The organism is Synechococcus sp. 63AY4M2 (genome assembly GCF_002760475.1).
GTDB lineage: Bacteria > Cyanobacteriota > Cyanobacteriia > Thermostichales > Thermostichaceae > Thermostichus.
The window spans coordinates 1,576,301-1,632,110 of sequence record NZ_AXUX01000001.1 but is presented as its reverse complement, the minus strand read 5'-3'; the positions used below and the strand labels follow the sequence as shown (position 1 = coordinate 1,632,110).

Annotated in this window: 49 protein-coding genes, 3 tRNA genes and 1 riboswitch (1 of these 53 only partly in view); of the genes, 19 read left to right on the top strand and 33 right to left on the bottom strand. The window is 61.0% G+C overall.

Annotated features, from left to right (window positions below):
- The 4 genes from SYN63AY4M2_RS07260 to SYN63AY4M2_RS07245 all read left to right on the top strand — a co-directional run.
- Positions 1-2,187, top strand: partial view of a TM2 domain-containing protein gene (locus tag SYN63AY4M2_RS07260; protein WP_099887298.1) — the end only. 2,481 nt of this gene lie to the left of the window's left edge; only the last 2,187 of its 4,668 coding nucleotides appear in the window; the start codon falls outside the window, past its left edge; its stop codon occupies positions 2,185-2,187.
- A gap of 114 nt (positions 2,188-2,301) precedes the next feature.
- Positions 2,302-3,588 carry a rod shape-determining protein RodA gene (rodA, locus tag SYN63AY4M2_RS07255; protein WP_346426050.1) on the top strand — a complete coding sequence of 429 codons (1,287 nt, stop codon included), beginning with the start codon at positions 2,302-2,304 and terminating at the stop codon, positions 3,586-3,588.
- 349 nt (positions 3,589-3,937) lie between these two features.
- Positions 3,938-5,164 (top strand): cysteine desulfurase family protein, encoded by a 1,227-nt coding sequence (locus tag SYN63AY4M2_RS07250; protein ID WP_011431661.1) that lies wholly within the window; start codon positions 3,938-3,940, stop codon positions 5,162-5,164.
- Between the two features lie 33 nt (positions 5,165-5,197).
- A complete protein-coding gene (locus SYN63AY4M2_RS07245; RefSeq protein ID WP_099813293.1) occupies positions 5,198-5,797 on the top strand; it encodes a CPP1-like family protein in 600 nt (199 codons plus the stop codon).
- Between the two features lie 159 nt (positions 5,798-5,956).
- On the opposite strand, the gene SYN63AY4M2_RS07240 is transcribed toward SYN63AY4M2_RS07245, so the two are convergent.
- The 3 genes from SYN63AY4M2_RS07240 to lysA form a co-directional block, all read right to left on the bottom strand.
- On the bottom strand, positions 5,957-6,703 hold the full coding sequence (locus SYN63AY4M2_RS07240; RefSeq protein WP_011431663.1) for an isoprenyl transferase: 747 nt from the start codon (positions 6,701-6,703) through the stop codon (positions 5,957-5,959).
- Positions 6,704-6,708: 5 nt separating this feature from the next.
- Entirely contained in the window at positions 6,709-7,632 is a 924-nt protein-coding gene (cdaA, locus tag SYN63AY4M2_RS07235) for a diadenylate cyclase CdaA (protein WP_011431664.1), read from the bottom strand.
- 235 nt (positions 7,633-7,867) lie between these two features.
- Positions 7,868-9,244: a diaminopimelate decarboxylase gene (gene lysA / locus SYN63AY4M2_RS07230; protein ID WP_011431665.1), complete on the bottom strand. Its 1,377-nt coding sequence runs from the start codon at positions 9,242-9,244 to the stop codon at positions 7,868-7,870.
- A 218-nt stretch (positions 9,245-9,462) separates the two neighbouring features.
- On the opposite strand from lysA, the gene SYN63AY4M2_RS07225 reads away from it, so the two are divergent.
- Both SYN63AY4M2_RS07225 and SYN63AY4M2_RS07220 read left to right on the top strand, forming a co-directional pair.
- Positions 9,463-9,548 (top strand) — tRNA-Tyr (locus SYN63AY4M2_RS07225).
- Between the two features lie 4 nt (positions 9,549-9,552).
- Positions 9,553-9,624: transfer RNA gene (locus SYN63AY4M2_RS07220), tRNA-Thr, on the top strand.
- On the opposite strand, the gene miaB is transcribed toward SYN63AY4M2_RS07220, so the two are convergent.
- The 8 genes from miaB to rpmH form a co-directional block, all read right to left on the bottom strand.
- Complete coding sequence (miaB, locus tag SYN63AY4M2_RS07215) at positions 9,624-10,985, bottom strand: tRNA (N6-isopentenyl adenosine(37)-C2)-methylthiotransferase MiaB (RefSeq protein ID WP_011431666.1); 1,362 nt, start codon at positions 10,983-10,985, stop codon at positions 9,624-9,626. The two genes, SYN63AY4M2_RS07220 and miaB, sit on opposite strands and share 1 nt — an antisense overlap.
- 182 nt (positions 10,986-11,167) lie before the next feature.
- A complete protein-coding gene (locus SYN63AY4M2_RS07210) occupies positions 11,168-12,517 on the bottom strand; it encodes an adenylosuccinate synthase (protein ID WP_011431667.1) in 1,350 nt (449 codons plus the stop codon).
- A gap of 157 nt (positions 12,518-12,674) precedes the next feature.
- A complete protein-coding gene (locus SYN63AY4M2_RS07205) occupies positions 12,675-14,195 on the bottom strand; it encodes a S41 family peptidase (protein WP_041438701.1) in 1,521 nt (506 codons plus the stop codon).
- A gap of 179 nt (positions 14,196-14,374) precedes the next feature.
- The gene (locus tag SYN63AY4M2_RS07200) at positions 14,375-14,962 is read right to left on the bottom strand and encodes a Uma2 family endonuclease (RefSeq protein ID WP_099887296.1); all 588 of its coding nucleotides are present in this window, start codon (positions 14,960-14,962) and stop codon (positions 14,375-14,377) included.
- A gap of 103 nt (positions 14,963-15,065) precedes the next feature.
- Positions 15,066-16,202, bottom strand: coding sequence for an SH3 domain-containing protein (locus SYN63AY4M2_RS07195; RefSeq protein WP_099812653.1), 1,137 nt, complete (start codon positions 16,200-16,202; stop codon positions 15,066-15,068).
- A gap of 100 nt (positions 16,203-16,302) precedes the next feature.
- Positions 16,303-19,845 (bottom strand): chromosome segregation protein SMC, encoded by a 3,543-nt coding sequence (gene smc, locus SYN63AY4M2_RS07190; RefSeq protein ID WP_099887295.1) that lies wholly within the window; start codon positions 19,843-19,845, stop codon positions 16,303-16,305.
- Positions 19,846-19,920: 75 nt separating this feature from the next.
- Entirely contained in the window at positions 19,921-20,301 is a 381-nt protein-coding gene (gene rnpA, locus SYN63AY4M2_RS07185) for a ribonuclease P protein component (RefSeq protein WP_011431672.1), read from the bottom strand.
- A 90-nt stretch (positions 20,302-20,391) separates the two neighbouring features.
- Complete coding sequence (rpmH, locus tag SYN63AY4M2_RS07180) at positions 20,392-20,532, bottom strand: 50S ribosomal protein L34 (protein WP_011431673.1); 141 nt, start codon at positions 20,530-20,532, stop codon at positions 20,392-20,394.
- Between the two features lie 241 nt (positions 20,533-20,773).
- Between rpmH and dnaA the strand changes: the two genes are divergently transcribed.
- Positions 20,774-22,177, top strand: coding sequence for a chromosomal replication initiator protein DnaA (gene dnaA / locus SYN63AY4M2_RS07175; RefSeq protein ID WP_011428926.1), 1,404 nt, complete (start codon positions 20,774-20,776; stop codon positions 22,175-22,177).
- A gap of 194 nt (positions 22,178-22,371) precedes the next feature.
- A complete protein-coding gene (locus SYN63AY4M2_RS07170; RefSeq protein ID WP_206336916.1) occupies positions 22,372-23,037 on the top strand; it encodes a hypothetical protein in 666 nt (221 codons plus the stop codon).
- Here SYN63AY4M2_RS07170 and SYN63AY4M2_RS07165 read toward each other — a convergent pair.
- The 3 genes from SYN63AY4M2_RS07165 to SYN63AY4M2_RS07155 form a co-directional block, all read right to left on the bottom strand.
- Positions 23,034-23,855, bottom strand: coding sequence for a class I SAM-dependent methyltransferase (locus SYN63AY4M2_RS07165; protein ID WP_099812651.1), 822 nt, complete (start codon positions 23,853-23,855; stop codon positions 23,034-23,036). The genes SYN63AY4M2_RS07170 and SYN63AY4M2_RS07165 overlap by 4 nt on opposite strands.
- A gap of 103 nt (positions 23,856-23,958) precedes the next feature.
- The gene (ftsH, locus tag SYN63AY4M2_RS07160) at positions 23,959-25,845 is read right to left on the bottom strand and encodes an ATP-dependent zinc metalloprotease FtsH (RefSeq protein WP_011428929.1); all 1,887 of its coding nucleotides are present in this window, start codon (positions 25,843-25,845) and stop codon (positions 23,959-23,961) included.
- A gap of 125 nt (positions 25,846-25,970) precedes the next feature.
- Entirely contained in the window at positions 25,971-26,846 is an 876-nt protein-coding gene (locus SYN63AY4M2_RS07155) for an SDR family NAD(P)-dependent oxidoreductase (protein WP_011428930.1), read from the bottom strand.
- Between the two features lie 390 nt (positions 26,847-27,236).
- On the opposite strand from SYN63AY4M2_RS07155, the gene SYN63AY4M2_RS07150 reads away from it, so the two are divergent.
- The gene (locus SYN63AY4M2_RS07150) at positions 27,237-27,722 is read left to right on the top strand and encodes a hypothetical protein (protein WP_240527883.1); all 486 of its coding nucleotides are present in this window, start codon (positions 27,237-27,239) and stop codon (positions 27,720-27,722) included.
- Positions 27,723-27,759: 37 nt separating this feature from the next.
- Here the strand turns inward: SYN63AY4M2_RS07150 and SYN63AY4M2_RS07145 are convergent, their stop codons facing one another.
- Positions 27,760-30,309, bottom strand: a complete 2,550-nt coding sequence (locus SYN63AY4M2_RS07145; protein WP_011428933.1) for a DNA topoisomerase (ATP-hydrolyzing) — start codon at positions 30,307-30,309, stop codon at positions 27,760-27,762.
- Positions 30,310-30,760: 451 nt separating this feature from the next.
- Between SYN63AY4M2_RS07145 and SYN63AY4M2_RS07140 the strand changes: the two genes are divergently transcribed.
- The gene (locus SYN63AY4M2_RS07140; RefSeq protein WP_099812648.1) at positions 30,761-32,164 is read left to right on the top strand and encodes a phosphoglucomutase/phosphomannomutase family protein; all 1,404 of its coding nucleotides are present in this window, start codon (positions 30,761-30,763) and stop codon (positions 32,162-32,164) included.
- A gap of 58 nt (positions 32,165-32,222) precedes the next feature.
- Here SYN63AY4M2_RS07140 and SYN63AY4M2_RS07135 read toward each other — a convergent pair whose 3' ends face one another.
- From SYN63AY4M2_RS07135 to SYN63AY4M2_RS07105, 7 genes are all read right to left on the bottom strand, one after another.
- Positions 32,223-32,615: a VOC family protein gene (locus SYN63AY4M2_RS07135; protein ID WP_011428935.1), complete on the bottom strand. Its 393-nt coding sequence runs from the start codon at positions 32,613-32,615 to the stop codon at positions 32,223-32,225.
- Between the two features lie 149 nt (positions 32,616-32,764).
- The gene (gene thiC / locus SYN63AY4M2_RS07130) at positions 32,765-34,132 is read right to left on the bottom strand and encodes a phosphomethylpyrimidine synthase ThiC (protein ID WP_011428936.1); all 1,368 of its coding nucleotides are present in this window, start codon (positions 34,130-34,132) and stop codon (positions 32,765-32,767) included.
- Positions 34,133-34,137: 5 nt separating this feature from the next.
- A riboswitch (TPP riboswitch) is annotated at positions 34,138-34,238 on the bottom strand.
- 202 nt (positions 34,239-34,440) lie between these two features.
- Positions 34,441-35,208 carry a hypothetical protein gene (locus SYN63AY4M2_RS07125; RefSeq protein WP_041438007.1) on the bottom strand — a complete coding sequence of 256 codons (768 nt, stop codon included), beginning with the start codon at positions 35,206-35,208 and terminating at the stop codon, positions 34,441-34,443.
- Positions 35,172-35,912 carry a DUF1995 family protein gene (locus SYN63AY4M2_RS07120; protein WP_011428938.1) on the bottom strand — a complete coding sequence of 247 codons (741 nt, stop codon included), beginning with the start codon at positions 35,910-35,912 and terminating at the stop codon, positions 35,172-35,174. Before SYN63AY4M2_RS07120 ends, SYN63AY4M2_RS07125 begins: the two co-directional genes overlap by 37 nt.
- A 40-nt stretch (positions 35,913-35,952) precedes the next feature.
- Positions 35,953-36,417: a GUN4 domain-containing protein gene (locus SYN63AY4M2_RS07115; RefSeq protein ID WP_011428939.1), complete on the bottom strand. Its 465-nt coding sequence runs from the start codon at positions 36,415-36,417 to the stop codon at positions 35,953-35,955.
- Between the two features lie 50 nt (positions 36,418-36,467).
- Positions 36,468-36,995 (bottom strand): hypothetical protein, encoded by a 528-nt coding sequence (locus SYN63AY4M2_RS07110; RefSeq protein ID WP_099812646.1) that lies wholly within the window; start codon positions 36,993-36,995, stop codon positions 36,468-36,470.
- A 160-nt stretch (positions 36,996-37,155) separates the two neighbouring features.
- Positions 37,156-37,920: a GvpL/GvpF family gas vesicle protein gene (locus SYN63AY4M2_RS07105; RefSeq protein WP_011428941.1), complete on the bottom strand. Its 765-nt coding sequence runs from the start codon at positions 37,918-37,920 to the stop codon at positions 37,156-37,158.
- A gap of 201 nt (positions 37,921-38,121) precedes the next feature.
- On the opposite strand from SYN63AY4M2_RS07105, the gene SYN63AY4M2_RS07100 reads away from it, so the two are divergent.
- Positions 38,122-38,742, top strand: a complete 621-nt coding sequence (locus tag SYN63AY4M2_RS07100) for a DUF3318 domain-containing protein (protein ID WP_011428942.1) — start codon at positions 38,122-38,124, stop codon at positions 38,740-38,742.
- On the opposite strand, the gene surE is transcribed toward SYN63AY4M2_RS07100, so the two are convergent.
- Positions 38,725-39,456: a 5'/3'-nucleotidase SurE gene (gene surE / locus SYN63AY4M2_RS07095; RefSeq protein WP_011428943.1), complete on the bottom strand. Its 732-nt coding sequence runs from the start codon at positions 39,454-39,456 to the stop codon at positions 38,725-38,727. The genes SYN63AY4M2_RS07100 and surE overlap by 18 nt on opposite strands.
- A gap of 188 nt (positions 39,457-39,644) precedes the next feature.
- Between surE and gap the strand changes: the two genes are divergently transcribed.
- On the top strand, positions 39,645-40,676 hold the full coding sequence (gap, locus tag SYN63AY4M2_RS07090) for a type I glyceraldehyde-3-phosphate dehydrogenase (protein WP_011428944.1): 1,032 nt from the start codon (positions 39,645-39,647) through the stop codon (positions 40,674-40,676).
- On the opposite strand, the gene folK is transcribed toward gap, so the two are convergent.
- From folK to SYN63AY4M2_RS07055, 7 genes are all read right to left on the bottom strand, one after another.
- Entirely contained in the window at positions 40,662-41,168 is a 507-nt protein-coding gene (gene folK, locus SYN63AY4M2_RS07085) for a 2-amino-4-hydroxy-6-hydroxymethyldihydropteridine diphosphokinase (protein WP_011428945.1), read from the bottom strand. The two genes, gap and folK, sit on opposite strands and share 15 nt — an antisense overlap.
- A 6-nt stretch (positions 41,169-41,174) precedes the next feature.
- Entirely contained in the window at positions 41,175-41,546 is a 372-nt protein-coding gene (gene folB / locus SYN63AY4M2_RS07080) for a dihydroneopterin aldolase (RefSeq protein WP_099835714.1), read from the bottom strand.
- Complete coding sequence (gene folP / locus SYN63AY4M2_RS07075; RefSeq protein WP_099887294.1) at positions 41,533-42,402, bottom strand: dihydropteroate synthase; 870 nt, start codon at positions 42,400-42,402, stop codon at positions 41,533-41,535. The genes folB and folP overlap by 14 nt, the downstream gene beginning before the upstream one ends.
- Before the next feature lie 637 nt (positions 42,403-43,039).
- On the bottom strand, positions 43,040-44,131 hold the full coding sequence (gene ychF, locus SYN63AY4M2_RS07070) for a redox-regulated ATPase YchF (protein ID WP_099884408.1): 1,092 nt from the start codon (positions 44,129-44,131) through the stop codon (positions 43,040-43,042).
- 115 nt (positions 44,132-44,246) lie between these two features.
- The gene (gene rlmD, locus SYN63AY4M2_RS07065; protein WP_099887293.1) at positions 44,247-45,641 is read right to left on the bottom strand and encodes a 23S rRNA (uracil(1939)-C(5))-methyltransferase RlmD; all 1,395 of its coding nucleotides are present in this window, start codon (positions 45,639-45,641) and stop codon (positions 44,247-44,249) included.
- A gap of 187 nt (positions 45,642-45,828) precedes the next feature.
- Positions 45,829-47,127 (bottom strand): O-antigen ligase family protein, encoded by a 1,299-nt coding sequence (locus tag SYN63AY4M2_RS07060; RefSeq protein WP_071813484.1) that lies wholly within the window; start codon positions 47,125-47,127, stop codon positions 45,829-45,831.
- Complete coding sequence (locus tag SYN63AY4M2_RS07055) at positions 47,120-47,485, bottom strand: 2Fe-2S iron-sulfur cluster-binding protein (RefSeq protein ID WP_011428952.1); 366 nt, start codon at positions 47,483-47,485, stop codon at positions 47,120-47,122. Before SYN63AY4M2_RS07055 ends, SYN63AY4M2_RS07060 begins: the two co-directional genes overlap by 8 nt.
- Positions 47,486-47,610: 125 nt before the next feature.
- On the opposite strand from SYN63AY4M2_RS07055, the gene SYN63AY4M2_RS07050 reads away from it, so the two are divergent.
- On the top strand, positions 47,611-48,063 hold the full coding sequence (locus SYN63AY4M2_RS07050) for a phosphomannose isomerase type II C-terminal cupin domain (RefSeq protein WP_011428953.1): 453 nt from the start codon (positions 47,611-47,613) through the stop codon (positions 48,061-48,063).
- Positions 48,064-48,070: 7 nt separating this feature from the next.
- Here the strand turns inward: SYN63AY4M2_RS07050 and SYN63AY4M2_RS07045 are convergent, their stop codons facing one another.
- Complete coding sequence (locus SYN63AY4M2_RS07045) at positions 48,071-50,452, bottom strand: M48 family metalloprotease (RefSeq protein ID WP_011428954.1); 2,382 nt, start codon at positions 50,450-50,452, stop codon at positions 48,071-48,073.
- A 180-nt stretch (positions 50,453-50,632) separates the two neighbouring features.
- Positions 50,633-51,079, bottom strand: a complete 447-nt coding sequence (locus tag SYN63AY4M2_RS07040; RefSeq protein WP_011428955.1) for a transcriptional repressor — start codon at positions 51,077-51,079, stop codon at positions 50,633-50,635.
- 326 nt (positions 51,080-51,405) lie between these two features.
- Between SYN63AY4M2_RS07040 and SYN63AY4M2_RS07035 the strand changes: the two genes are divergently transcribed.
- Both SYN63AY4M2_RS07035 and SYN63AY4M2_RS07030 read left to right on the top strand, forming a co-directional pair.
- Positions 51,406-51,786: a hypothetical protein gene (locus tag SYN63AY4M2_RS07035; protein ID WP_011428956.1), complete on the top strand. Its 381-nt coding sequence runs from the start codon at positions 51,406-51,408 to the stop codon at positions 51,784-51,786.
- Between the two features lie 46 nt (positions 51,787-51,832).
- Positions 51,833-53,107 (top strand): D-alanyl-D-alanine carboxypeptidase, encoded by a 1,275-nt coding sequence (locus SYN63AY4M2_RS07030; protein ID WP_011428957.1) that lies wholly within the window; start codon positions 51,833-51,835, stop codon positions 53,105-53,107.
- A 196-nt stretch (positions 53,108-53,303) separates the two neighbouring features.
- On the opposite strand, the gene SYN63AY4M2_RS07025 is transcribed toward SYN63AY4M2_RS07030, so the two are convergent.
- Positions 53,304-53,376: transfer RNA gene (locus tag SYN63AY4M2_RS07025), tRNA-Ile, on the bottom strand.
- A 183-nt stretch (positions 53,377-53,559) separates the two neighbouring features.
- Between SYN63AY4M2_RS07025 and SYN63AY4M2_RS14455 the strand changes: the two genes are divergently transcribed.
- The 4 genes from SYN63AY4M2_RS14455 to SYN63AY4M2_RS07005 form a co-directional block, all read left to right on the top strand.
- A complete protein-coding gene (locus SYN63AY4M2_RS14455; RefSeq protein ID WP_346426049.1) occupies positions 53,560-54,138 on the top strand; it encodes a TMEM165/GDT1 family protein in 579 nt (192 codons plus the stop codon).
- A 369-nt stretch (positions 54,139-54,507) separates the two neighbouring features.
- Positions 54,508-54,978, top strand: a complete 471-nt coding sequence (locus tag SYN63AY4M2_RS07015; RefSeq protein ID WP_099812636.1) for a photosystem I reaction center protein subunit XI — start codon at positions 54,508-54,510, stop codon at positions 54,976-54,978.
- 49 nt (positions 54,979-55,027) lie between these two features.
- Positions 55,028-55,141, top strand: a complete 114-nt coding sequence (locus SYN63AY4M2_RS07010; RefSeq protein WP_011428960.1) for a photosystem I reaction center subunit VIII — start codon at positions 55,028-55,030, stop codon at positions 55,139-55,141.
- A 333-nt stretch (positions 55,142-55,474) separates the two neighbouring features.
- Positions 55,475-55,810, top strand: a 336-nt coding sequence (locus tag SYN63AY4M2_RS07005; protein WP_143597431.1) for a helix-turn-helix domain-containing protein, incomplete at its 3' end; no start/stop codon positions are given.

Below are 55,810 nucleotides of genomic sequence, written 5' to 3'. Positions count from 1 at the left end.
TCTTTCCCCTCCGCCGACCATGAGCTCCACACCGCCAACGCAGTTGTTCCAGCAGAGGTGCTGTTGACAGTGACGTTTGGCTGGGGGTTCGGTCTGGTGGGAATCCATCGGCTGTTCCCCGCTTTAACGGAGTCAGAATGGCTGACGGCCTTGGGGGTGCTGCTGTTGTTCGCGACAGCGGTGCGGAGCACTAGCGGCTGTCGCTACAGCCTAGGGACTCCGTTCCACTACCTCTCTCCCCGCCTTCGGGCAGCTTACCGACCGGTGCTGGATGGCTTTGGCTTTCTGCTGGGGATCGTACTTTTACTTTCCCTAACGTTGCAGACATTGCAGCCAGAAGCAGGTCGCATCGGTGGTGGAAAGTACCTGGATTCCCCAGTGGCTCTGACCCTGGCCTCTGGGACTGTCCTGGTGGCCATTGTTTTGCGGCTTTGGGTGGAAGTGGCTCCCGCTTTTTATCGCGACGGCGGTGTCCATCCTGCTGGCTTGGAGAGCGAAAGCCCGTCTCCTTCCAGGGCGGAGGATGTCTCAACTGGCGGCAGCGGTCAGGAGGCTTCGTCGGCCATCTCATGGTCTGTAATGGAGGGGCTGTCCTATGGGCTGATCTGGGCTTTGGAGCTGTTGGTGGCAAGCGGCGTGTTGTGGGCTGTGCAGGGATCCCGTCCTGTTGCCCCTCTGCTTGCCGTCATCAATCTAAGCCTGGGGATCCTCTTTTGGATTGGGCCGGAGAAACTCCTCTTTGAGCGGCCCGATCGCGCTGGTGGGACGGAGTCCTCAGGGGGACAACTCCTGCAGCGGGTCAAGGCTCTGAGTTGCTGGGGGACAGCGCCGCTGATCTATGCCGGCTTGGGCTGGCTGGGATCCCATCTCGAACTCGAATGGAGCGAGCTGACAGGTCTGGGCAGCTTAGGTCTCTCCATCGTGCTGCTAGGCGTGGGGCGCCGACAGTCACCGGAGCAGCACCCCTGTCGCGAACAGGAAGGCCCTCCTCCTACCAACCGGAAGGGGATCCTGGGAGCTTTCGGAATATCGCTGGCGGCCTACGAGAGCTGGGTCTACTTTCTCGGCCAGCAAACTGGGGAATTCTGGGAGGACGAAGCGGCGGTGCTGACAGCTTTGCTAGGGCTGCTCTTGGCAGTGGGCTACTGCCTCTGTCCATCTTGGCTGGTGGCGACCCTGCGGCTGAAAGCGGCCTGGCTGCAGCGGATAGGTGCCGGCAACTGGGGCTTGGCCAGCCTCGCCCTTTGGAGTTTCGCTCTCAGCCCTTGGGGGAAGGGGCTCTGGGTGCTGACGGGATCCGGCCTGGTGGCCTATGCCGCCGGACAGGCGAGAACCTCAACTCTAGAATCTCCAACAGAGCAAAATTGGGTGCCAACGGTCTGGGGTTACCTCAGCGCATGGCAGGGGGCTGGGGTTCTGCTGGGCGGTGTGTTCCTGGGGCTGCCGCAGCTATCCATAGCGCGATGGGCCGGATCCCTGCTCTGTGGGCTGGGGCTGGTTTACCACGGCTTGCCCTGGCGACGGTGGGGCTGGCCGGCGGCTCCTTGGCAGAATACAGCCTTGGTGCTGCCCCTGGCCGCTTTTCTGGTAACCGCGGGAGGAAATAACACCCTTAATCTGCTGCTGGGGGCAACCTACTATGCCCTGCTGGCTATCTGGAGATCCCAAGTGCGCCTGGGCTATGTCAGCCTGTTCTTGAGCAACTGGATCCTGTGGAATTACGGCTGGCATCAGGATTGGGCTTCCCTGACGTTCTATGCCCTGCCCCTGGTGGGATCCCTGCTCTATGTGGCCCAGGTGGATCCGGGATTACAGGAAGCCAGCGGGCGACAGGGGCGGCATTGGCTGCGGCTGGTTTCCTTGGGCACATGGCTGCTGGTGGTGCTGGTGGAAACCCACGGGCAACGGTGGACGGGCTTTTGGCCGGTAGGGTTGGGTTTGGCCTTGGGTCTGCTGGGCTTGGCCTTGCGGGTAAGAGCCTATCTCTTCGTGGGCACGCTGGCCTTTGGGCTGGGGATCCTGCGGCAGGGATGGCTGTTGGTAACAACTGATGCGCTGCTGCTCTGGGCCACTGGGATCCTGCTGGGCCTGCTTCTGATTTGGACGGCAGCCAATCTTGAAAGGCGTCGAGAAGAGGTGGGATCCCGCCTCTCCGCTTGGCTAGGGCAACTGCAGAGCTGGGAATAGCTCCCCCCGTGGGAGAGGGGTCGAGAGTGAGCCAGTGGGGCAAGGGGCATGTCAAACTGGTGCTGGCCTTGCTTTGGAGGATGGGGTCTATTGCTGGGCAACGTTGACCCAAAGGTGTCTTCTCAGCCTAGGTGGAAAAAGCTTCTGCGGCAGATCTTGGCTCCTTGGCGCGAGTTCGATGGCATGTTGCTGGCCACGGTGCTGGCCTTGACAGGCATCGGCATTCTTGCCATCCGCAGCGCAGTCTGGGAGCGTCCCATCAGCTACTATTGGCTGCAGCAGTTGATCATGGCCGGGATCAGCCTGGTGTTTTTGGCGATGGTGGCGCGGATCCCCTATGAGCGGCTGCTGCGCTGGCACTGGTTTACCTATGGCCTGACCTTGGCGGGCTTGGTTGCAGTGCTCTTTTTCGGCACGGCAGGAGGGGGGGCGGAGCGGTGGATCTCCATTGCCGGCGTCCAGGTGCAGCCTTCCGAGTTTGCCAAGTTGGGGGTCATTATTACCCTGGCGACCATTTTGCACCACTGGCCGATCAAATACTTCAGCCAAATTTGGGTGGCCGTTGCCGTCATCGCCCCTCCTTGGGTTTTGATCTTCCTACAGCCCAACTTGGGCACGGCCCTGGTGTTTGTGGCCATCTTGCTGGCCATGCTCTACTGGGCCGGGGCCAAGGGCAGTTGGATCCTTTTGCTGCTGTCGCCGGGGGTGGGGGCCATCCTCTACGGCCTGCACACCCGCCCCGAGCTGAGCTGGATGCTCTGGGTCTGGCTGATCTGGTGCTTGGGCATGGCGAGCCTGGCGGCTTGGCGGCTGCCTTGGCGGTGGACAGGAGCGATGACCTTTGGAGTGCTCAACCTGCTCTCCGGGCATCTGGGCCAGGCGGCCTGGCACATCCTCAAGCCCTACCAGCGGCGGCGGCTGGAGATCTTCATCGATCCCATGCAAGAGCCCTGGGGATCTGGCTACCACCTGATTCAGTCCCGCATCGCCATCGGGGCCGGCGGGCTCTGGGGCCGTGGCATCCAGCAGGGCACCCAAACCCAACTGGACTTCATCCCCGAGCAGCACACCGACTTCATTTTCTCGGCCATTGGGGAAGAGATGGGCTTTGTCGGCACCCTGACGGTGCTGATTCTGTTTTGGATTCTCTGTGCACGGCTCATCTGGATTGCCCAGGGGGCCAAGGACAATTTTGGCTCCCTAATTGCCATCGGGGTGCTGGCCATGATCCTCTTTCAGGCAGTTGTCAATATCGGCATGACCATCGGCCTGGCCCCCATCACCGGCCTGCCCCTGCCTTTTTTGAGCTATGGCCGCTCGGCTCTGCTGACCAACTTTCTGGCCATTGGCCTGGTGGAATCGGTGGTCATGCACCGCCAACGCACCACCTTATTCAGGTAATTTCAAGAGTTTTCTTCCCCCTCCTTTTCTGGCGACGCTGGCTCAGGTCGGTAGCCATGCCGCTCCGCAGCGCTCTCCTATCCGCGCGCAACGCTGCTGACGAGCCAGGGATCGACCCCTGCTTCTACTCCCTCCTAGTCTTTTCGTCCTCTCTCCTGGAGGGCCCTGGCGCGGTTGAGATCTCGATGCACCTACCCCACTTGCCTATGCGGTGGGGTAGTCAGACGCTGCCCAAAACCCCCTCCCGCCTAAAGAGCTGGCACGACTGCAACGCCTGCGGCAAGGGGTGTAAATTGCCAACGCGCCAGCACTAAGATGGGGACATCGAGTCCTGGGTTGTCAAGCTCCCATGTCGCCTCTCGATCCCGCGCTTTACTTTGACCACAGCGCCACCACTCCGCCTCGGCCGGAGGTGATCGAGGCCATGCGGCTGGCGATGCAGGAAAGTTGGGGCAACCCCTCCAGCTTGCACGCTTGGGGCGAACGGGCGGCCATGGCCATGGAACGGGCGCGGCAGCAGGTGGCCGAGCTGCTCAACTGTGAGCCGGAGACGCTGCTGTTTACCTCCGGCGGGACGGAGTCCAACAACCTGGCCCTGTTTGGGGTGGCGCAGCGCTACTCCACTCCCCAGCACCTGATCATCTCCAGCGTCGAGCACGCCTCGGTGGAGAATGCCGCCCGCCGCTTGCAGGCCCAAGGCTGGAAGGTAACCCGCCTGCCGGTGAACGCCGCCGGCCAGGTGGATCCCCAAACCCTGCTCCGGGCGCTGCAGCCCACCACCGTGCTGGTCTCCATCGTCCACGGCCAGAATGAGGTGGGATCCCTGCAGCCCATTGCCGAGCTGGGCCGCCTCTGTCGCCAGGCGGGAGTTCTCTTCCACACCGACGCGGTGCAGACGGTGGGGCGGATCCCCTTGGATCTGGCGCAACTGCCGGTGGACCTGCTCTCCCTGTCTGGGCATAAGCTTTACGGGCCGCAGGGGGTGGGGGCGCTCTACGTACGCCCGGGGGTGGAGCTGCAACCGCTGCTGCGGGGGGGCGGGCAAGAACGGCGGCTGCGAGCTGGCACCCAGGGGATCCCTGCCATTGTCGGTCTAGGGGTGGCAGCGGCCTTGGCAGCCCAAGAGCTGCAGCAGGAGACGGCCCGCCTGCGGCAGTTGCAACGGCAGCTGGCCCAGTTGCTGGCCTCTGTGCCAGGTTTGCGGCTAACTGGCCCCTCGGATCTGGAGCAACGCCTGCCCCACCACCTCAGCTACTGCACTGCCGCCATGCCGGGGAATGTGCTGGTGAGGGAGATGAGCCGCCAGGGGATCGCCATCAGCGCCGGCTCTGCCTGTAGCAGCGGCCAACGGATCCCCAGCCGCATCCTTTTGGCCATGGGCTATTCCGAGGCCGAGGCCCTGGGATCCATCCGCCTCAGCCTGGGCAAGGCCACCACCCAAGCCGCAGTTGAACAGGTGGCGCAGTCGCTGCGGGCTCTTCTCCTCTCGGCTGCGGGCGCTGGATCCCTTGAGGAGAAGGCAACCCAACCCCTGCCAGCGGCTCCTGCCGCTGAATTGGCGGCTGGGCTAAGGTGATAGAGAGTTACAGGGCTGGTCGTTATGGCTGAGATGAGTCCCTATCAAGTGTTGGGAGTCAGCGAAGAAGCCTCCTTTGAGGAGATCCAATCGGCGCGGGCACGGCTCCTGGCCAGCTTGGGTGCGGATGAACAGCAGCAGGAGCGGGTGGAACAAGCCTACGACGCCATCCTGATGCAGCGCCTGCGCCTGCGCAAGGAGGGCAAGATCGCCGTCCCCGACCGCATTCGCTACGCTGAACAGCGGGCTGCCCGTCCAGAGACAGAACCGAGTTTGCCCCGTCCCGCTGCCCAAAATCCCCCCTGGATCAGCCGCTGGCTGGATAGCCCCTCTGCCCCGGATATGCTCTGGCCCGCCGTGTTGCTGGGAGGACTGGTGGGTTGGGTTGTCTTGGCTCCCGATGAGTATCCCTCCCTGCAACTGGCGCTGGGGCTGATGGCCTGTATCTATTTCCTGTACCGCAAAGAGCGCCGCTTCCTTCGCGCTTTTCTCTTGGCGCTGGCAGGACTGAGCCTGGGACTGATGTTGGCCTACGCCATTGCCCTTCCCCTCACCGGCGGCGATGCCCCCGGCGCCCTGTTGGTGGGGATCACGTTTGCGGTGATGTGGCTGGTCACCAGCTTTCTGCGCTAGCTGGGGGGCTTCAGGTACACATTCCTACATATGTGCTGCCTGTCCATCTAAGTCGTTCCCTAACTCCCCTCTCCCTGAGGGAGAGGGGTTGGGGGTGAGGGCAGGAGCGCTTGGGTCGGCCCCTAGTTGGATTTGACCAGGCGGGGATCCGTCAAGGTCTTATCTGCCGAAGCGCCGCTGCCGCGACTGATAGCTGAGCAGGGCTTGGTGAAAGGCGGCGCGGTCGAAATCCGGCCAGAGGATGGGGGTGAAGTACTGCTCGGTGTAGGCCATCTGCCAGAGCAGGAAGTTGCTGATGCGCATCTCGCCGCTGGTGCGGATCAACAGGTCGGGATCCGACAAGCCAGTGGTGTAGAGAAATTGGGAAAAGAGGGCCTCGTCGATCTGATCCGGTTGCAAAAGCCCCTGCTGCACCAGGGTGGCAATCGAGCGGCAAGCCTGCACGATCTCCTGTCTGCCGCCGTAGTTCAGGGCCACCGTCAGGCAAATGCCCTCGTTGTGCTGGGTGCGTTCCACCGCATGCAGGATCGTGTCCTGCAAAGATCGGGGCAGGGCCGACAACTGGCCGGCAAACTGGATGCGCACCCCCTGCTGCACCATTTCCGCCAGTTCCTGCCACAGCACCTGCTCGAACAAGGTCATGAGGAAATCCACCTCCTCGCGGGCGCGGCCCCAGTTCTCCGTGGAGAAGGCGTAGGCGGTGAGGAGGGGGATCCCCCAATCGTGACAGCAGCGGAGCAACTCCTTCAAAGCCGCTACCCCGCGCTGATGCCCGACACTGCGGGGCAAGCCTCGTTTTTGCGCCCACCGCCCGTTACCATCCATGACCACTGCCACATGGCGGGGCAATAACTGCGGATCTAGGTCGGCAGGCAACTGCAGAAGATGGACAGGAGAAAGGGTCATGCGGATCAGTCTTTAGGAAGGGTTTTCTCAGGTTTGCGAAGGAGTTTGGCTAGATCTGGCAGGGATCCCCACCAGCGCAACAGCCCATTGTGAATCCACGGGTGGGCCCACAATCCCTGCAGAGGAGCATCCCGTTTTTTGGCTTCGCGCGGATGGCGCAACCGCTGCACCAGCAGTTCGTGGAGCTTGGCACTGGTCAGAGGTCGCTCGAGGCGTCCGCCTTCTGCCAGTGAGATGGATCCCGTCTCCTCTGAGACCACAATACACAAGCAATTGGCCTGTTCTGTGATCCCCATCGCCGCCCGGTGCCTCGTGCCCAGTTGGCGAGAGGCAGTTCGCTCCGAAACCGGCAGGATCACCCCTGCCGCGCGAATCCGATCCCGATGGATAATTACAGCCCCATCGTGCAGGAGCGTCGAGGTCTGGAAGATCGTCTGTAAGAGCTCCCGGGACACCCGCGCCTGGAGAGGAACCCCTTTATCGGTGAACACCCGCGAGTCAATGGGCTGATCTGGCTCGATGACAATCAGCGCCCCTGTCCGATTTTGGGAGAGTTCTCGCACCGCCTGCACCACCTCCTCCACCAAATCCTCCTTAGGGTCATCCTCGTCATCGTCTGTGCTGTTCGGCCACTCAACGCAGATGGCCCTCGCCAGTTGCTCCAGGAGCCGCCGAAACTCCGGCTGAAAGAGTACCCCCATCGCCACAGCCGCGGCCAGGAGCAAGCGATCCAAAATCAGGTGCACCAGCGGCAGCGAGGCGGTGGCCAGATACAGGACCAGCAGCACCATAAACCCCCGCACCAGCACCCCGGCCCGGCTCTCGCGGGTGTAATAGAGGGCCAAAGCCAATAGCAAGACGGCCAGAGCCCAGTCCAACAGGCTGAGAACATTAAATTGCTGTAGCCAAGCCCATAAGGCCGCCAGCATGCCGAAAAACCCCGTTCACGCTCCCCTCGTTGCGGACCCTTTGCCTACGCCATCCTGCGCCCCAGAACCTTTTGGCTCCGGAACCCCTGTTGGACTGCGGCCCCCTGACCAGCCTACCACTCACCTCCTACCTGTCTTCCAGTCTTTCCTGCCCCAGAGCCAGCGGGGTCGCCGCTGCAGAGAAAGCCGGGCCCCGCCCTCAACGGCAACGGTTACAGGCAGCCGTCTCTGCCCTTCACCGCTGCAACCGCTCCGGTAAGATGTCCTGACGGATCAGATCTGCATAAGTTTCCCGCCGCAGGATCAACTGGGCCTTCCCTTGGTTGACCAGCACTGCCGCGGGCCGAGGGAAGCGGTTGTAATTGGAGGCCATGCTGTAGTTGTAGGCCCCGCTGGTCAACACAACTAGGACTTCGCCGGGCGCTGGGTTGGGCAAAAGCACATCTTTCAAGAGCACATCCCCCGACTCGCAGTGTTTGCCGGCCACTGTCACCCGCTGGGTGGCCTCGGCCTCAGGGCGGTTGGCCAGAAGGGCGGTGTAGCGGGCTCCGTAGGTGATAGGGCGGGGGTTATCGGACATGCCGCCGTCAATGGTGACGTAGAGACGCCCTTCGGGAAGGTCTTCGCTGGGCGGGATCCACTTCTTGCCCCCCAAAGTGTAGGCGGTTACAGCCGCTGGCCCAACCACAGACCGTCCAGGCTCGCAGAGCACCTTGGGCAGCGGGATCCCGGCGGCGGTGAAGCTCTGCTGCACTGCAGTGGCCACGGCTTCCACCCACTCCGGAATGGAGGGGGGATCGTCGGATTCGACATAGCGGATCCCTAGTCCGCCGCCCACATTCAGCTCCTGCAAGGGCAGCCCCTTCTCCAGCCCTTGGCGCCAGACCTGGGCCAGTACCCCTGCCAGATCCCGGTGGCCTTGTAGGTCGAAGATCTGGGATCCGATGTGGGCGTGGAGCCCGACGCATTGCAATTGGGGATGGGCTGCCAAAAAATCAAATACCTCCGGCAGTTGCCACTGGCCGATGCCAAATTTGCTGTCGGTTTGGCCAGTGCGGATGTACTCGTGGGTGTGGACGTCAATGCCGGGGTTGACCCGCACCAACAAGCGGGCCGGTCGTGCAGGGGTAGCCAGAGCGGCCAGTTGCTGTAGCTCGTAGAGGCTATCGGCCACCAGGGTGCAGCCCACCTCCAGGGCCATGGCCAGCTCCTCCGCCGACTTGGCGTTGCCGTGCAGGTAGAGCTCCTCACCCCTGGCTCCTGCTTGAATAGCGGTATAGAGCTCCCCGCCGGAGGCCACGTCCAGCCCCAGCCCTTCTTGTAAGGCCAAAGCGCAGATGGCCAAGCAGTTCCAGGCTTTCGTAGCATACAAGACCTGGGATCCCCCAGGGTAGCAGCGGGCCCAGGTGTCGCGGTAGAGCCGGCAGGCGTGTCGCAACGTCCACTCGTCCAGGATGTAGAGGGGAGAGCCAAACTGGCGCACCAGCTCTACCACGTCGCAGCCGCCGATTTCCAGGTGGCCCTGGCTGTTGGTGCGGCTGGTCAGGGGCAATAGCGACTGGTTGGGAGAAACTTGTTCGACGGAGGTGGAAGTGCCGAGGGTTGAAACCATAGGGACAAGTGAAGGGACTGTCCTCCACCCTATCAAGTTTGCTCTCCAGTTTGGCCAAATGCCCTCAAGCCCCTTGTTGCCAGCAGCCCCCGCAAGGTAGGGCATGATGTCTTGCCGGGAACTCCCTCCCTGTTTAGCTCCCGTCCCCAAGACAGCTCTTCTCGCCTGGATTCGATCTTGGGCAGCACTTTCTGCTAATATAGGAAGCCAGTGTCCAAGGGTCGATGCCCGAGTGGTTAAAGGGGGCGGACTGTAAATCCGCTGGCTTATGCCTACGTTGGTTCGAATCCAACTCGGCCCACCATGCCGCCCACGTAGCTCAGTGGCAGAGCACCCCCTTGGTAAGGGGGAGGTCACGAGTTCAATCCTCGTCGTGGGCTTACGTGCAGGCTCCAAGTTCCGCCGCTTGAGGTTTCTCTTCCCCTGGCTTGACGATCTCGCCGCTGAGGGAAAAGGCCCGTGTGGCAGTGATGCGCACTGGCACCAGGGATCCCTGCAATTGCTCGGGATCGCCGTCGAAGAAGACGATGCGATTGCCGCGGGTGCGCCCCATGGCCTGGCGGGGGTTTTTGGGATTGGGGCCTTCCACCAGCACCTCCTGCACCTGGCCCAGCAGCCGGGCGCTGCGGGCGGCAGCCACCTCCGCGACCAAGCGGTTGAGCCGTTGCAGGCGGTCGCTTTTTTCCTCTTCCGGCACCTGGTCAGGCCACTCGGCTGCCGGCGTGCCAGGGCGGGGAGAGTAGGCGGCAGTATTGAGGAAATCAAAGCCGATATCCTGAACCAGTTGCAGGGTTTCCTGAAACTGGGCTTCCGTTTCGCCGGGGAAGCCGACGATGGCATCGGCGCTGATGGTGGCCTCGGGCATGTACTGGCGGATGAGCTGGATGAGCTGGCGGTAGCGCTCCTGGGTGTAGCCCCGCCGCATCCGCTTGAGGACGGCGTCGCTGCCCGCCTGGAAGGGGATGTGGAAGTGCTCGCACACCTTGGGCAGCTCGGCACAGGTGGCGATCAGCTCTTCAGTAAAGTAGCGCGGGTGGCTGGTGGCAAAGCGAATCCGCTCGATCCCTTCCACCGAGTGGACAAAGCGCAGCAGGCTGGCCAGGTTGGTCTTGGGATCCAGATCCCGCCCGTAGGCGTCGATGTTTTGCCCTAGCAAGGTGACCTCGCGGTAGCCGGCCCGGGCCACGTCCTCAATCTCGGCGCGGATGGCCTGCGGCTGGCGCGACTGCTCCCGTCCCCGCACCAACGGCACAATGCAGTAGGTGCAGCGCTCGTTGCAGCCGTAGATGACGTTGATCCAGGCTGTCACCCGGCTATCCCGGCGGGGCTTGGTGATGTCTTCCGGGATCTCGACAGGCTCGGTGGCCACCACCTGGTTGCCCGCCTCCACCTGGGCCAGCAGATCCCCAAGGCGGTTGACGTACTGGGGGCCCATGACCAGATCCAACTCGGGGACGCGGCGCAGCAACCTTTCCCCCTCCTGCTGGGCCACGCAGCCGGCCACGATGAGCTTGATGGCTGGGTTTTTCCGCTTGCGCTGCGCCTGGATGCCCAGGTAGGAATACACCTTTTGCTCAGCGTTATCGCGGATGGTGCAGGTATTGAAGAGAACTAAGTCTGCCTGCAGCTCGTCTTCGGCGGGCACATACCCCAGCGACTCGAGGATCCCGGCCATGCGCTCGCTATCGGCCCGGTTCATTTGACAGCCGAAGGTGATGGTGTAATAGGTGGGAGCAGCCATGGCAAGACCAGAAGACAGGGTCAGCAATCTCTACCTTTTTTGAGCTTAGCGGATCCTTATGGGGCGGTAGCGGCAACGTAAGGGTTGGGGGGCAGATCCCTCTCCCTTGGCTCCCTCTGCGCGGCCCAGGCTGGTTTGCTAAGCAGTGTCCCTCAGCAGAGTAGCCACTGAGCTAGGGCGCGTCAGTCGGGCATGAGGGCGTGAACTTGCTTGCGGCCGTTGGGGTAGAGCAAGGCGCGCTTGGGGCCGTGGATGGGATCCTCCACGATAATGGTTTGGTCGCGGCTGGCTCCCAGGGAGACGATGGCAATCGGCACCTGCATCAACTGGGCCAAAAACTTCAGGTAGTCGTAGGCTTCGGGAGGCAAGTCCTCAAGGGAGCGGCAGTCTTTGGTGGAGCACTTCCAGCCGGGCAGGGTTTCATAAATGGGCTTGCACTGGGCAAAGACGCGGGCATCGCTGGGAAAGTGACGGATCTCGCGCCCCTGGTACTCATAGGCCACGCACACCTTGATCTCGTCTAGGCCGTCCAGCACATCCAACTTGGTGATGGCCAAGCAATCCAGGCCGTTGATCCGCACGGCGTAGCGCCCGATTACGCCGTCGAACCAGCCGCAGCGCCGCTGCCGCCCGGTGGTGGTGCCAAATTCGGCTCCCGCCGCCCCCAGGTAAGCGCCAATCTCGTCCTTGAGCTCGGTGGGGAAGGGGCCTTCGCCGACGCGGGTGGTGTAGGCCTTGGCTACCCCAATCACCCGGTCAATGCTGGTGGGGCCGATCCCGGCCCCCACGCAGGCGCCGCCGGCGATGGGATGGGAGGAAGTGACGTAAGGGTAGGTGCCGTAGTCGAGATCCAACAGCGTGCCCTGGGCCCCCTCAAAGAGGATGTTCTGCCGCTCCTCGATGGCCTGGGTGAGGAGTAGGGCAGCGTCGGTGACGTAGGGGCGCAGCCGCTCCGCGTAGGCCAGGTATTGCTCGATGATCGGCTCGGGATCCAGAGGGGGTAGGTTGTAGATTTTTTCCAGCAAAACGTTCTTGTAGGGAATGGCCCAACTGAGGCGCTCCCGCAGTTGGTCGGGGTACATCAAGTCCACGACGCGGATGCCCATGCGCTCGGCCTTGTCGGCGTAGGTAGGGCCAATGCCTCGCCCGGTGGTGCCCAGCCGGTAGATGCCGCGTCGCTCTTCCTCGGCCACGTCGATGACGCGGTGGTAGGGCAAGGTTACGTGGGCTGTCTCGGCGATGTAGAGGTTGTGGGTGGAGATCCCCAGTTGGTGCAGTTGGTCGATCTCGGCCAGCAACACCTCAGGGTCGATCACCGTGCCGCTGGCGATGATGCAGCGCTTGTCGGGGTAGAGGATGCCGGAGGGGATCAGGTGCAGCTTAAAGATTTGGCCCCCCACCACCACGGTATGTCCTGCGTTAACCCCGCCTTGGTAGCGGACGACCACATGCGCCTTTTCACTGAGGAGGTCGGTGATCTTACCTTTTCCTTCGTCGCCCCACTGGGCACCGACAACCACAACGTTTGCCAAGGGCTTCTCCTACAGTCTCTGAACGGCACAAAAAATCCCCTTTGCGGGGTCGCTGCACTAATTTACCGCATTGCTCCAGGCAGTGTTGAGGGCTTCGGACAAAAACGTTAACAATCGATTAATTTCGACCCCTCGCTAGGGCAGCAGCCCGCTCCCTTTAGCTCCCCGGCTTGAACAGGCCAATGGCGGTGACCTGGTTGGATCCCGCCGCAAAGGCAAAGGACAGGCCAAGGGCGTCGTAGTTGACATAGTAGCGATCGTCGCGCAGATATTCTCGGCTCCCCTTGGGGTAGGGCACCACCTCGTTGTAGCCGTTCTCGCCAGGCCCGCCGTAAATGGCGATCACTTCCGAGTAGGTGGAGCCGATACGGATCCCTTCGCCAGTCATGGCTTCGGGTTGGGTGGTGTAGATGCGGTCGGCAAAAAAGCTATTGAGAACGCCCGGACGGCGGTAGGCAAAGAGGATGTAGTCCTGCAAGTAGAAGATCTTCAGGTCGCTGTTGGGCTGAAATACATTTGCCCGCGATTCGGCCGGGATCAAATCCACGTTGCCCAAGAGGTGGGTATCGACGTTGCGGGTATCCATGCCCAGGACAAAGCGACCAACACGGCCCTCTTGCACCAGGACGGTGGGGCGGGGGGGAGGGCTGGGGCGGCGGGGCAGGGCCAGCGCTTCTAGGGCGGCCTTTAGCCAGGCGTTCTCATCCCCCTCCACCTTTTGCAGGGGCACCAAACCCTGGGCTAGGGAGCGTCCATCGCCTGTCTTCCAGGTGGCCACGGCCAGTTCCACCGCCGCGCCAGAAGGAAGGGCAAAGAAGCGGGTCTGGCGTTCGCTGCCTTGAGTGGGTTGCCCTACTATAACGGTGCTGCCGCTGGCTCCCAACTGGGCCGCCAGGAGGGTGGCCCCCTGGCGGGTGTTGCCGTCGACCAGGACGGCCGATGGGATCCCAGCAGCCAGTGGCAGGTTTTCGCTGTTCCAGGGGGTAGGCTGGCCAAAGCGGTCTTCGGTAACCAGCAGCGGCTGCACGGAGCGGGGCAAGAATAGGCGTGCCACATCCGCTATCACTTGCGGGTCATAGCCCACCGAGCTGCGCAGGTCGAGGACAATGCCTTGGCTGTAATCCTGGGTGTAGAGGGCTTGGCGGATCTGCTGGGCTGTGGCAGGGGTGAGCTCCGGCACTGCCAGGTAAACCTGGCGCGGCCCAATCTGACGCGCCTGCAGGGGTGGACGAGGGCGGTTGAGCAAGTCCCTGAAGCTTTGGGGATCCCAGAAGCGATCGGCGGGATCCCCGTATTCGCGCAGAACCTCTCGAATCAGCTCGTACTCGACTTCGATGGGCGGACGGGGATCGCTGTAGGTGCGGGCCAACAGGCGGGTGTAGAGGTCGTTGTAGTTAACCGCAGCGGCTTGCTTGCCCGCCTGCCAAGACTCGTTGATGAACAACTCCACCAGATAGCGCAAATCCTGGCCCATTGCTGGCAAAGGAGGAGCTGCCGGGATGCCCAGATCGGGCGACGCACCCTGGAAGGGAGAAATCGGATTCGCAATCGGATCCTCAACTGAGGGCATGACCGGCACAGGGGGCAAGGCCGCTTGCCCCATCACTCTGCCAGAAAGGACTCCGCTGAGCGCCCCGACTGTGCCCCACACCTGAACTGCCCGCGCAAATCCCTTCATGGTGGCCTGCCCTTGTTTGCAGATGCTGTGAATAGGATAAACTCTGGGCAATCTCCTCTACCACTGTCGGCAGGGCCAAATACTTGTTTTTTAAATCATGAGACACTACTGGTTGTCTTGCCCTCTTGCCTCTGTCTGGGCGTTTCCCGGTTCGGATCCCGAAGCAGCGCGGGTGTGCCCTAGCTCTCGGCAGACCAGATTGTGCGGATAGGCAGGGTGAAGCCGGGCAGCACGTCTTCTCCCGACAAGGTTTCTGGGTCTTCCAACAGTTCCGGCGCCTGTCCTGCTCGGTAGATCATCACCCGCTTGGCCTTGGGATCCAAAAGCCACCCCAAGCGGCAGCCGTTGTCCAAGTACTCCTGCATCTTGGCCTGGGCTTGAACCCAAGAATCGGTGGGCGAGAGGATCTCCACCACAAAGTCAGGACACAGGGGCAAGAATCCCTGGCGGGTCTGGGGATCCAGAGCCTCCCACTTTTCCAGCGGGATCCAGGCCAGGTCAGGAGAGCGGTCGCTGCCTGAAGGCAGAGAAAACCCCGTGGAAGAATCAAAGGCTTTGCCTCGGCCCGCTTGGCGGTTCCAGACATAGACTGCCCCCGCAATTTCAAAGTTGAGGTTGCCAATTTCACCTCCGGTTGGAGACATAATCACCAGCTCTCCCTGGGCGGTGCGCTCCAGCTTCAGCTCAGGATTGGCCGCACACAGCCGGACAAAATCCTCTCGCGTCAGAGTCATCAAAGGGCTGAGATTGAGCGTCAAGGCCGTCATGGCAGGAACTGGAGCATGCAAAACCGGATTGCTAGAATGACCCCACTGCTGAAGTGCGACAGGAAGAAATTGCGATCCCTGGTCTTAGTTTAAGAGTCTCAATCTAGTTTACTTTTGATTCAATGTTTTCCAGGGCTTGAGGATGGATCCCTGCTGCGATGGCTTGCTGCAATACGTGACGACGCACCTCTTCAGTGTGCCTGTCAAGCACCATTTTCAGAGCATAAAACCGGTTGATGGCAAGCTCGTTGAAATGGGCCAGCGCCGCTGCGGCAAAGGATCCCTCTGCACCCCGATAGAGGTATCGCACCAAGGTATCGGCGGCTTCTATGGCCAGTTCCCCTTCCAGAGAATGCAGAGCTTCTAGATTCTTTTCCACTTCTGCCAGGGAGTTGCCACAGGATACCCGTGTCAGACCCATCGATACCCAGCCCACCAATGGCTGTCGAATCTTGAGCCAGCCGTTGAGTACTTCCATGACCCGCACTTCGGTTCCATTGGGCAGTTGACCGATAACATTGCCTGCGGCTACAGCGGGTGTCGATCGTACATTAGTCGGCGGATTGGGATCCTCTATCTGAGTAATGCAGGGCAGGGGGACATCTGTGTACAAGGTGTCGTCGATCTCAACCTCCTTGCCGGCACTGCGAAGTGTATCAATTAGCCGACTGACAACATCTTTGGGCACATCTAGCACTGTCGAGAGCCAACTTGGATTAATGCTTAGCCCTGGCTCCCAGCCCGCCTGAGCCACCACTACCCACTGACCACTGTGTTTTTTAAGCAAATAGCAGCCATCAATTACCGGAAGGTCGCCAACTCCGGCAGAGACTTCAACCAGAGCATAGTTTTCGGCAATGGCGATTGCTCCGGTTTCCAGAGGATGAACCGGCACACCGGGAGATCGAGCTGCTGCTTGTCGGAGATACTCGTTGATCAATGGGTCGGTGAGCACAGCTTGCCTTATGGCAGTGCGATCACCAGAGCTGCCGGGGTTCGGCAAGGTTTGCGCGACCCAAGTTCTCGCTGTGGCAGCTGGCAAAGCCGACAAAACTTGAAGGGAAGCTGTAGGAGCTTCTGCCTTGGATCCACCCTTGTCCAGGAATTGCGCTGTTGGAGAAAAGACATTGCCGCCCAAAAGTAGTAGCGTTGGTGCTATCGACAATGCTGATGGGATTTTCCTCAAGCTCAATATCGATCGGCAGCTTTGGGATAGAAGAGCTTGCATTTTCATCAACATCTGCTGAAATGGTTTGCCCTGCGGAGTTTTTGGAATCTACGCTCTTCTCTAGATAGCAAGCGAGATGGGATCCCGCCGCGATTGCCGCCTGCTGGGTGCTTTAGCCGACGTGAGCGGTGGGGTTGACTAGGCCGATCACTTGAGTGTAGGCGCCGCGAGCTTGGGTCACTCCAATGGTGCGCTCCGCTTTTTCAAGCATGGGACGGCGCAGGCTGACCACCAAGAATTGCGCCTGGCGGGATTGCTGCCAGATCATGTCGGCCAATTTTTCTACATTGGCCCCATCCAAAAACATGTCCACCTCGTCAAAGGCATAAAAGCTAGAGGGGCGATAGCGCTGCAACGCAAAAATAAAGCTGAGGGCCGTCAAGGATTTTTCTCCGCCCGACATGGCGCTGAGACGACGCACTGGCTTGCCTTTGGGGCGGGCCACCAGGGTCAAACCCCCGGCCAACGGATCCTCTGGGTTCTCCAATTCTAAATAGCCCTCTCCCTCGGAAAGCTGGGCAAAGATGGTCTGGAAATGGCCGTTGATGGCATGGAAGGCATCCAAAAACGCTTGGCGGCGCAGGGTGGAAAAGTTCTCGATGCGCAGCAACAATTCGGTGCGCTCTTGGTGCAGGGTTTCCAGTTTGGCGTTGAGATCCCCTAGGCGGGCCTGGATCTGTTCGTATTCGGCGATGGCCAACATGTTCACCGGCTCCAGGGATCGCAATTGCTCTTCGATTTTGCGTTTTTGCCGTTGCAGCTCGTCCAGGGTCAGGTGGGGGGGCAGGGGGGGAAGGGGATCCGGCAGCTCTTGGGCCGCGGCTTGCAGTTGGGCTTGCAGTTGGGCAAGGATGGCCTCTTTTTCCTGCTGTTGGGTGAGGGCGTGGTAGCGTTCCCATTCCAGGCGTTGGAGCTGCTGCTGTTGGGCGCGCAGTTGAAATTCTTGCCGCTCCCGCTCTTGGCGCAGGTGGGCGAGGCGGGCTTCGCTCTGGCCCATCTGTTGCCGTTGCTCGGCAATGTGCTGCTGGATGTGGGCGAGAGTGGCCTGGGCCTGGGCGATTTGCTCTTGAAGTTGGGCCTGACGCCGTTCGCCCTCTTGCAGGCGCTCCTGGTGGTGCTGGATCTGGGCCTGCTTCAGGTGTTGCTGGCTGAGGTTCTCCTGCTGCTGTCGCTCCAGGTGGGCCAGGTGGTGTTGCAGCTCCGCCAGGTGGCTCTCCTGCTGCTGTACCGCCTGCTGCAGTTGCTGCCAGTGCTGGTTGACCGGGGATCCCTCCAGTTGGCTGAGCTTGCGGGCGAGATCGGCCAGGCGCTGTTGCAAGGGATCCCAGCGGAGTTGAATCTGGTGCAGCCGCTCTTGGATCTGCTGGCTTTCGCTTTGCCATTGCGCCAGGGATCCCTGCAGGTGTTGCAGGCGGGCCTGCTGGTTTTGGCAGTCGGCCTGGTGCCGCTCCAGGTATTGCTGGGCTTGCAGGGCGTCCTGGCGGGCCAGGAGCAGGGCCTGGGCCAGTTGTTTTTCGCGGGCTTGGGCGGCTTGGAGGCGAGGGGCGAGGGCGGCCAGCAGCGCTTCCAGATCGGCCAGGCGGGCGCGCAGGGCTTCCCCTTCCGAGTGTTCGCCCGCAGAAAAATGGATCCCAGCTCGTTGGGGGCCGGTGCCGCCAGTGATGGCTCCCGAGGTTTCCAGCAGCTCCCCTTCCAGGGTGACCATGCGGTGCTGGCCGATGTAGGGCCGGGCCAGCTCCAGGCTCTGGAAAACCAGGGTGGAGCCGAACACAAAGCCAAAAACATCTCGGTAGCGCTCTTCAAAGTGCACCAGGCGGATGGCGTAGTCGATCAGACCGTTTAAGTTGAGGGGGGCGGGCGGGCGGGCGGGCTGCAATTTGTTGAGGGGCAAAAAGGTGGCGCGCCCCAGTTTTTCCCGCTTTAAGAGGTTGATCGCGCTGACGGCGACGCTTTCATCTTCCACCACCACAAAGTGCAGTCGGTTGCCTGCCGCAATCTCCAGCGCCAGTTGATACTGGGGATCCACCTGCCCCAACTGGGCCACCAATCCCAAAACCCCCGGCAGGCGGGCGCTCAGGATGGCCTGGGTGGCGCGGGATCCCTGGGATTCTTGCAGCAGTTGGCGGCGGGTCTCCCACTTGTCCAGTTGCCGCTGCTTGGCGTGGAACTCGGCGGCCAGCCGCTCGTGGGTGGCGCGATCCAGCTCCAGGTTGGCTTGCAGTTGCGCCAGCTCTTGCGCCAGGGCCTGCACCTGGGCTTCCGACTGTCGGCAGGCCTGTTCCAGCTCGGCGGTGAGGGCCAGGTGGGATCCCAGCCATTCTTCAATCTGGGCGATCTCAGTTTGGGTGTCTTGGACTTGTCGCGCCAGTTGCCGTTGGCGCTCTTGCAGGCGAATTTGCTCCTGTTGCAAAGGCTCTTGTTCGGCGCGGATCTCTTCCAGGTGGCGGGTGAGGTAGCGCTGCTGCTTGACCCAGGCCTCGGCAGATTGGGCCAGGGCCCGCAGTTGTTCGCGGCTTTGTTCTAGGCTGATTTGGGCTTTCTGCACCTGGGCTTGCAGGGATCCCTGGGCCTGGGCCAGTTGCTCCTGTTGGCTTTGCAGGCGTTCCAGCTCTGCCTGCAGGTGCTGCTGTTGGGTTTGGCGCTCCTGCTGCAGGCGCTGCGTTTGCTCGATTTCCTGCTGCCAGGCGGCGATCTGTTGGCTGAGCTGTTGCCGTTGCACTTCGGCGGCAGCGATCTGGGCTTGCAGGTGCAGGTATTCTTCCTCTCCGAGGGCGTGGATGCGGCTTTGCAGCTCGCTCAGGGCGGCTTCCGCCTGCTGTAACTGCTCGCTCAAGGTCTGCACCTGAGCAGTGGCTTGCTCCTGAGCCTCCAGAAGCTGCCGAATGGCTGCCTGGGTTGCTTCCACTTGGGCTTGCAAATGCCGCCAAAGCAACACCCGTTGCTGTCGCTCCAGCGTTTGCCACTGCAGCCGCAACTGCTGGTACTGCTGCGCCTTTTCGCTTTCCCTGAGCAGCCGCTCTCCTTGGGCTTGCCATTCCTGCTCGATGAGCCGGAAGCGCTCAATTTGTTCGCGCACCACCTCCAGCTTGGCGTTGGCCTGGGCGATCTTGCGGTCGAAGGTGGCCACCCCCGCCAATTCGTCGAGGATCTGCCGCCGCTCCTTGGAGTTCATGGAGATGATGCTGGTAACATCCCCCTGCAGGACCACGTTGTAGCCGTTGGGGTAGATGTGCATCGCCTCCAGTTGCTCGTGCAGCTCGCTCAAGGTGCAGGGCACATCGTTGATGTAGAAGGTGCTGGTGTAGGGCAGGGAATCGGGATCCTCTCCCTTGCCGGGGCTGACCCGCAGCCGACGGCTGACTTTCCATTCTCTCGGCTGGCCGTCTTCTCCCGGCCCCAGATCGAAGGTGACGGCGACGTGGGTCTCTACCCGCCGGTTGCTGCTGAGGCTGCCAGAATGCACCAGATCCGAAAGCCTCTCTGCCCGCATCCCCCGCGAGGACGATAGCCCCAGCGCGAACAGGATCCCATCCAGGATGTTGGACTTGCCGGAGCCGTTGGGGCCGGAGATGACCGTAAAACCCGGCAACAGGGGCAGCGAGGTCGTGCTGCCAAAGGACTTAAATCGGGTCAGCTCGATCCGCTTGATGTACATCCCGCCCCATATCTAGCGCAGCCAGCAGCAGATGATGTCACCAGGCTAGCACGGGTAGCGCAGCCTGCCCAGCTTCTAAGAAGGCTCAGGATCTGGGCTCGGGCTGACGAGCAGATCGGCCTTTTGCAAAAGACGATGCACCTCTGCCTGTAGCTCTGGCCACTTATAGGTGAGCAGGTTGGGCTTGGAGATGAGCAGTAGCCGGTATCCGGGTTTCAGGTTTGGGCACAGGGGCCGCAAGATTTCTCGCAACCGGCGTCGCAGCCGATTCCGCTTGACAGCAGATTTGCTCACCTTTTTCCCGATCACCAGCCCCACCTGGCTGGGGATCCCTTCGCACCCCGCCGGCATCGGCTGAAACAAAAGGATCAAGCCTGCACCGGAACGGCGCTGCCCCGCCTGGTAAAGCGCCTGGAAAGCTCGCCGATCTCGCAAGCGATAAGGAGCAGGCAGCATTGGGCACTGAAAGGGAATCCCAGGCAGGAGTCAACCCGTCTTGGACGCCGACACCCCAAGAGTTTGAGATGGGATCGGCTCTGCTAACCCTTAAGAAACCGCCAGGCGATAACGCCCCTTGGCCCGCCGCCGCCGCAAGACCTGCCGCCCGCTTGCCGTGCGCATCCTGGCCCGAAACCCAGAGACGCGAATGCGTCTGCGATTGGTGCCACGAAGGGTACGCTGAGTCATGGTGGAGACCAACTCATCCTGTCAACAAGGCCTGCTGCGACTGGCGAGGGAGAAGCCCAGTTCACCGGCAGACAATTAGCAAAGCTTTATCGTAGCAGACTCGACGGAAAATCGCTAGATTGGCCGCCTCACGCCGAGCAGCTAAATTGGGGATCCTACAATCCCAGTCGAGAGAGCAGAGGCACCGGGTTGGCGCCCCTGTCTTTGCTGGGCTTTGGCTGTGTCGCTTTGGGTGTGTGGTGTGGACATCTCCCTAGATCGACTCTGGGACGAAGCTTTGGGGCATCTACAGGTGCAGCTCAGCCGTCCAACTTTTGAGGCTTGGATCAAGACGGCGCGAGCTGAATCCTTGGTGGACAACCGCCTCACCATCTCCACTCCTAGCGAATGGGCGCGGGGCTGGCTGCAAAAGCACTACGCCTCCACCATCACCGAGGTGGTGCAGCGGGTGGCCGGAATCCCTTTGCAAGTGGAGTTTTCCGTCGCTCCCCAGGCTTTGGTCGAGGAAGAAGCTCCTTCAACGGCTGTGGCCTCAACCTCCCGCAAGGCCGGCAGTTTTCCTGCTTCCGCCCCCTTGGGGCTGGAGGTGAGCGGCAGCCTGCCCATGCGAGCCCCGGATCTCAACCCCAAGTATTCCTTCTCGCGGTTTGTGGTCGGCCCCAACAACCGCATGGCCCATGCAGCGGCTCTGGCCGTGGCCGACAAGCCTGGGCGGGCCTACAATCCCTTGTTTCTCTGCGGCGGGGTAGGGCTGGGCAAAACCCACCTGATGCAGGCCATCGGCCACTACCAACTGGAGGCGAATCCGCGGGCCAAGGTCTTTTACGTGTCCACCGAGCGCTTTACCAACGATTTAATCGATGCCATCCGGCGAGACAGCATGCAGTCTTTCCGGGAGCACTATCGAGATGTGGATATTTTATTGGTGGACGACATTCAATTTATCGAAGGCAAAGAGTACACCCAAGAGGAGTTTTTCCACACCTTTAATACGTTGCACGAGTCGGGCAAACAGATCGTGCTAGCTGCCGACCGCTCCCCTCACCTCATCCCTCGGCTGCAGGAGCGGCTCTGTTCTCGGTTTTCGATGGGCTTGATTGCGGAAATTCAGCCGCCGGACATCGAGACCCGCATGGCCATTCTCAAGAAAAAAGCCGAGTACGAGGGGATGATCCTACCGCCTGAGGTGATCGAATACATTGCTACCACCTACACCAGCAACATTCGCGAGCTGGAGGGCGCCCTCATCCGTGCCGTTGCCTACGTCTCCATTTCTGGCCTGCCGATGAGTGTGGAGACGATTCAGCCCATTCTCAACCCCCCCAGCGAGCCCAAGGAGATCACGCCCGACATGATTATTGACGTGGTCTGTGAAGAATTCGGCGTCGACCGAGAAAGCTTATTGGGATCCTCTCGCAAGCGGGACATCAGCCAGGCGCGGCAAATTGCCATGTTTTTGATGCGTCACCATACCAATCTTAGCTTGCCCAAAATTGGCGATTACTTTGGCGGGAAAGATCACACCACCGTTCTCTATAGCTGTGAAAAAGTTAGCCAGTTGCAGCGGGAAAATCTGCAATTTGAGCGGCAACTGCAAAACCTGGCCCAGCGGCTGCGAGTCATGGCCAACAGCCGAAACCGCTAGTCTTTGCCTTGCCATTGTTGAACCGTCCTTGGGGTGTCATCCTACGCTGCTGAGAGCCGCGGCGCCCGCGAGCTGGCGTGAAAGCTCCTATTGGAAGCAGCTACAGTTAAGGACGGGAGGGGCGGGGGTTGCAGGTGGTAGGGCAATCTGGCAAAGGACTTTGCTTGGGTATGCTGCTCCTTGGGGCTGGGCTGATGCCAGCATGGCCGGCCTGGGCCCATTCGACCCAAGCGGGCCGCAAGGAAGCAGATCCGCGGCCAACCGCGCTCTCAGGCGTTTTAGATCTGGGGCTGGATAGCCAAATTGTGGAGGATAGCCCCGTGTTGCGCCGCTGGCTGCAAAGTCCGCCCAATCTCCTGGAAGAAATCCGCAATACTCCCGTCTTGCCCACCCGTTTGCAGGCGGGTTTCGAGTCGGCTTCTGAGTGGCGAATCAGCCTGCAGGACTTGCGCCTGGGAGATCGCCTCACCCTCAGCGGCGACTATCGCCAATCTTCTGAGAACCCAGAAATCCGCCAGTACGGGTCAGAGGTGCGCTACTTTCTCGCCCCTATGGGCTCCCGCTTGAACCTGGCCCCCCAACTGGGCTATCGAGCCTTGGAAGAAAAAAACCGCCGCCTCAGCGGGGTGAGCTATGGGGCCTTTGTTGTTTTGGCCCTGGCTCCCGGAGCCGCCGACTTGACTGGCAGCTACACTTGGGTGGCCCCGCAGGAGCCGGAAGAAGGACAGGCCACCCTAGCGGAGATCACCGCCGCCTACGCCATTAGCCCTTCCCTTCGTCTTGCTGCCCGCTACAGCCTGCGCCACTCCACCTTGGCGCGGGAATCCAGCTTTGGCGTTGGCCTGGAGTGGATCCCCTAGAGGCGCACTGCCTGCACAAAAGCCACCCAGCCGAAGCTGAGATAGCGCTCCAAGCGCAACCCCACCTGGGCAAAGTGCCAGCGCAACTGGTCTGCGGAGAAAAAGCGAAGGCCGGTCGCCTCCAGCAACTGCTGCACCCTCTGCCCCCATCCCTGCACCTGCTGGCTGTGCATCGAGACAAACACCCCTCCCGGTTTCAAAACACGGGCCACTTCCCGCAGACAGGGATCCAACGGCACCTCGTTCAGGGTGGCGCCGCTGATCACCGCCCCAAAGGCTCCAGAGGCCAGGGGAAGCTGCTCCGCCCGGGCTCGCACCAGGCTGTAGCGCTGCCAGTGGGGCTGGGCCTGCTGGGCCGCCTCCGCCAGCACTCCCGTCGCGTTGTCTAGGCCGATCACCGTCCGCTGCGGATCCCTGGCCAAGAGGAGGCGGCTCCAGTACCCCCCTGCCGTGCCCAAATCCAAGACGGGATCTGCCTCCCCCACCAGTTCCGCCAGCAATTGGCCTTCCCGCTCGCTGCCGAAACGCTCCCCCGACAACAGCGACAGCGCCCAAGGCCGCCAGAGGCGATCGTAGCCCCAGGCAAACCCGGGCAGATGGGCAATGGCCTGAGCGGGAGTGAGCGGCAAGTCCCGCGCGGCGGCCAAAAAATCCACCGCTCCAAAGGCGGTGATGGGGTAGATCTGGCCGCAACGGGGACAGTAAACCCGATCCGCCGCGGCTCCCGGCTCACGTCCCGGTGGCAGGTTCAGCCCTTCCTGACCACAGCTCAGGCAGCGGTAGAGGTGAACCGGCAAGGCAGAGAGAGAAGAGAGCATGACACAACCTGACGACAGCCGCAAAACAAAAGGGCAGTTGCCGGGCGCCGGCCCCAACAACCACCCTCCCAGGTTAATCAATCCCGCAGCGAGAGGGGATCCCTCAAGCCGTCTTCGGGCTGGGCAAGCCGATCTTCTCGGGGATGGGCACGTATTCTGCCACAATGGCCCGAAACTCGTCCCCATCTAGGGTTTCCCGTTCCACCAGGGTGTCGGCCAGGCGATCCAGCAGCGCCCGGTGCTCCAGCAGGATTTGCTTCGCTCTTTGGTAGCAGCTCTCCAGGATTTGCCGCACCTGCCGGTCGATCTTGGCGGCCACATCTTCGGAGTACTCGACGCGGTTCATCCAGCCGCCGCCCAAAAAGATTTCGTTGTTGGGCGGATCCCACATCAGGGGCCCCAGCTCGGACATGCCAAAGCGGGTCACCATTTGCCGCACCAGGTTGGTGTTTTGCTGCAGGTCGTTGCTGGCCCCCGTCGTCACTTCCGAGTAGCCAAAGACGATCTCCTCCGCCGCCCGACCGCCAAAACCGACCACCACCCGATCCAACAGCCAGGCGCGGCTGTACATGCCGGAGTCGATCTGCTCCTCGTTGGGCAGTTGCTGGGCAAAGCCGCCGGCACCTCCGGAACGGGGGATGATCGTTACCTTGTTCAAGGGATCCGCATGGGGCAAGAGGGTCATCAACAGAGCATGGCCGCACTCGTGGTAGGCGATGAGGCGCTTGCTTTTGCCGTCTAATAGCGGCGGCTTGGTCAGGCCAATGGTGATGCGGTCGATGGCGTCGTCGATGTCCTGGTTGGTGATGGCTTTGTGCTGACGGCGGGCCGCCAGGATGGCCGCCTCGTTGAGCAGGTTGGCCAGATCGGCGCCGGCAAAGCCAGGGGTGCGGCGGGCAATGGCCTCCAGGCTGACCTCTTCTGCCAGCTTCTTGTTGCGGGCATGCACGCGCAAGATCTCGTAGCGCCCCTTGAAGCTGGGCCGATCCACGGTGATCTGGCGGTCGAAGCGTCCAGGCCGTAGGAGCGCCGCATCCAGCACATCCGGGCGGTTGGTTGCGGCAATAACAATTACCCCTGAGTTGCCCTCAAACCCATCCATTTCCGTAAGCAACTGGTTCAGGGTTTGCTCGCGCTCGTCGTTGCCGCCGCCAATGCCCGCTCCCCGCTGCCGGCCCACCGCGTCGATCTCGTCGATGAAGACGATGCAGGGAGCATTCTCCTTGGCCTTCTTAAAGAGATCCCGCACCCGCGAGGCCCCCACGCCGACGAACATCTCCACGAACTCGGAGCCAGAGAGGCTGAAAAAAGGCACTCCCGCCTCGCCAGCAATGGCTTTGGCCAAGAGGGTCTTACCCGTCCCCGGCGGCCCCACCAACAGCACGCCTTTGGGGATCTTGGCCCCTACGGCAGTGAAGCGCTCCGGCTTCTTCAGGAAGGTAACCACCTCTTGCAGCTCTTCTTTGGCCTCCTCGATCCCGGCTACATCGTCAAACTTGACGCCGGTTTTGGCTTCCATCTGGAAGCGGGCCCGCGACTTGCCGAAGTTCATCGCCTGTCCAGGACCGCCTGCTCCTCCGCCAGCGCGGCGCAGGAACAAGAACAACCCCCCCAGCAGCAGCACCGGGATGACCAGGTTGCCCAAGATCGCCCAGAAGGCGCTGCCATCGCGGGTGGGCACTACAGCCACCTCGATCCCCTGCTCGGTGAGGCGATCCACCAGTTGCGGCACGGTGTTGGGCAGCAGGTTGACCCGGTAGCGGGTGGAATGCTGCGTTTGTGGGTCAACAGCCGTCACTTCGGCTACCAGGTTGTTATCGAGGAGGCGCACATCGGTAACGCGACCCTCCTCGACATAGCGCAAGAAGCGGTCATAGGTGAGGGCAGAGGCCAGAGCGGCGTGGGCAGGAGCTAGGCCGGATCCCTGCCAGAGACAAAAGCCCAGCATGAGGGCAATTAGCCAGCGCTGGGGAGATAGAGGTTTGTTCATGGGGAAGGGGAACACCTGGTTATTAAAAGTCCTTCAACAAACTTAACCTGTCGCTCCCCCAAGATACAACCCTGCCGCACGAAATGCCCGGAATTGCGCTGGGAAGGGATCCCTGCAATCGGCGACTAGGCCGATTTGGGGGATCCCAGGGCATCCAGGCCGTAGACGCGCCGCCACATTTGGTCGGCCAGAGCGGCGGGCAGCAACCGCATCAGCCCCAGCGCCAGCTTGCCGCCCGTAAAAGCGGTGTAGCGGTCGGAAGGGTGGGGATCCGTCATGGCTCTCAGGATCGGCTCCACCACCTTCTCCACCGGCCAGGCCATTTTGTGGAACGAGCTGGCCAGCTCGGCAGCCTTGTCCAAGATCGCTTTGTAGGGGCCGTTGGGATTGACAACAGCAGCAAAGGTCTCTTCGGCCACGCGGCCAAACTCGGTGGCCACCGGCCCTGGCTCGATCACGATAACCTTGATGCCAAAAGGGGCCACTTCCACCCGCAGGGCGTCGCTGAGGGCCTCCACGGCGAACTTGGTGGCGCTGTAAACCCCACTGAAAGGCATCGACATCTGGCCGGCCACGGAGCTGAGGTTGAGGATGCGGCCGCTGCCCCGCTCCCGCATTTGGGGCAAGAGGGCGCGGGTGAGGGCGTGCAGACCAAACACATTCACCTCGAACTGCCGCCGCATCGCCGCCACATCCACCTCTTCCACCGGTCCCATTTGGCCGTAGCCGGCGTTGTTCACCAGGATGTCCACCCGGCCAAAGCGATCCAGGGCCTTTTGGGCCAGCGCCTCCACCTGGGCTGTATCGGCCATGTCGGTGGGCACCACCAGCGCTTCTGTCCCCTGCTTCTCCACCAAGTCCTTGACGTTTTGTAGCAGCTCCTCCCGGCGGGCCGCCAGCACCAAGCGGGCCCCGCGTTTGGCCGCTTCCAGGGCGACGGCCTTGCCAATGCCGGCAGAAGCGCCGGTAATCAGCACCACCTGATTGGCTAGTGAAAGCATGGCTTTCCTCTCTGCAAACTTTCTTCATCCTAGAGGGACTTCCGGGATCCCTGGAAAGAGGCAGCCTCGCTCCTTGGGCTGCGGTGCTGGGCCGCTGTTTCTAACTCAAGGGGTGCTCTGCCAGATGGATGGATCCCTGCGGCCCAGAAGCTGCTCAGACGGTTTTTCGCGCCCAAATTGCAGGGGGGGTTGGGAAAAGCGGTATGATCGATGGACAACTTGCTGGGACAAACTCCCTCGCTCGAGTGTACGCCTAGTCTAATGTCCTTGCCACAGGTACGAGGTGCAGTGACCGTAAGATATTTCCGCAGGCGGGCTAGCCGAGGCCGATCTTCCTTGCCGGAGGAGCGCTGGGCTCTCGCCGAGGCCTGCTTGGATCGATTGCTCAGAGTGGCGGAAGCCAACCTAAGGGCCAATTCCGAGCTGCGCCAACAGCAGCAGGAGCAGCAACGCCAACTGGAGGCCGAGCGGCGCCACAGCGAAGCCCTGCGCGATGCCACCGCCGATTTGCGCACCAGCGTCATGGAGTTGCGAGAGGGGCAAGCCCTTTGGCAAAACCAGGTGGACGAGCTGCGTACCTGTTTGCGAGAGTTGCTCAAGGAACAGAGCGAGCTGGTGCAGATCATCGCCCAGCAGCAGCACATCCTGAAGGACTGTAAGGAAGTCATCCGCGCCATTTTGGAGCAAATGCGGGATGACCACCGGGACTTCCGCTCCGCCATCGGCATTTTGCTGGAGGAACTGCACCAAACTGTGCGCTGCCTGGTTCTTAAGTCAGGTGGCACTCTCCCTAAGCCTGTCCGCCATCCCGAAGCGCCGGATCCCGGCTCCCAGCCGCCTGATTCTGCCTCGCCTGGGGATGGCTCTCTGTCCTAGCGATCCAGACTTCTGCTTTCCCCCAAAAGCTCCAGAGCTATCCAATCCCGCCCTCCGGCAGCCACTGCGGCCAAAACAGGCGCAACTCCCTAACCTGCTCCCCCTTGACCAACAGGGATCCGCCGCCGGACCGGCCTTGCAGGGGAATTTCCTCAGGAGAGAAGGAGTGTACCCGCTCGGACTCCGCGATCACATCCACTTGCAGATGGGGGTGCGCCGCCAGATCGGGGGGAAAACCCACCAAGCCCACCAAGCCATCCCCTTTGTTGGAGAAGTGAAAGGCCGACACGCCCACTTTACCCTGCTCCAGGATGGGGATCTCGCCCAGGGGTAGCCGCTTCAAATACCCCGACCGGCTGGCCAAAACTAAGATCCCTTGCGGGGGCAGCAGCGCCATACCGACGATCTGTTCTGTGCGCCCCAAACGTAGAGCTGGGGATCCCATAGCTGCCCGACCCATCAAGGGGATCTGTTCGGCGTCCAGCCGCAGCACCCGCCCGCCGGAGGTGGCCAGGACAACGCTGTAGCCTTGGTGGCCGGGATGCCAAAGGGCCGCCCAGCCCAGCTCGTCTCCTTCTTTGAGCTTCAAGACGGCGGCTCCCCGTTGGCTGAGGCCCACCAGCTCCGCCAAGGCCACCCGCTTGATCCGCCCCTGCCGGCTGAGCACCACCAAGCTGGCCTCGCCGGGAGAGTGCTCCGCACCGCTGACGCGAACGGGATCCAACGGGAAGGCGGCAACAATCGGCTCGGGGTTGGGGAGAAGGGTGACCAGAGGCACCCCCCGCGAGGAGCCGGTGCTGAGGGGGATCCCTTCGATGGGCACGGTGAAAGCCCTGCCGCTGGCGGTGAGCACCAAGATTGCCTGCTCTGGGGTCACGCATTCCAGGCTGACCAGGGTATCTTCTCCCAATTCCCGCTGCGCCGGGTTGCTGCGGGAGCGAGGCCCAGGCAGAGGCAGGCGGCGCACGTAGCCTTTGCGGGTGAGTTGCAGCAGAAAGCGGCTGTCTTCGCCGGCTTCGCCGCCGGGGATCTGGGCCGCCTCCGCTTCCAGTTCCGAGGCCGAGAGAATCTGGGTGCGCCGGGGATCCGCAAAGGTTTTTTTCAAGTGTCGCAGCTCTTTTTTCAGGTAATTCAAGAGCTTGCGGCGATCTTGCAGCAGTCCCTGCAGCTCGGCGATGCGGGCCTGCAGCTCGGCTTGCTCTTGATAGAGGCGCTCCCGCTCCAAGGTTGTCAGGCGGCGCAGGGGCATGGCCAAGATCGTCTCCGCCTGCTGGGAGGTGCAGCCCAAGCGGGTTTGCAGCTGGGCTTTGGCCGTGGCGCTATCGGGCGCTTGCCGCAGCAGGTCGATTACCCCTTCCAGATCGGCCAGGGCCAGCACCATCCCCGCCACCTCTTCGGCTTTGCGCTGTACCTGCTGCAGTTCGGCGCGAAACATCCGCTTGAGAGTGGCCTCGCGAAATTGCAAAAAGTGCTGCAAAATCTGCTTCAAGCTGAGCTGCTGGGGTTTTCCCTCCACCAAGGCCAACAGGATCACCCCAAAGGTGCTCTGCAAGGGGGTGAGCTTGTACAACTGCTGCAAAACCGCCTGCGGGTTGGCCTCCCGCTTCAGCTCCACCACCACGCGCATGCCGCTGCGATCCGACTCATCCCGCAAATCTGCGATGCCGCTGAGACGGTCTTGGGCGACCAGCTCGGCCACCTTCTCGAGCCAGGCAGCCTTGTTCACCTGATAGGGAAACTCGCTGATGATCAGGGCGGGCCGGCGGTGGCGTCCTCTGCCCGGCTGGATCTCCTCAAAGCGGGCCACTCCCCGCAGGGTGATGGAGCCGCGGCCGGTGAGGTAGGCCTCGCGGATCCCCTGGCCATCGACAATTTGGCCGCCGGTGGGAAAGTCCGGCCCCGGGATCCAGCGCAACAGCTCCTCAGGGCTGAGATCGGGCTCGTCGATCAAAGCCAGCAGGCCGTCCACCACTTCCCCCAGGTTGTGGGGCGGGATGTTGGTGGCCATGCCCACGGCAATGCCAGCAGAGCCGTTGAGCAGCAAGATGGGCAGGCGGGCCGGCAGGACGGTGGGCTCCGCCTGGGAGCCGTCGAAATTGGGCATAAAGTCCACAATTGCTTCGGAGATCCCCTGCAGAAGGGCTGTGTGGCTCAGCTCCGCCAGCCGACACTCCGTGTAGCGCATGGCCGCCGGCGGGTCGTCGTCCACCGAGCCGAAGTTGCCGTGCCCCGCCACCAGGGGGTAGCGGCTGGAAAAGTCTTGTGCCATGCGCACCAGCGCGTCATAGACCGCCTGATCCCCGTGGGGGTGATATTTCCCCAGCACGTCCCCCACGACGCGCGCGCACTTGCGGTAGGGGCGATCCGGCGTCAGGCCCAGCTCGTGCATGGCGTAGAGGATGCGGCGATGCACCGGCTTGAGGCCATCCCGCACATCCGGCAAGGCCCGCCCCACGATCACGCTCATGGCATATTCCAGGTAGGAGCGCTGCATCTCCCCCTGCAAATCGGTTACGATTACTCGCCCTAGACGGGATCCCCCACCCGATCCAGATCCCAGTCCGTCGAGAGTCAGTTGCTGAGTCATGGCTCATTAGGAGCGGAACGCTTTCCAGGTTACTGTAGCCGTTTCCGCAGCTTTTGCGACCCCACCCAGCCGCTGCCGTTTTTGAAACGGGGGAGTGGGGTGGCGGCTCCGCCGTGCTATTTGACACTCCCACCGCCTAAAGGCAGGGGATTCTTACGCAGTTCAACAACGACCTCGTAAAGGCGCTGTCAAGACGCCCCCAGACAGTTCCTCGAGGCAAAGCCCCAAGGTTCTGCTTACTCTTCTGATGGCGTCAGGGGGACGAAGTCTTTGCAGGTTGGCTGAGACGTTCGGACGCTTGCCACCGGTCGGTGCTCGCCTGGGAACGGTACGCCTTGGTGGCAACTCTTGGCGAGCCACTAAAGTTGCTTACGGGCTTTTCCGCCCTGCCCTCAAGTGCAGGGCTACCAAGCTATCCTTCTCTGTAGTCGGGGTGGATCTGGGTGCAATCATGGCCGGGAACTCCATTCGTTTTGGCACTGACGGCTGGCGAGCCGTGATCGCCGATGGCTTTACCTTCCAGAACTTGGGCATTGCCGCCCAGGCCAGCGCCCAAGTGTTGGCCCGCACCTATCCTGGGGCAGGGATCCTGATCGGCTACGACAACCGCTTTCTCTCAGAAAAATTTGCTGCCCACGCTGCCGAGGTGGTGGCGCGGCTGGGGATCCCGGTTTATCTCTCTGCCTGTGTGGCCCCGACACCGGCCTTTAGCTGGGCGGCCAAAGAGCGCGGCTGCCACGGCGCCTTGGTGATCACCGCCAGCCACAACCCGCCCCACTATTCCGGCCTCAAGGTCAAAGGCGGATTTGGCGGCTCCGTGCCGCCGGAGGTTACCGCCGCCATCGAGCAGGAGCTGCACCACCTGCAACCTCTCGCATCCAACCCAGCCCCCATCGAAACCTGGGATCCCTGGCCCGGCTACCTGGCTCAGCTCAGCCGCTTTGTGGATCTGGAGAAGCTCAAAGGATCCCCGGCCAAGATCTGGGTGGATGTCATGTTTGGCTCTGGCGCCGGGGGCCTCAGCCGCCTGTTGGGGGAGAAGGTGATCGAATTGCAGGCACGTCGGGATCCCTTGTTTGGCGGGTTCCCACCGGAGCCGCTGCCGCAAAACCTGCAGACCTCTGCCCAGATCATCGCAGCGGATCCCGCCCCGTTAAAGATGGGTCTGGTCTTCGATGGCGATGCCGACCGCATTGCTGCCCTCGATGGGCAAGGCCATTTTCTCAGCCCGCAGATCCTCATTCCCATCTTGATCGACCACTTGGCGGGGCGGCGCGGCCTGCGGGGCGAGATCGTCAAAACCATCAGCGGCTCGGAGCTATTCGTGAAGGTGGCCGAGCGCTATGGCCTGCCAGTTACGGAAACGCCGGTGGGCTTTAAGTACATCGCCGAGCGCATGCTGAGCACACCGGTGTTGCTGGGGGGAGAAGAATCGGGCGGCATCGGCTATCTGGGCCACATCCCCGAGCGGGATGCCCTCCTCTCTGCCCTGTACTTGATCGAAGCCGTCACCGAAACCGGGCAAGATCTGAGCGCCCTTTACCGAGCTTTGCAAGAACGGGAAGGGTTCACCTCAGTTTACCTACGCCGCGACCTGCACCTGGCGGATCAAGGTCAACAAACCCGGCTCTTCCAGCAGCTACAGACGGATCCCCCCCTTGAGATCCTGGGGCAAAAGGTAATCAAGCATTTCGATCGCGACGGCCACAAGTTTAGCCTTGCCGACGGCAGTTGGGTGATGATCCGGGGCAGCGGCACCGAACCTCTGCTGAGGCTCTACTCGGAAGCCAGAACCTCAGAAGAAGTGAACCGTCTTCTCGATTGGGCAGCTGGGCTGCTCAGCAAGATTGCTTAGGGCTACAGAAGGACGCCCACGGCCCCTAGCTTGCTTGTGCGCGATAGCAGTTCAGAGCTCAAGCACTTGCCTCGGCTGTCTTGGCCTTGGCTTGGTCAAAAGTGCCTGGCGGCTCGTACAGAAACTCAAACAGGTTGCCATCGGGATCCTTGCCATAGAAGGAGGCAGTGCCATCCCGATGGCTGTGAATGGCCCCTACCGGGATCCCTGCGGCTTGCAAGCGCCGATGCTGCTCCTCCAGCTCCTCCCTGCTGCTGAAGACAAAGCCAAAGTGGGGCCCTGCCGCCCGGTAGCCCGGCCCCAAGAGTGCCAGCCCATCGTCTCCGGCTTTCATATAGGCCCAGTCGGGATCCTTCCAGACGTTGACCATCCCCAACTTTTCGTAGAACTCTACTGCCTTAGAGATGTCTTCTACGCGGACGGCAACATGTCCAAGTTGCTTCAGTGCCATGCTCTTCTCTCTCCTCCACAGAGACAACCGCAAGGGTTTCTCTATAACCCAGCATAGCTTGCAGAGAGAGCCCCTCCCCACTCCCCCGAGAGCAGGGATGGAACCAAGGTCGATTCCAACTTCGTTCGAGGCCCAGGGCAAGCTAATGCCTAAGCTGTTGGCTGCTTGGCCAAGAATCGCTCCAGCTCGCTCAACGCTTCTGCGTCCATTTTGGTCTGCATGGGGCAGAACTTCGGTCCACACATCGAGCAAAACTCCGCCGTTTTGTAGATATCTGCCGGCAAGGTCTCGTCGTGATATTCTCGCGCCCGCTCTGGGTCTAAAGACAACTCAAATTGTCGGTTCCAATCAAAGTTGTAGCGGGCTCTGGACATCTCGTCATCTCGATCCCTGGCCCCAGGACGGTGGCGGGCAATATCGGCAGCGTGGGCGGCAATTTTGTAGGCAATGAGGCCGTTGCGCACATCCTCGGCATTGGGCAAGCCCAGGTGTTCTTTGGGAGTTACGTAGCAGAGCATCGCCGCCCCGTACCAGCCGGCCAAGGCCGCCCCAATGGCAGAGCTGATGTGGTCGTAGCCAGCGGCAATATCGGTTACCAGCGGCCCCAAAACGTAGAAAGGAGCCTCGTCGCATTCCTCCATTTGCTTGCGCACGTTAAACTCAATTTGATCCATCGGCACGTGCCCTGGCCCTTCCACCATCACCTGCACATCGTGCTCCCAGGCCATGCGGGTCAACTGCCCCAGGGTTTTCAACTCCGCCATCTGGGCCTCGTCAGAAGCATCGTGCAGACATCCGGGCCGCAAAGCATCGCCCAGGCTAAAAGAAACATCGTATTTCTTGAAGATCTCGATGATGTCGCGGAAGTGGGTGTAGAGCGGGTTTTGCTTGTGGTGGGCCAACATCCAACGGGCCAGGATCCCACCTCCGCGAGAGACAATTCCTGTGAGACGGTTGCGCACCAATGGCAGATATTCGATGAGGATCCCGGCATGGATGGTCATGTAGTCCACCCCTTGCTGGGCCTGCTTTTCGATGATGTGCAAGATATCTTCTGCCGAGAGTTTTTCGACATTGCCATGGACACTTTCTAGAGCTTGGTAGATGGGCACCGTGCCGATGGGCACCGGAGAAGCTTGGATAATAGCCGTGCGAATTTCGTCCAAGTCGCCGCCGCCGGTGGACAGATCCATAACGGTATCGGCGCCGTATTTAATGGCCAATTTCAGCTTTTCCAGCTCTTCGGCTAATCCAGAGGAGCTGGGGGAGGCGCCAATATTAGCATTGACTTTGCAGCGGGAGGCGATCCCGATGCACATGGGCTCTAGGTTGGTGTGATTGATATTGGCAGGGATGATCATGCGGCCCCGCGCCACTTCTGAGCGGATCAGCTCCGGCGGTAGGTTCTCTCGCCGAGCCACGTAGTCCATCTCTTCGGTAATCACGCCCTGCCGGGCAAAGTGCATTTGCGTAACATTTGCTTGCCCACGACGGCGGGCAACCCATTCGCTGCGCATGGTGTCAACTCCGGTACTCGCTTTCCTACGCTGGTATGACCCAGATCAGGTTCTGAGGATGTAATCTCAGCCTGGGGGCAGCCCCCAGACACTCCTAGCGTGTTGTGATTCTATCACCGAAATTGGAACTGGATTGGAACTTTGGGATCGATATCAGAGTAGTTTGAGACAATGCCCTGGCGCGTCGCGCCGCTGACCCTTCCAGTCTCTCCCCTCACCCCCAGTCCCTTTCCGATAGGAGCAGCGATACGAGCAGTCTGCCCTGGGGAAGGTGCTGCAGCTAGGGGGCAAAAATATCATCAGAAGCATTAGATGCTGGCGAACCCTTCAGGCAGTGGCTTTTTTCTTTCTAAAACGGGCTTATCTGCCTTCAATAACCACTGTGCCCTGGCCGAAAGCTTTTTGAAAAAGGGATCCGAGAGGATACTTTTTTCTTCTAGCTGTGGGATCCACACATGTTGCCTCTTGGGATCGCTTTGGATCTCGATTTTGCTCGAAGTGAGCAAGTGATCAGTTAATCTCGCCGAGATCTCTGACCAGTCGATTTCCTGCCCTAAGTAGAAGCTATGTTGCTCAAGAACGCAACCGATAATCTTGCTTAGGAGATCGTCCTCTACGGGTTTGAAAAAGCAGTTGTCGTGAATGTAGATTTGGTGGACAACTCTATTTCCAAGCCTCTCTTGGTCGACAACAAGAAAGTCTTTGCCTTCAAATCGGATTTCTAATTCATAGGCGACGGCATCAGTTAGCAAATATTCAGTAAAATGTTTGGAAAAATTTTCTCGGCAAAGTTTCTGAATAGGAGACTGTTCTAGGCATCTTACACGATCCGATAGTCCTTCTAAATCTGGAGAGCAGGCCAGCAATAAAACATTATCCTGATACTCTCCATAAATCTTTGAATACCAGATCGCGCCGACGTTTTTAAATGGCTCTAAAATGACTCGCAAAGACACACTTGCGCCGCTGAGAGATAGGTTGGGGTAGCTAAGCTGGGTGAGCCGTTGCCGCGACCACCAGTCTTGAAGCTGCAGGTCGATCATGGGATCCCGCCCAGCCAGCGCCGCCAGCTCCACCAGGGATCCCCTCTCTTGCTGGCCCTGAACAGCTCGGCCACTTCTTCGCCGCTGGGCCGAGCCCTAAAGGTTTTGAGGACGCTGTAGAGGCCGGGCTCTTCCTGCTGCCACACGCTCCAGGGATCCGGGTAGGCGCGAAACAGGGCTCCTTCTACCAGCGAGCGCAGGTAGTAGCTGGTCTCAAAGGTGCTCAGGAAGCGTTGCCGCAGCCGGCGCCCGGCCAACCCCACCCCCACTGCGGCGGCATCCTGAAGTTGCGGGTTGAGGAGAACGACGGGCTTGGGATCCCGGCCTTTGGCCGCCAGCCCAGAGGGATCGCCGCCGCTCACCAACTGGCAAACCCGCTCCACCTGATCCAGGCTGTAAACCGCCGGCATCACGAACAGGACACTTTGTTCTGGCGTAGGTTGGGTGCGGGCAGTCAGGCTCTGCAGTTGGATCCCGTCGGGGAGGGATCCCCATTCCCGCTGGGCCAGGGCCGCTCCGCCGGCATCGCTGAACAACACCAAAGCCGGTGGCGGCACCAACTCCAAAAATGGACGAGCCAAGACTTCCGGCTTGATGTCGGGGGCCAGGATCTCGATGAGCAAGCGGCGGTATCCCGCTTGCAGGGCCAGGCGTGTGGCCTGGATGGCCTGCTCGCAGGCTTGGGCCAGATCGCCGGGCAGGTGGGGAAATTGGGTCAGTTGCAGTTGCTCGGCCACAGTCCAATCCAACTTAGATTCAATAAGATTCAAAAGACGCTCAGCCGGATAGGTCTTCCCAAGCTCTGTGGGTAAGCAGCTCCTCCAGCACCCGCACCCCCCGCAGTTGGTTGGAAAGGGGCAGGTGGCCCTTGGGAGCGGACAGATCCCAGGTGAACTCGTCGGGATAGCGAGTCCAGTGGTAGCCTTGCTTCCAGCCAATCAGCGGCCAGAGGCGCTCCCAGTTGCGGTTGACCCCCAGCCAGAGTTGCCGCTGCACCGAGTAGCCGAAGCGATCCCCGGAGGCCGCCCGCCACAGGCCATCGATGGTGCGCAGATCCTCTGCCGGGATCCGGCTCACCTCGGAAAAGTACAGCCAGCCCCGCCGCGCCGCCCCCTCCCCCGCCGCCCGGCACAGCAGTTGCAGGCTCAGCCGATCCGCTTCCAGCCAAGCTCCCGCCGCTAACAACTCCTGCAAAGGCCGGTAGTCGATGTTCAGGGCTGAAATCAGAGGGACTGTCACCATTGCCGTTGCAAAGGGTTTCTTTCGAATTCTAGTCCCTGTCGGCCAGCCCCTCAGCTTTCGGGCGGGTACTGGGGCGGATTCCCAAAGAGGATGCGATAGCCAATATAGGCCACCCCCAACAACCCCGCCAGGATCCACAGAAAGGCCGAAAAGGGTAGGTAAGAGAAAAAGACAACATAGACCCGGCGGCTGAGCCAAGAGAGGATGAGATAGACCGCCGCCAAAATGCTGATCCCTTGCAAGGTGCGGAAAGCCGGCACCCGCGAGAGGGGCATGCGCTGCCGTGCCACCCAGATGGAGCTAAGGAAATAGTAGGGAGGCACCAGCAACAAGAACATATCCGCCTGCTTGACCACCGCCTGCCAGCCGGCCGTGTTGGTGGCATAGGCCAAGTAACCGGCCCAGAGGACAAGGCTTGCCGCTGCTAAGCCAATGTTCAAGCTGAGCAAAAAAGGCTCTTCCCACTGCCCTGGGATCCAGTAGCAGAGAACCCAAACCAACCAAGGAGCTGCAAAGAGCAGGATGGCAATCGTTAAGCCGTTGGCGTTGAGCTGGGTAAAAAATGTTTCCAGGGTCATGACGGCTGAGGGGACGGGAGGTCACTTTCAAAAATAGTAGTGTAGTCCAATCCCTCACCAGAATCCGTAAGTAATACCCTGAAAAATTACAGCCAAAACATTGCATCCTCGCTGGGTCAGGGTTTCCGGGCGCGCGAAACGGGATCCTTTTGCTAGGGCACTACTGAGTACATCTGGAGGGATCCCGCAGGGCACCCACAAAGTGATAGGGGGGCAGGGACTCGCTCCAGTCCAATTGCCAGTGGGGGTGTGCTGCTACCCAGGTTTGGGCGAGCTGGGCTGCCATTTCCCGTTCGGCAGGGGTGAGCAAGAAGTAAAGCCGCAGGACTTCTCCCGGCTGCGGATCCCCTCTTTGCACTGGCCAGGTAGAAGGCCAAAGCTGCTGCAGGGCCGCCAGCTCCTGTTCTTGCCGCTCTTGGGCCTGTCGTTGCTGGAGATAGGCTTGTTTGCGGGCCAACAGATAGGCTGTGCCGCTGGGAGCGGGTTGGGGATCCGGGGGGGGCTGGGGCGACAGTTTTCCTTTCAGGCAGTACTCGGCTCTTCCCCCGATGGCCGCGAGGGCCTGTTCGTACTCCGCCTGCTGGGCCAATAGGTGGGATCCCAGCTTTTCGGCTGAGAGAAAGCAGGTGCCAAAGCGCAGGGGCAGCAGCGGCATCTGGGCAAACAGCCGGCAGATCACCTGGTCGTGGCGCAGGGCAGAACGCAGCAGCACCTCATCCGAAGCCTGCAGCGACGCAGGATCCGGCATCGGCTCCACAGCAGCGGCAATTCGGCCTCCTGTGGGAGAAAACACCTGCAGCGGCCCGCGGATCCCTTGAGTTTGTTGAATGAAATGCCAAAGCGGCGCGTCTGGCATCGGCAAGAAGGCATAGGTGTAAAGGGGGCTGCCGGCGCTCTGTTCGCTGGGTTCCGGTAAAACTGGCATTGGCTCGGATCGAGGCGTAGACTTTTCCTCTCAGTCTAAGCAAACTTGCTGGCGCTTTTTGCCCTGGGGGGCTGCTACTGGCGACCTGAAGATGCGGTAGACTAATCCTGGCAGGGTTTTTCAGGTCTGGGGTGTTCAGGGCCGCAAGGCTGCCGGGGGGTAGGTGGGATCCTCTCTCTCCGTGCCTCTACAGGTAAAACTATGACCAGCCGCTCAGACTTCAAACCCTTGGAAACCTTTCAAAAAGAAGAGATCGAACGCTTGCGGGATCTGCTTCCCGCTTCTCTCCGGGCCTTGATCCGCGTTGTCCCCCACTCGGGAGGTGAGGCCCTGTTGTTCTCCCGCCGCAAGGCCCCTTGGCAGCCGCAGGGCATCATTGCCATCGATTTTCGCCGCTGGCAAGGGATCCCGCAGCCGCAGCGGGATCTGCTGTTTTTGCGGGAGGTGGGCTGGTTCGACAACCGCAACTGGCTACAGCCGGGGTTTTACCAGTCGCTGGCCTTGCTTGGTGGCATCACCACCGTGGCAGAGCTCTCTTTGCAGCACCCGTTTTCTGCCCTGTTGGCGGGGGGCATCACGGCGCTCTCGGTGCGGCAGATCTGGCAAAACCTGAATCGGGAGAGCGCCCATTTCGATGCCGACGAGTTTGCCTTGCGCCGCGCCCAGTTCCGCGGCTACACCCGCCAAGAGGCAGCCCAACACCTAGCAGATGCCCTGGAGCAGGTTCTCAAGCTGGATCCCACCGATATCCTGACGGCACTGCGGCTGCAGCGGCTGAGAACCATCGCCCGCAACCTCACCCCCTCACCTGGGAGCTCCTGAGCACAGGTGCACCTGGGTGATGGCGATCCGACCGGAGAAGCAGATATCGGTATCGGTCTGGGGATCGCGGGCTCGCTCTGCGTAGCGCCCCTGGTAGCGAAACCACAGCGATGCCAAGCCTTCCCCCTCTGCTTCTACGGCGTAATCGAGTGGCAGCGGCTGCGTGCAGAGGGGGCAGTAAACTCGCTCCGGCAAAGGGGATCCCGGTGGCAGGTGGGGCAAGTTGACATTCCAGAAGGAGCCGGCTGGCAGGGGTTGTTCCATCAGCTCGGCCAGGATCTCCCGCGTCCACCGCTGGGCCTGCTCCCAATCGATGGGTTGGCTCCCTGCCCGATACTGGGAAATGGCGATCCCTCCGATCCCACGCAGCGCCGCCTCCCGCACCGCCGCCACCGTGCCGGACAAGTACACATCCGATCCCAGATTCCCTCCCTCGTTGATGCCAGAAAGCACCCAATCCACGGCAGGGGCGAGCTTAAACAGGGCCACCCGCACACAGTCGGCAGGGGATCCCTCGACGGCAAAGGTGCGCTCGCCGCGGGCCCAGGCGCGAAAGGGCCGCCCCGTCGTTACCTGGTGGCTACAGCCGGAAATCGGCTGGTGGGGGGCCACAATCCAGCAGTTTTCCTCGGCAACGAGAGCGCTGAGGGCCAGTCTGAGGTGTGCCAGCCCCGCCGCCTCGATGCCATCATCGTTGGTCAGCAATACCTTCATCTGAATTCCTCTACCGGCAATTCCTGGGTTAGCCTAAATCGCAAATCTCCGTTGGGATCCAAATCTGGAGATCTGAAGTGCAAAGGCAAGGCGGATCCCGTTCTTCTTCTAACCTATCCCTAAGGGGTTGGCGTCTCCTGCGCCGCAGCCCTCGACCCATGACCATGAACTGATACCGGAGGATTGCCATGACCACACGGGTAGCCATCAACGGATTTGGCCGCATTGGCCGGTCGTTTTTGCGGGCGCTGCTCTCCCAGCCGGGGCGAGGGCTGGAGGTGGTGGCGGTTAATGATCTCACCGAGCCGGAGAACTTGGCCTACTTGCTGCAATTTGACTCCGCCTACGGGCGCCTGCCCCAGACGGTGAGCGTTGTGGATGGCCACCTGCAAGTCGGCAGCCACAAGATCCGGGTTCTGGCAGAACGGGATCCGGCGCAACTGCCCTGGAAAGACCTCGGGGTTGACCTGGTGATAGAGTCCACCGGCCTGTTTACCAAGCGGGAGGGGGCGGCCAAACACCTAGAAGCCGGCGCCAAGAAAGTGATCATCTCCGCCCCTGCCAAAGGCGCCGACCTGACGGTGGTGATGAGGGTTAACGACGACCAGTACGACCCAGAGCGGCACCATATCGTCTCCAACGCCTCCTGCACCACCAACTGTCTGGCGCCGCTGGCCAAGGTCTTGCTGGATCGCTTCGGCATCGAGACGGGCTTTCTCACCACCTGCCACGCTTACACCGCCACCCAGGCCATTGTGGATCGCCCGGATCCCAAGGACTATCGCCGGGGCCGCTCGGCGGCGGTGTCGATTGTGCCTTCCACCACTGGGGCAGCTACGGCAGTTGCCGAGGTTTTGCCTGCCCTGAAAGGGAAGATGGACGGCCTGGCGCTGCGGGTGCCCACCCTAACCGGCTCGATTGTGGACTTTGTCGTGCGCACCGAGCAGCCTATCACCAAAGAGGCGGTCAACCAAGCCTTTGTGGAGGCAGCAGAAGGGCCGATGCGCGGTATCCTGGCCATTGCCCCGCCGCACATTGTCTCGGCCGATATCATCGGCGATCCCCATTCTTCGATTGTGGATCTGGAGTCGACGATGACGCTGGGGGATCGCACCGTGAAGGTGCTCTCCTGGTACGACAACGAGTACGGCTATGCCTCGCGGCTGGTGGATCTGGCGGCGAAAATGGCGGCTGCGCTAAAGAGCTCAATCCCAGCCTAGGTCAGTGCGCTCCAGCCAGGAGCTATCCAGGGCAGCCAGCGCCTCAGCTGCGGCTATGCCGGTTTCGGGGTGGCGCCAATGGGGAGCAATCTCGCACAGCGGGGCCAGGACAAAAGGGCGCTCCATCATGCGAGGGTGGGGCAGGGTTAGCTCAGGGCTCTTCAGGATCCGGTTGCCCATTGCCAGCAGATCCAAGTCCAGGGTCCTGGCCTCCCAGCGGATGCGCCGCACTCGCCCTGCCTCCTGCTCGATGGCCAGCAGCGCCCTCAGCAACTCCAGGGGCGATTGGTAAGGGGGAAAGGGATCCAACGCCACCACAGCATTGAGGTAGTCGGGCTGGCCGGGTGGCCCCCCTTGGGCGGGGCTGCGGTAGAGGCTGGAGCGAGCCACCACCTGGCCCAACCTGAGCAACTTCTGCCCAGCCGAGCGCAATTGCTGCAGCGGATCCCCTAGGTTGCTGCCCAGGGCAATGTAGGCTAGGTCGGGCTGCATCGAGGGTTAGCTATTGGAAGAACGGTGGCGGACAATCTCCACGTAGACATCGTCGAACAAACCGGGCAGGGGGGCTTGCGGCTTGTGCACCCGCACCGTCAGGGCTTCCACCTGGGGATAGCTTTGCCACAGCCGCTCAGCAATCCGGTCTGCCAACGTCTCGATCAGCCGGTAGCGTCGCTGGGTTACCTCTTCCCGCACCGCCTCGTACACCTGGGCGTAGTCCACTGTGTGGGCCAGGTCATCCGCTTGGGGAACCCAACCAAGCTGCATCTCCACATCCACCACAAAGCGCCCTCCCAACACGGCCTCCTCAGGACGATAGCCGTGGTGGGCATGGAAGCTAAGACCCCGCAGCACCAGCCTAGTTGGGTTCATCGTGGAGACCTGCCCAGGCCGCCAGAGCCGAGACATGAGCGGGGACGTTGTGCACCCGCACCAGGGTAGCGCCCCGGCTGGCGGCAAAGAGGTGCACGGCTACGCTGGCGCTATCCCGCTCTCTAGGCACAGCAATGCCGGCAAGCTGGCCAACAAAACTTTTGCGCGAGGCTCCCACCAGCACCGGGTAGCCATAGGCCACCAGCCGCGGCAGCGCTCTGAGGAGGGCAATGTTCTGCTCGGCGGTTTTGGCAAAGCCCAGGCCGGGATCCAAAACCACGCTGGGAACACCGGCTGCCAGGGCCCGTTCCGCTTGATCCTTGAGAAACCCAAAAACTTCTCCCTCCAGATCCTCGTAGTGGGTAAGCTGCTGCATGGTGCGGGGCTCTCCCCGCATGTGCATGATGATTGCCGGCACCCCCTTCTCGGCACACAGCTGCATCATCTGCGGATCGCGCAGGCCGGTGACGTCATTAATCATGTGCGCTCCAGCCGCCAGAGCTGCCGCTGCCACCTCCGTTCGGCGCGTATCGACGCTGATGAGAATGCCGGATCCCTCTAGAGCCTGAATCACGGGCAAAACCCGGTCGCATTCCACCTCCACCGGTACCGGCTCTGCCCCCGGACGGGTGGACTCGCCGCCGATATCCACAATCAAGGCCCCCGCCGCTGCCATGGCTCTGGCTGCCTGCACGGCAGCTTCCACGGATCCCCACTGGCCGCCGTCGCTAAAGCTATCGGGGGTTACATTGAGTACCCCCATCACCGCCACACCCCGCCAGGAAAGGCAGTACCCCTCCGGTGTTTGTTCTGCCCCAGGCAGGGGACGGCGAGAGAGCAAGCTGGTAACGCCCATAACTCCTGCAAGCTAATTCGCTGTCAGAGCAGCCGCCCCAGATAGGACCAGCGCGTGCCTAGCTGAATTCTAGAAGTAGGGAAGCGCAGGGGGCAGTAATCTATACAGATCCCTCGCTCCGTTTGTTTTGGGGTATTGCTAGGTGTCTCCCGTGAAGGGGAGGAGTGGCTGCGTGGCGCGGGCCGCGGTTGTGTATCTGCCTTGGTATGACCCTCAGTTGGTTGAGTGAGTGAGGGGAAACGTCACCTGAGGTCGGCAAAAAGCCATACCTAGGAGGGATCCCCTGCCAGCCTAAGGCCAAGGAGTAGCCTTAGCTCGCAGAGGAACCCCTCCCGCTTGAGCTAAAACATGATGTCGTCTTCCGAACGACCCCAGATGCACCAGATGATGGAGGCAAAAATTGCTAGGTAAACCCAGGCCATCGGCCCGTATTGCAGCAGATCCATCAATACATCCCTTAAAGTACTTGTTTATCTAGTCCAATTATTGTGATGTTTCGTTACAGCGTCAACAGTTTTCTCAGGAAAACGGTTGCGTCAAGCAGACCCCTTGGAAGCAGGGATCCCTGGCTAGATAAGTCGTTTTGCCTAGAGGCACTGCTGAGAAACCACGGCTTGGCTGAATAGGCTAGGGAGTCCTAGACATGGAAACGGAAGAGCATCACATCTCCTTCCTGAACCACGTAGTCTTTGCCCTCGCTGCGCACTAGGCCCTTCTCTCGGGCGGCACTCAGGGATCCCGCTGCCACTAGGTCCTCATATGCTATCGTTTCCGCCCGGATAAAGCCCCGCTCAAAATCCGAGTGAATGACCCCCGCTGCCTGAGGAGCAGTGGCACCGGCAGGGATTGTCCAGGCGCGGGTTTCTTTGGGGCCGGAAGTAAAGTAGGTGCGCAGGCCCAGCAGCTCGTAGGTGGCGCGGATCAAAGATTTCAGCCCCCCTTCTTTCACCCCCAGCGAGTCTAGATAAGCCTGTCGCTCTGCAGGCGGCAGCTCCACCAATTCCGCCTCCACCTGGGCTGAGACCACCACCACACGCGCCCCTTCTGCCTGGGCCACTTGCCGCACCTGCTCCACCCACGCGTTGCCAGTGGCCAGCTCCGTTTCCGCTACGTTGGCGGCATAGATCACCTTCTTGCGGGTGAGCAGCCCTAGCCCTTTGATGGAGGCCTCCTCTTCTGGGCTGAGGGGCACCAGGCGGGCCGGCTTGCCCTCGTCCAAAGCGGCCTGCAGCTTCTCCAGGGCCTGCAGCTCTACTTGAGCCGTTTTGTCGGACTTGGCCTGTTTGCGCACCCGTTCCAAGCGTCGCTCAATCTGGGCCAGATCGGCCAGGGCCAGCTCCAGGTTAATCACGCCCATGTCTCGCACGGGATCCACCGAGCCAGCCACGTGGACAATGTTCTCGTCTTTAAAGCAGCGCACCACATGCACGATGGCGTCCACCTGGCGGATGTGGGAGAGAAATTGGTTGCCCAAGCCCTCCCCCTTGCTGGCACCAGCCACCAGCCCGGCAATATCGACAAACTCGATTTGGGCGGGAACAATGGCCGCCGAGCCACTGATCTTAGCCAGCACCTCCAGGCGCTCGTCTGGCACGGCCACCCGTCCGATGTTGGGCTCGATGGTACAGAAAGGAAAGTTGGCCGCCTCCGCTTTGGCATTTTCGCAGAGAGCGTTGAATAGAGTCGATTTGCCCACATTGGGCAGGCCGACAATTCCAGCTCTAAGCATTGAGAGTGGGAGGGAAAAAGTCCGTTGCGAAACTTTACTTTGACGTTAGCATTTGTCGCCTCCGGCTAGTGCGCCTACCCAGAGGGCAGCTCCGCGGCAAGCTGGGCAAGGTTCCTCAGACCCGTTCCAAAAAGACCACTCCCTCTACATGGCCTGTCTGGGGAAAGAAGTCAGCAGCTCGCCATTGGGTTAGGCGGTAGGATCCCTCGGCCATGAGAATTTGCAGGTCGCGCGCCAAGGTGGCAGGATGACAGCTAATGTAAACGATCTGCCGGGGCCGTTGCTGCTTTAGGATCTCAAGCACCTGCCGCTCGCAGCCGCGCCGCGGCGGATCCAACACCACAATATCGGCAGGAGGCAGAGTTGGCAAAACCGTTTCCACTGCGCCCTGGAAAAATTGGGCCGAGGGGATGCCGTTGAACTGGGCATTGTAGCGGGCCTGGGCCACCGCCGCCGGCAGGACTTCCACCCCTATCGCCCGTTTGGCCCGCCGGGCCAAGAGCAGGGTTAGGGTGCCGATGCCGCAGTAGGCGTCCAGGACGATCTCCTCGCCGCGCAGCTGGAGCTGATCCACTATCCAGGTAAAAAAGGCCTCCGCCTGCTCCGTGTTGACTTGAAAGAAGGAGGTGCTGTCAATCCAAAAGGAAAGACCGGCCAATTCTTCCCGCAGGGATCCCCGCCCGGCAATCACCTCCGTTTGCGGGCCAAAGATGGTGTTGGTGCGGGCCGGGTTGAGGTTGAGACAAACCCCCACCAGGTCGGGGTAGCACTGCATCCAGCGCTTGGCCCACCTTTCTAGGTGGGGCAGGTCGCGGCTGCAACTGACCAAGGTGAGGAGCACCTCGCGGGTGCGGCGACCAATGCGCAAGCCCAAGTGACGCAGATGGCCCTGGTGGCGGCTTTCGTCGTAGACGCTCCAGCCGGCCTCCTGCAGATCCCGCTTAATTTCCCGCAAGAACACATCCAGCCGCTCGTCCTGCACAGGGCACTGGTTGAGGTTCACCAGGCGGTGGCTGCCCGGTCGGTAGTAGCCCATGCGCAGCGGCTGGCCCTCTGCTTTGGCAATGGGGTAGGTGACCTTATTGCGGTAGCGCAGCGGCTGCGGGGATCCCAAAATCGGGACAGGCTCCGGCAGAGTAAGACCGCCAATTCGTTCCAGCGCATCCCTGAGGATCTGCTGCTTGGTAACCAATTGCTGAGCGTAGCTGACGTGCTGCCACTGACAGCCACCGCACTTGTCCGCCACAATGCAGGCCGGCCGCACCCGCTGCGGCGAGGGAGCTATGAGGGAGCGAATTCGCCCGACCAGATAGTTGCGCTTGATCTCAGTTATCTGAGCCACCACGCGATCCCCTGGCACCGCTTGGGCGACAAACACCACCCGACCCCGCCCGTGGCCAAGCGTATGGGCAATGCCATCGCCCTCAGGGGTTAGGTCGGTGATCTCCAGGGATAGGAGATCCCCCGGCTTGATGGGATCAGGGGCCAGAGAAGGGATTGGCTGCTCCATGGAAAAAGGTGGTTGACGTTCTCCCCAGCCCTATTCGCGCAAGCGGGACAGAGTCCTCAGGGCGGGGCCTGCGCCGCCAAAGTTTTGGTCAATCGAAATCGGGTGAGACCATCCAAAGCTAAACTCGATACGTAAGAAAATCCGGCAACCGAAACAGAGTAATCCCAGAAAACCCAAGGGAGGAACTCTATTGTGGCATTGACCGGGGTGCCTGGGGATCCGCCGGAACCCTCTTTGCCTGGCTGCAGCGGAGCTCGAGGCTGGCCCCCCAAGCTGCGCCCAAGAGCAAGGTGATCAACAGGTGAAGGCGGCCATCCAAGATCACCACATCCAAAAGCCCCGCAGCAAAAAACGCCGTCAAGGCCAGTAAAACTCCCAAGAGGATCTCGTCTTGGGAGCAACGCCAGGCTCGCCAGCCCCGCGCCAAGATCCAACCCCAAAGGGCCAAGTAGCCCAGCAGCAGAGGGATCCCGCCTTCTGCCGCCAGATGGAGGTACAAGTTGTGGCAGTGGCCCAGCAGCTCTGGCGGATCCTGGGCATTGTAGAGGGCAGGAAAGCTCTGCCAGCCCCAGCCGGTCAGGGGCCGCTCCCACACCATCTGCAGGGCAAAGCGCCAGGCATCGAGGCGGTTGGCCGTCGAGCTGAAATAGGGGGCCTGGGGGTCAAAGGTGTCTGCCAACCGGCTCCAGATCAAGGAAGGGACAACCGCCCGCCAGCCGGGCCAGTCCAAAGCAGCGGCCAAGCCGGCTAATCCCAAGCCGGCCAGGAAGGCGAGCCCCCACCAGCAGCGCCGCAGGGCCAGCCCAATCAGTAGCGCCAGCCCCCCTGCCCCCCAGCCGTTGCGGGAGGCTGTCAGCAGCAACAGCAGGGATCCTAACCCCAGCAGCGCCGCCAGCCCTGCTCTGGTGGGGTGAGATTGAGTTGCCCCCCACAGCCCCGCCGCCAAGCCCAGATGGATCACAAGATAAATGGCCAGGAGATTGGGGGAGGTGAAGGCTGCCGCCGGGCGCTCCCCACCGGCCACGCCCGTAATCCAGAGCGGCCCCAAGAAGAGATGCCCCTGCCACCCCCACAGCACTTCTCCCCAGCCCAAGAGCAGCATCAGGCCACTGCCCAGCACCAACACCTGCGCCAGGCAGCGGCGGCTGAGGGGATCCCTCAGCGCTGCAGCAAAGGCCGGCAGCATCAGGAGAAAAGGCCAGTAGTTGAACATCCCCGGCAAGCTCAGCCGCCAGTCCTCCCCCAGCAGCGCTGTCACCACCACCGCCAGGCTCAGCAGGCCCGCCAGCCAAAAGCCGGGATCCCGCCGGATTTGCTGCCAGTAGCGGCCATAGCTTTGCACCGTCCCCACCACCGCCAGCAACAGACTAGGGGCCAGGTTGACCGGGATCAGCGCCGCCGAGCCCAACAGCCAGCCCTGGAGCTGCCAAGGCCGGGGGGACGGCGGCAGGTCTTTAGAGGCAACTGAGGCAGAAAAATTACTCATCGTCGAGGGGGATCCCCGCTCGTACCCGCCCCTGGCCAAAGTAGCGGCCAAACTGCAGCTCGTACACCTCATCTTCATCTTGCGTTTCCACCCACAGCTCGGAGCGGGCATAGCCCACGCACAGCAGCCCGTAGCCCTGCTCCTTCAGCTCCCGCGAGATCCCCATTGCCTCCGGCTGGTAGAGGGATCCCTGCCGGATCCGCACCGCACAGGTGGTGCAGGCGCCGTTGCGACAGGCAAAGGGAAGCTGGATCCCTTGGGCTTCGGCAGCCTCCAGGATGTATTGGTCGGCAGGCACCTGGATGAAGTAGTGGGCGTCTTTCTGGCGGTCGTGGATGTGAACCGGGTAGGAATGCATGGAGAAGAAGGGCCTTTTCCCCCGATGAGGAGACTTCTCCATGATCCCACAAGATTTGAGTGGAGTTGGGCTACTGCCCAGCTCCATAGGATAAGCTGAAGGCAGGGCCCCCAGGAGAGCAGCCTATGCTAGAAACTCCCAATTCCCCCATGCCCTCAGTGGAAAAACTGCCAGCTACCTTCTCGGCTGAAGTTTTTAACAAGCTCATCGAGAGCAATACTGAAACTCGTCCCTGGGGCAGCTTTACGGTGCTGGACGAGGGCCCCGGCTACAAGATCAAGCGGATTGTGGTGCTGCCCAAGCATCGCCTCAGCCTGCAGATGCACTACCACCGCAGCGAACACTGGATCGTCGTGGCCGGCACCGCCAAAGTGACCTGCGGCAATGAAGAGCGGCTGATCACCACCAACCAGTCCACCTACGTGCCCCCCTGCACCAAGCACCGCCTGGAAAACCCCGGCGTCATCCCCCTGGTGATCATCGAAGTGCAAAACGGCCAGTACCTGGGCGAAGACGACATTATCCGCTTCAGCGACGACTACGCCCGCGCCGACAGCGGGCAGTCGACCTCATCCTGAGCCCGTCCTAGAAGGGGAAAACGGTCATCAGCAGCAAGGCGGCCATCAAGCCCAGCGCCACCTGCACCGCCTGTCCAAAGGCCGGATGGCTGGTCACCACTTCGCCATAGCGGCTCTGGAAGCGGGACAGATCCAGGTAGGGAGCTATCCCCCGCCGGAACCATCCCACCACCGTCCCTTCTTGACCCACCAGCCTGCCTGCCCGGCTGGCCCCAAACAGGAAGTTGCCCAGCGGCCCAAACCGAGAAACATAGCGCAAGAAAATCATCCCCGTCTCATCCTGGAACTTGAGATCGGAGCCGAAGCGATAGCCCGCATCCCCCCGCCCGATCACCCGCCCCTCTAGCTGCATCGGCAAGCCGCGCAAGGGGCTGGCGTAGGGGTTGCTCATGGCCTTCAACACCGTCAATGCCGGCGGGTTTTCCAAGCTGGGGTACATCACCGTCATCTTCAGCAGCAGGCCCAAGCTGGCTCCCGCCAGAACCAGGCCGGCAAACATGCCGTAAGACCCCGCCTGCAGAGCGGGGATCCCAAGCACCATCCCCAAGATCGCCCCCAGCCACTCGGCGTTTAACAAAACCACGTCCAGAAGAAAATTGCCGTAGAGCTGCTGGCGGTTGAGCTGCTTGCCCTGGGCCACCACGCTGGCCATGTCGAACTCCACCGGCAGATCCAGTTGTTCGGCATAGGTGCCCAGCGCCCGCACCCGCTTGCCGGTGAGGGGATGGGTGGAGTTCAGCTCCATCCACCCGGCCCAAGGGTTAAACAGATCCCACAAAAACACCCTGCCCACCTGGCTGGGATCCGCGGCCACCCGGTAGGCTGTCCCCGCCATCACCGCCGCCTTGGCATCGTAGATCCCCAAGGCCCGTGTGCCTTCCAGCAGGCGAGCGCTGCGCTGTCGGGTTTCCTCATCCTGTTGCCGCTCCCCTTCTTGCACAATGCCAAAGGCTATTTTCACCAGAGCCCGCGAGAGGGCATTGGGGTTGCCGGTGATTTCGGCGGCAAAGTGATCGGCAAAGTACTCCCGCACCCGCGACAGGTACAGCACCAAGTAGGAGCCGGCCACGTAGAAAAAGTAGGCGACCAGAGCCAAGGAACCTATGTTTTTGCCCCCTCTGCGGTCTCGGCGCGTGTCGCGCAGGTAGACGTAGAGGAGGTAGAGAATCTGCACCAACGTGGAAGCCAGGGTCATGACAGCAAAATCCCAGTGGATCACATGCCCCAGCTCGTGGGCATAGACCGTGGCCACCTCCTCATCTTCCAAGTAGGTGAACAACCCTTCGCTGACGACGATGCGGGCCGTATCCGGCAGGCTGCCATAGGTAAAAGCAGTAGGGTTTTGGTCGCGGATCAAGCCCAGCTTCGGCTGCTTCAGCTTGTACTGGCGACAGACGCGGGCGATCACCTCCGCGCTCTCTGGGCTGCGACGCCCAATTTCCGCCAAGCTCACCCACTGGGTGCTGTAGAGGCTGTGCTGGATCCAGTCCATCAACCAGGGAGACAAAAAGAAAATTAGGGCGTTGAAGGCCAGGGTGAGCAGAACGGCGGAAAGAAAAGAGCCAAAAGAGAACCCCCCTTCCAAGGTGCCGAAAACGGCCAGGGCCAACACAAACACCATGCCGAACAACAGGCTCAGGGTCACGCCGGCGGCCAGAGTGAGGTTGCCAGCAAAGCTGGCCAAAACCAGCGAGACCCCTGTCTGAGGAGCGCGGTACCGGCGTCGGGTCTGACCGGTTCTGAGATTGGAGGTGGCGGGATCCAAGTCGGCCAAGGCGCGGCTGGGGTTGAAGCAATAGCGGCTCAGCCAAACGCTCAACAGGCGCAGCTCGTGGGGATTGAGGCTTTTCAAGGGCTCTAGCCACAGGGCCGCATCCACCGACAGCATTGCCGTCGAGACAGCACCGGGGTTGCGGAACAAGGTGGGCAACAGGGGCAGCACTTCTTCCTTTTGCCCAGCGGTGAGGTTATGAAAACCCAAGACCGCCTGGCGCACCACGCTGGAGGGTTGAGGCAGGTCAGCGGTGAGCAACTGGCGGTCTTGGACAAAGCAATAGCGGCTGAGATCTGGACTGTCGGCGGGATCCCCCCTGCCCGTCGCCGCTTCCGGAGCCAGCCTCACCTGAGTTTTCCAGTTGGCCTGCTGTTGGCCGATGGGGCGGCTGTAGAGAGCCAAGCGCTTGACTTGGGGATAGCGGCTGGGAATTGCCTTCTGGAACCAGGCCGTCAGCCTCTCATGGTCGAGAGCAACGTGAGCAGGGTGGTTGATCATGATCACCAAAGCGTAATCCCCAGGACTGCTTTGGAGGGGCTGGGCCTTCACCTGAACTCTCAGACGCAGGTCTGCCAGAGCTTGCTCTAGCCACTGCGCCAATTCCTGCTCGTTCATGGCCGTCTCCCGGAGGGGGTAGGGTAAGCTGAGCTATTGCTTCAATTGCCAATGGCTTTCGACTTTACAGCGGCTATTCTGGCATTTTCTCTACCAAGGGATCCCCATCTCCCCCCAAACCCAGTACAGAACGCCCAGGGCAAGCATTTATCCAGGAGCTGAGCTGCAGAAATTGTTTGGCTACAAGATCGAGCGCTGTCCCTCCGGGCTGATGCCGATGATGGTGAGCTGGCAATCCAGCACTTTAAAGCCGTACTTTTCAGCCACCTTCTGGCTGATATTCAGGATGGCGTTGTTTTTGAACTCAATGACCTTGTTGGTCTTGATGCACACCAAATGGTGGTGGTGGTGGGGGGCCGGCTGGTTGATCTCGTAATGCTTGTGGCCTTCGGTCAGTTCCAGCTCGCGCAAAATGCCCATGCGCGCCATCAGCTTGACGGTGCGATAGATGGTGGAAAGGCTGATGTTGTGGCCTTCTTCCCGCAGCTTTTTGTGCAGCTCCTCGGCGCTCAGGTGAGTCCCCTCAGGCAAGTTTTGAAAGGTCTGGAGGATGATTTCCCGCTGCCGAGTGGCTCGCCAGCCTTTGGCATTTAGCTCCGCTTTGAAGGCTTCTTCCGTGTAGACCATGATGCCCCCCTCCGCTGTTGGGCAACGTCGCCGTAACAGTCAATAAGTTCTGTAATTGATAATAGCCTCATTTAAGATAGCGCCACTGACTTTCGGCTGCCAAAGGGATCCTGTTGCCTTCTTGAGAAGCAACGGCAGCGCCTGGGCCGGCAGAAGAAGGGGTGCGGGAAACCGGATCCCGCGTCTATTGGAAATGAGCTAGCCTACAGGGTATGCCCAGGTGGCCTTATAGTTCGAGTGAGTCTGGGCTAACATAACTCGGGAAAAGGCCCGCGGCATCCCGGCGGCGTTGCTAAGCGTAGTCAATACGGGAAGGGAAAACAAAGATGCGGTTTGAGCAGCCCAAAACCTATTCCATTTCTCTAACCGGCTGGGGCTTCTGGCTGGGATCCCTGGCCTTGGCAGCTTTGCTGACCCGTGTCGGGCTGGGGTGGCTGGTCGCCGGGTTGGTGGCTCTGTTGCTGTTCTTGCTCTCTCTGCCGGTGCTGGTGCTGCTGGCCTTTCGCTGGTGGGCGCGCCGCTGGATCGCCACGGATCGCTGCCCGGTGTGTGGGTCCGAGTCTCAGGCCATCGAGGGCAGCCGCTTCTTTTGCCCCAGTTGTGGCGAGCCGCTGTTTGTTGCCGATGGCCATTTTTATCGGCAAACGCCCCCCGGCACCATCGACGTGGAGCCGCTAGAAGAAAGCGGCTGGGAGTTGCCAAGCTGAGGGCTCCGCTCTGGGGGTGGGTTGGCGTTTTTAGAGGGCATTTTGGGTGAAAAGTGCTCCGCAACGCTATTGCCAACGACAGCGGCCGGGCTGGCGGCTGGTTGCGATCTGGGGGGGGACGCTCTCGGCGGCGTTCCTTCTGCTGAGCTCAGCTCAGGCGACGGCGCAGGGATCCCTGCAACCTCAGGTGGAGACCTACCTGGCCCAGTTGAGCGGCCGCGGCTTTGCTTCCACGGCCCAGGGGGTTTGGCTGCAGAGGGGCGACGAGGTTTTGGGGCAACATCAGGGATCCAAGGCTTTGCCGGCGGCCTCCCTGACCAAGGTGGCCACCACCCTGGCTGCTCTGCAGCAGTTTGGCCCGCACCACCGCTTTGTGACCACCTACTTGGCAACCGGTTCGCTGGGAACGGACGGAGTTTTGCAGGGCGATCTCTGGGTGCTGGGGGGGGAGGATCCCTTCTTTGTCTGGGAGGAAGCCTTCGCGGTGGGGAACGCCCTCAACGCCCAGGGGATCCGCCAGGTGCGCGGGGATCTGGTGGTGGTGGGCCGCTTCTACATGAACTTTTCCCGGGATGGGGCCCGTTCGGGATCCCTGCTGCGCCAGGGGCTGGAGGCCCGCCTCTGGCCCCCGGAAGCCCAGGCGCAATTCCAGACCTTGCCCCCCGGCACCCCCAGGCCGCAGGTGGAGATTTTGGGGTCGGTGCGAGTTGCCCAGCAGATCCCTTCGGAGGCCCAGGTCTTGCTCAGGCATGAGTCGCCTCCCCTCATTCACCTGCTCAAGCTGATGAACCTCTACAGCAACAATGCCATGGCCGAGATGCTGGCAGAGGCGGTGGGAGGAGCGGCCCAGGTTGCCCAAATAGCCCGCGCTGCAGCAGGGATCCCGGCAGAAGAGCTGCACCTGATCAACGGCTCGGGATTGGGGGTGGAAAACCGCATCTCCCCGCGGGCCAATGTAGCCATGTTGCGGGCAACCCAGGCGTTGCTGGAAGAGCGCGGCTTGTCGCTGGCGGATGCCTTTGCCGTCGTCGGCCAGGATGTGGGCGTGCTGGAGCGGCGGCTTCTGCCGGGGATCTTGATCGCCAAGTCGGGCACCCTGAGCGGCGTCAGCACCTTGGCGGGCGTGTTGCCAACTGAGCGGGGCGATATCTGGTTTGCCGTCATGAACGGCGGGGCCAACTTGGCCGACTTGCGCACCTGGCAGGGAGAGTTTCTCAGCCGGCTCCAGTCCCGCTGGGGATCCCCCGCCGCCTTGCCCGAGCGCTGGCTGCCTCGTCCCTTAGATACGAGATCCCGCAGGGAGTCGAGCCCTCGCCTTTGACGGTTTGCCTGGGAGGGGTCGCCTCAGCAGCAAAGCGCCTGGGGATGGCAAACCCTCGCAAGCCGGTTTCAATTCAGCCAGAAGCCGCAGGAGCCCCGCCCCCCAGTCCCCCCGTGTACGGGGGGATATAGGGGGGATTGAGGGGGCAGTCGGAGTCGGGTAGTTTACAGCCCTTCTCCGGAGAGGGTTGCGGCGATGGGGCGTACAGGAATCGAACCTGTGTAAGGCAAATTATGAGTTTGCTGCCTAAACCGCTCGGCCAACGCCCCTTCTTCTTCTACTTTTTACTCTAGCGCCCTTGTTCTTTCCAGAACCGGTGAAAAAGAGCCCCGCTACAGGATAAGCTGCATGTCGGTGGTTAGCGGACAGCAGAGACCATGGCATCAGCGCGTTCCTGGCAGAGGCAACTGGCTTTAGGCTTGGGGCTGACTGCCTTATCCTTGGTTCTCGGTTTGGTTTTTTGGGCCGTTGGGCAGCACTATCTCCCCTGGAACGAAGCCGCCTCTGTGGACTGGCAACCCACCGGCCAGAACCTGGCTCTGTCTCCTGCCCTGGAAGCGCAGACGGTGCCGTCCCCCCCTGAAGCGCCTTCCGCCGTCAACAACCCGCCAGAGGGATCCCCGCTACAGCTCTGGCTTGTTACCTTTTTAACCGTGTTTGTGGCGGAGATGGGCGATAAGACTCAGTTGGCCACCTTGCTCATAAGCGCCCAGTCCAAGTCTCCCTGGGCGATCTTTTTCGGCTCTGCCAGCGCCCTGGTGACCGCCAGTTTGCTCAGCGTAGCCTTAGGGGGATCCCTGGGGCAGGTGATCCCGGCAGCCTGGCTAGAATGGTTGGCTGGCCTCGGCTTCCTGGCAATCGGGAGCTATGTTCTCTGGCGAGAATGGCAAGGGAAGCGTGAGCCCTCTGGAGGAACCGAGGATGGCCTGCCAGGGAAAATTGACACTCCCACCCAGGGGATTCTTACGCAGCCCAAAATGGACTCGCGAAGGCGCTGTCAAGACGCCCCTAGACAGTCCTTTGAGGCATAACCTCAAAGTTCTGCTTACTTCGGACTTAAGTTCCTCCAGGTTAGTTATTGCCGCGCGGGTTTTGCACCGCAGTAGGTTGTTTTCCTGGAGAAGCTCTGTACTAACTATAACAAAGAAGCAACTAAAGTGGCTCAAGGGCTTTTCCGCCGCGTACTAAAGTACGGGGCTACCAAGCTATCCTTTTGTGTAGCGCGGCTCGCAGTTGCATTCTATCTTCTGGGGTGGCACGGCGTCGTTGAACCAAAGCGCGAGGGTCTGTATCTCTGTTAAGCAAGCATGAACTTTTTTAACGATCCGGATAGCGGCTGCTGAGAGGAGAACTGAGGCCCCGTAGAATGAATCCCAAAATTCCAGCCAGGATCTTCGGACATGGATTACATTCGCACCTTTAACGACGATCCCTGCGAGGGCCATCTTTCAACGCCCATCAGTGACTCTCCTCTCACCCGTCTGTTTATCAACAACCTCCCCATTAACCGGCCTGGCCTATCGCCGCTGTTGCGAGGGCTGGAGATTGGGTTGGCGCATGGCTATTTTTTGGTGGGGCCAGAAATCGTGGTGGGCCCGCTGCGCGACTATCCTGAGGCAGCCAATTTGGGCGGGCTGGTCACGGCGATGGCGATTGTGCTGCTGGGAACCGCCTGTATGTCCGCCTATGGCAGCGTTACCTTTGGAAACAAGCCGGAAACGCCGGGCGCCAATCCTCTATCTACGGCCCGTGGCTGGGGGGATCTGACAGCAGGATTTTTCTTGGGAGGTATGGGTGGCGTGTTTGCTGCCTACTTCTTGTTGGAGAACTTTGCCGGGATCGACGCCATCTTTCGAGGGTTGGTGAATTAAGGTTAATTGAGTTGTCAAACTTGTCAAGGCACTGGAGAGGAGCAAGATCATGACCGGTTCTTACGCTGCTGCTTATCTTCCTTGGATTTTCGTCCCCATTGTCGGTTGGCTGCTGCCGGCAGTAACCATGGCTGTGCTCTTTTTGTACATTGAGCGCGACTAACTGGTTCTCATCTCAATGGGTTTCGGAAGAGGGATCCCTAGCTAGACAAGGGATCCCTCCCTTTTTGGCACAGCGGCTGTTTCTGGACGCGCTGCCGTCTTGCCTGGGGCAGTACCCGACCAAGGTTGGGTCTTCTTGCTTTTGGGAAAGGGGAACTTCCAAAGGACTTTAGAGTGGAGCAGGATCCGGCGAGCTGATCCCATACCAACAAGGAAAAGGGCAGCTTGCGCAACCCCCTTTCAACTTTTAACGAGAAGAAGAAGTCGATGGCCAGCCTTACAGCCTTTTAATTTAAAATAGGGTACAGGTATTCAAGAGGAAGGAGAGAAAGGAATGCCGACTCATTCTTTGGATTTGCGGCAAAGAGTTGTAGCAGCCTATCAGGCAGGTAACACCTCCATCCGCCAGGTAGCTAAACGCTTCATGGTGACCAAAAGAACAGTACACCGCTGGGTGCGTCAGTACCAACAAACTCAAGATTTAGCCCCTAAGAAAGCAGGCACCAAGCGAGTGGGCATTTTGGAACAACATCGGCAGGAAGTGATCGCAATTATTACAGAACACCCAGACTTCTACCTGTGGCAGTATCAAGAACTGTTGCGCGAGCGCTTAGGAATCAATGTAAGCATCGTCACGATACATAATTTCTTGAAAAAGCAAGGAATGACT

Bases quoted from the DNA above. Each gene is read 5' to 3' on its own strand.
- SYN63AY4M2_RS07195 (WP_099812653.1), bottom strand. From the start codon at position 16,202: ATGTTGATGAAAATGCAAGCTCTTCTATCCCAAAGCTGCCGATCGATA.
- SYN63AY4M2_RS07035 (WP_011428956.1), top strand. From the start codon at position 51,406: ATGCGGTTTGAGCAGCCCAAAACCTATTCCATTTCTCTAACCGGCTGG.
- ftsH (WP_011428929.1), bottom strand. From the start codon at position 25,845: ATGAACAAACCTCTATCTCCCCAGCGCTGGCTAATTGCCCTCATGCTG.
- SYN63AY4M2_RS07135 (WP_011428935.1), bottom strand. From the start codon at position 32,615: ATGGCACTGAAGCAACTTGGACATGTTGCCGTCCGCGTAGAAGACATC.
- rpmH (WP_011431673.1), bottom strand. From the start codon at position 20,532: ATGACTCAGCGTACCCTTCGTGGCACCAATCGCAGACGCATTCGCGTC.
- SYN63AY4M2_RS07050 (WP_011428953.1), top strand. From the start codon at position 47,611: ATGCTAGAAACTCCCAATTCCCCCATGCCCTCAGTGGAAAAACTGCCA.
- thiC (WP_011428936.1), bottom strand. From the start codon at position 34,132: ATGCGCAGCGAATGGGTTGCCCGCCGTCGTGGGCAAGCAAATGTTACG.
- SYN63AY4M2_RS07055 (WP_011428952.1), bottom strand. From the start codon at position 47,485: ATGCATTCCTACCCGGTTCACATCCACGACCGCCAGAAAGACGCCCAC.
- SYN63AY4M2_RS07240 (WP_011431663.1), bottom strand. From the start codon at position 6,703: ATGACCCTTTCTCCTGTCCATCTTCTGCAGTTGCCTGCCGACCTAGAT.
- SYN63AY4M2_RS07115 (WP_011428939.1), bottom strand. From the start codon at position 36,417: ATGGTGACAGTCCCTCTGATTTCAGCCCTGAACATCGACTACCGGCCT.
- SYN63AY4M2_RS07040 (WP_011428955.1), bottom strand. From the start codon at position 51,079: ATGGTCTACACGGAAGAAGCCTTCAAAGCGGAGCTAAATGCCAAAGGC.
- SYN63AY4M2_RS07105 (WP_011428941.1), bottom strand. From the start codon at position 37,920: ATGCCAGTTTTACCGGAACCCAGCGAACAGAGCGCCGGCAGCCCCCTT.
- rlmD (WP_099887293.1), bottom strand. From the start codon at position 45,641: ATGGAGCAGCCAATCCCTTCTCTGGCCCCTGATCCCATCAAGCCGGGG.
- lysA (WP_011431665.1), bottom strand. From the start codon at position 9,244: ATGGTTTCAACCCTCGGCACTTCCACCTCCGTCGAACAAGTTTCTCCC.
- cdaA (WP_011431664.1), bottom strand. From the start codon at position 7,632: ATGCTGGCGGCCTTATGGGCTTGGCTACAGCAATTTAATGTTCTCAGC.
- SYN63AY4M2_RS07165 (WP_099812651.1), bottom strand. From the start codon at position 23,855: ATGCTCTCTTCTCTCTCTGCCTTGCCGGTTCACCTCTACCGCTGCCTG.
- miaB (WP_011431666.1), bottom strand. From the start codon at position 10,985: ATGGCTGCTCCCACCTATTACACCATCACCTTCGGCTGTCAAATGAAC.
- SYN63AY4M2_RS07015 (WP_099812636.1), top strand. From the start codon at position 54,508: ATGGATTACATTCGCACCTTTAACGACGATCCCTGCGAGGGCCATCTT.
- SYN63AY4M2_RS07145 (WP_011428933.1), bottom strand. From the start codon at position 30,309: ATGACTCAGCAACTGACTCTCGACGGACTGGGATCTGGATCGGGTGGG.
- rnpA (WP_011431672.1), bottom strand. From the start codon at position 20,301: ATGCTGCCTGCTCCTTATCGCTTGCGAGATCGGCGAGCTTTCCAGGCG.
- SYN63AY4M2_RS07205 (WP_041438701.1), bottom strand. From the start codon at position 14,195: ATGAAGGGATTTGCGCGGGCAGTTCAGGTGTGGGGCACAGTCGGGGCG.
- ychF (WP_099884408.1), bottom strand. From the start codon at position 44,131: ATGCTTAGAGCTGGAATTGTCGGCCTGCCCAATGTGGGCAAATCGACT.
- SYN63AY4M2_RS07245 (WP_099813293.1), top strand. From the start codon at position 5,198: ATGAGTCCCTATCAAGTGTTGGGAGTCAGCGAAGAAGCCTCCTTTGAG.
- SYN63AY4M2_RS07250 (WP_011431661.1), top strand. From the start codon at position 3,938: ATGTCGCCTCTCGATCCCGCGCTTTACTTTGACCACAGCGCCACCACT.
- SYN63AY4M2_RS07045 (WP_011428954.1), bottom strand. From the start codon at position 50,452: ATGAACGAGCAGGAATTGGCGCAGTGGCTAGAGCAAGCTCTGGCAGAC.
- SYN63AY4M2_RS07200 (WP_099887296.1), bottom strand. From the start codon at position 14,962: ATGACGGCCTTGACGCTCAATCTCAGCCCTTTGATGACTCTGACGCGA.
- SYN63AY4M2_RS07140 (WP_099812648.1), top strand. From the start codon at position 30,761: ATGGCCGGGAACTCCATTCGTTTTGGCACTGACGGCTGGCGAGCCGTG.
- folK (WP_011428945.1), bottom strand. From the start codon at position 41,168: ATGCAGCCCGACCTAGCCTACATTGCCCTGGGCAGCAACCTAGGGGAT.
- SYN63AY4M2_RS07110 (WP_099812646.1), bottom strand. From the start codon at position 36,995: ATGACCCTGGAAACATTTTTTACCCAGCTCAACGCCAACGGCTTAACG.
- SYN63AY4M2_RS07170 (WP_206336916.1), top strand. From the start codon at position 22,372: ATGCCAGCATGGCCGGCCTGGGCCCATTCGACCCAAGCGGGCCGCAAG.
- gap (WP_011428944.1), top strand. From the start codon at position 39,645: ATGACCACACGGGTAGCCATCAACGGATTTGGCCGCATTGGCCGGTCG.
- folP (WP_099887294.1), bottom strand. From the start codon at position 42,402: ATGGGCGTTACCAGCTTGCTCTCTCGCCGTCCCCTGCCTGGGGCAGAA.
- smc (WP_099887295.1), bottom strand. From the start codon at position 19,845: ATGTACATCAAGCGGATCGAGCTGACCCGATTTAAGTCCTTTGGCAGC.
- SYN63AY4M2_RS07060 (WP_071813484.1), bottom strand. From the start codon at position 47,127: ATGAGTAATTTTTCTGCCTCAGTTGCCTCTAAAGACCTGCCGCCGTCC.
- SYN63AY4M2_RS07010 (WP_011428960.1), top strand. From the start codon at position 55,028: ATGACCGGTTCTTACGCTGCTGCTTATCTTCCTTGGATTTTCGTCCCC.
- SYN63AY4M2_RS07155 (WP_011428930.1), bottom strand. From the start codon at position 26,846: ATGCTTTCACTAGCCAATCAGGTGGTGCTGATTACCGGCGCTTCTGCC.
- folB (WP_099835714.1), bottom strand. From the start codon at position 41,546: ATGAACCCAACTAGGCTGGTGCTGCGGGGTCTTAGCTTCCATGCCCAC.
- surE (WP_011428943.1), bottom strand. From the start codon at position 39,456: ATGAAGGTATTGCTGACCAACGATGATGGCATCGAGGCGGCGGGGCTG.
- SYN63AY4M2_RS07100 (WP_011428942.1), top strand. From the start codon at position 38,122: ATGACCAGCCGCTCAGACTTCAAACCCTTGGAAACCTTTCAAAAAGAA.